This window comes from Cytobacillus sp. Hm23 (assembly GCF_051842895.1).
GTDB lineage: Bacteria > Bacillota > Bacilli > Bacillales > SM2101 > Nanhaiella.
Map to the genome: position 1 here is coordinate 57,672 of NZ_JBPXRQ010000007.1, position 57,671 is coordinate 115,342.

49 protein-coding genes (2 of these 49 cut by a window edge) are annotated in these 57,671 nt (G+C 36.1%); all 49 read right to left on the minus strand.

Translation table 11 applies throughout. The features are described from left to right. On the minus strand, positions 1-408 hold the 5' portion of the coding sequence (gene ymfI, locus ACSVDA_RS05695; RefSeq protein WP_485881572.1) for an elongation factor P 5-aminopentanone reductase. The gene continues 315 nt to the left of window position 1, outside the view; only the first 408 of its 723 coding nucleotides appear in the window; it begins with the start codon at positions 406-408; the stop codon falls past the left edge of the window. Positions 409-706: 298 nt separating this feature from the next. Then, the gene (gene yfmH / locus ACSVDA_RS05700) at positions 707-1,993 is read right to left on the minus strand and encodes an EF-P 5-aminopentanol modification-associated protein YfmH (protein ID WP_485881574.1); all 1,287 of its coding nucleotides are present in this window, start codon (positions 1,991-1,993) and stop codon (positions 707-709) included. Then, positions 1,990-3,273 (minus strand): EF-P 5-aminopentanol modification-associated protein YfmF, encoded by a 1,284-nt coding sequence (gene yfmF / locus ACSVDA_RS05705; RefSeq protein WP_485881576.1) that lies wholly within the window; start codon positions 3,271-3,273, stop codon positions 1,990-1,992. The genes yfmH and yfmF overlap by 4 nt, the downstream gene beginning before the upstream one ends. Before the next feature lie 594 nt (positions 3,274-3,867). Beyond that, complete coding sequence (locus ACSVDA_RS05710) at positions 3,868-4,827, minus strand: ABC transporter permease (protein ID WP_485881578.1); 960 nt, start codon at positions 4,825-4,827, stop codon at positions 3,868-3,870. Further along, on the minus strand, positions 4,828-5,886 hold the full coding sequence (locus tag ACSVDA_RS05715) for an ABC transporter permease (protein WP_485881580.1): 1,059 nt from the start codon (positions 5,884-5,886) through the stop codon (positions 4,828-4,830). Further along, positions 5,886-7,412, minus strand: coding sequence for an ABC transporter ATP-binding protein (locus tag ACSVDA_RS05720; RefSeq protein ID WP_485881581.1), 1,527 nt, complete (start codon positions 7,410-7,412; stop codon positions 5,886-5,888). Before ACSVDA_RS05720 ends, ACSVDA_RS05715 begins: the two co-directional genes overlap by 1 nt. A gap of 263 nt (positions 7,413-7,675) precedes the next feature. Further along, complete coding sequence (locus ACSVDA_RS05725) at positions 7,676-8,788, minus strand: BMP family lipoprotein (RefSeq protein ID WP_485881583.1); 1,113 nt, start codon at positions 8,786-8,788, stop codon at positions 7,676-7,678. Between the two features lie 302 nt (positions 8,789-9,090). Further along, the gene (locus ACSVDA_RS05730) at positions 9,091-9,816 is read right to left on the minus strand and encodes a GntR family transcriptional regulator (RefSeq protein WP_214482742.1); all 726 of its coding nucleotides are present in this window, start codon (positions 9,814-9,816) and stop codon (positions 9,091-9,093) included. A 519-nt stretch (positions 9,817-10,335) separates the two neighbouring features. Further along, the gene (locus ACSVDA_RS05735; RefSeq protein WP_485881585.1) at positions 10,336-11,622 is read right to left on the minus strand and encodes an MFS transporter; all 1,287 of its coding nucleotides are present in this window, start codon (positions 11,620-11,622) and stop codon (positions 10,336-10,338) included. 444 nt (positions 11,623-12,066) lie between these two features. Then, positions 12,067-14,400, minus strand: a complete 2,334-nt coding sequence (locus ACSVDA_RS05740) for a DNA translocase FtsK (protein ID WP_485881587.1) — start codon at positions 14,398-14,400, stop codon at positions 12,067-12,069. 172 nt (positions 14,401-14,572) lie between these two features. Beyond that, on the minus strand, positions 14,573-14,803 hold the full coding sequence (locus ACSVDA_RS05745) for a YlzJ-like family protein (protein ID WP_485881589.1): 231 nt from the start codon (positions 14,801-14,803) through the stop codon (positions 14,573-14,575). Then, complete coding sequence (locus ACSVDA_RS05750) at positions 14,800-15,561, minus strand: ClpP family protease (protein ID WP_485881591.1); 762 nt, start codon at positions 15,559-15,561, stop codon at positions 14,800-14,802. The genes ACSVDA_RS05745 and ACSVDA_RS05750 overlap by 4 nt, the downstream gene beginning before the upstream one ends. A gap of 114 nt (positions 15,562-15,675) precedes the next feature. Continuing rightward, positions 15,676-17,340 carry a ribonuclease J gene (locus tag ACSVDA_RS05755; RefSeq protein WP_485881744.1) on the minus strand — a complete coding sequence of 555 codons (1,665 nt, stop codon included), beginning with the start codon at positions 17,338-17,340 and terminating at the stop codon, positions 15,676-15,678. A gap of 302 nt (positions 17,341-17,642) precedes the next feature. Beyond that, entirely contained in the window at positions 17,643-18,515 is an 873-nt protein-coding gene (gene dapA, locus ACSVDA_RS05760) for a 4-hydroxy-tetrahydrodipicolinate synthase (protein ID WP_485881593.1), read from the minus strand. 117 nt (positions 18,516-18,632) lie between these two features. Beyond that, positions 18,633-19,886: an aspartate kinase gene (dapG, locus tag ACSVDA_RS05765; RefSeq protein ID WP_485881594.1), complete on the minus strand. Its 1,254-nt coding sequence runs from the start codon at positions 19,884-19,886 to the stop codon at positions 18,633-18,635. Positions 19,887-19,944: 58 nt separating this feature from the next. After that, entirely contained in the window at positions 19,945-20,991 is a 1,047-nt protein-coding gene (gene asd / locus ACSVDA_RS05770) for an aspartate-semialdehyde dehydrogenase (protein ID WP_485881595.1), read from the minus strand. Positions 20,992-21,171: 180 nt separating this feature from the next. Next, positions 21,172-21,774, minus strand: coding sequence for a dipicolinate synthase subunit B (locus tag ACSVDA_RS05775; RefSeq protein ID WP_485881597.1), 603 nt, complete (start codon positions 21,772-21,774; stop codon positions 21,172-21,174). After that, positions 21,774-22,673: a dipicolinic acid synthetase subunit A gene (gene dpaA / locus ACSVDA_RS05780; protein ID WP_485881598.1), complete on the minus strand. Its 900-nt coding sequence runs from the start codon at positions 22,671-22,673 to the stop codon at positions 21,774-21,776. The genes ACSVDA_RS05775 and dpaA overlap by 1 nt, the downstream gene beginning before the upstream one ends. Positions 22,674-23,241: 568 nt before the next feature. Further along, entirely contained in the window at positions 23,242-23,493 is a 252-nt protein-coding gene (locus tag ACSVDA_RS05785) for a YlmC/YmxH family sporulation protein (protein ID WP_214482731.1), read from the minus strand. Between the two features lie 103 nt (positions 23,494-23,596). Continuing rightward, positions 23,597-24,832, minus strand: a complete 1,236-nt coding sequence (locus ACSVDA_RS05790) for a M16 family metallopeptidase (protein WP_485881600.1) — start codon at positions 24,830-24,832, stop codon at positions 23,597-23,599. Between the two features lie 86 nt (positions 24,833-24,918). Next, positions 24,919-25,878: a polysaccharide deacetylase family protein gene (locus tag ACSVDA_RS05795; RefSeq protein ID WP_485881602.1), complete on the minus strand. Its 960-nt coding sequence runs from the start codon at positions 25,876-25,878 to the stop codon at positions 24,919-24,921. Between the two features lie 512 nt (positions 25,879-26,390). Beyond that, positions 26,391-28,505: a polyribonucleotide nucleotidyltransferase gene (gene pnp, locus ACSVDA_RS05800; protein ID WP_485881604.1), complete on the minus strand. Its 2,115-nt coding sequence runs from the start codon at positions 28,503-28,505 to the stop codon at positions 26,391-26,393. A gap of 115 nt (positions 28,506-28,620) precedes the next feature. Continuing rightward, the gene (gene rpsO, locus ACSVDA_RS05805) at positions 28,621-28,890 is read right to left on the minus strand and encodes a 30S ribosomal protein S15 (RefSeq protein WP_214482727.1); all 270 of its coding nucleotides are present in this window, start codon (positions 28,888-28,890) and stop codon (positions 28,621-28,623) included. Positions 28,891-28,995: 105 nt separating this feature from the next. Next, the gene (gene ribF / locus ACSVDA_RS05810) at positions 28,996-29,964 is read right to left on the minus strand and encodes a bifunctional riboflavin kinase/FAD synthetase (protein WP_485881606.1); all 969 of its coding nucleotides are present in this window, start codon (positions 29,962-29,964) and stop codon (positions 28,996-28,998) included. 241 nt (positions 29,965-30,205) lie between these two features. Continuing rightward, complete coding sequence (gene truB / locus ACSVDA_RS05815; RefSeq protein WP_485881607.1) at positions 30,206-31,126, minus strand: tRNA pseudouridine(55) synthase TruB; 921 nt, start codon at positions 31,124-31,126, stop codon at positions 30,206-30,208. Positions 31,127-31,589: 463 nt separating this feature from the next. Then, on the minus strand, positions 31,590-31,958 hold the full coding sequence (gene rbfA / locus ACSVDA_RS05820) for a 30S ribosome-binding factor RbfA (protein WP_485881609.1): 369 nt from the start codon (positions 31,956-31,958) through the stop codon (positions 31,590-31,592). A gap of 16 nt (positions 31,959-31,974) precedes the next feature. Further along, positions 31,975-32,253, minus strand: a complete 279-nt coding sequence (locus tag ACSVDA_RS05825) for a DUF503 domain-containing protein (RefSeq protein WP_214482723.1) — start codon at positions 32,251-32,253, stop codon at positions 31,975-31,977. Continuing rightward, on the minus strand, positions 32,253-34,418 hold the full coding sequence (infB, locus tag ACSVDA_RS05830) for a translation initiation factor IF-2 (RefSeq protein WP_485881611.1): 2,166 nt from the start codon (positions 34,416-34,418) through the stop codon (positions 32,253-32,255). Before infB ends, ACSVDA_RS05825 begins: the two co-directional genes overlap by 1 nt. A 14-nt stretch (positions 34,419-34,432) precedes the next feature. After that, positions 34,433-34,732, minus strand: a complete 300-nt coding sequence (locus ACSVDA_RS05835) for a YlxQ family RNA-binding protein (RefSeq protein WP_214482721.1) — start codon at positions 34,730-34,732, stop codon at positions 34,433-34,435. After that, a complete protein-coding gene (gene rnpM, locus ACSVDA_RS05840; protein WP_284730455.1) occupies positions 34,725-34,988 on the minus strand; it encodes an RNase P modulator RnpM in 264 nt (87 codons plus the stop codon). Before rnpM ends, ACSVDA_RS05835 begins: the two co-directional genes overlap by 8 nt. A 49-nt stretch (positions 34,989-35,037) precedes the next feature. After that, a complete protein-coding gene (gene nusA, locus ACSVDA_RS05845; RefSeq protein WP_485881614.1) occupies positions 35,038-36,144 on the minus strand; it encodes a transcription termination factor NusA in 1,107 nt (368 codons plus the stop codon). A gap of 68 nt (positions 36,145-36,212) precedes the next feature. Then, the gene (gene rimP / locus ACSVDA_RS05850) at positions 36,213-36,686 is read right to left on the minus strand and encodes a ribosome maturation factor RimP (protein WP_485881616.1); all 474 of its coding nucleotides are present in this window, start codon (positions 36,684-36,686) and stop codon (positions 36,213-36,215) included. A gap of 1,223 nt (positions 36,687-37,909) precedes the next feature. Next, positions 37,910-42,223: a PolC-type DNA polymerase III gene (locus ACSVDA_RS05855; RefSeq protein WP_485881617.1), complete on the minus strand. Its 4,314-nt coding sequence runs from the start codon at positions 42,221-42,223 to the stop codon at positions 37,910-37,912. Positions 42,224-42,282: 59 nt separating this feature from the next. Further along, entirely contained in the window at positions 42,283-43,986 is a 1,704-nt protein-coding gene (locus tag ACSVDA_RS05860) for a proline--tRNA ligase (protein ID WP_485881619.1), read from the minus strand. Between the two features lie 118 nt (positions 43,987-44,104). Next, positions 44,105-45,373 (minus strand): RIP metalloprotease RseP, encoded by a 1,269-nt coding sequence (gene rseP / locus ACSVDA_RS05865; RefSeq protein ID WP_485881621.1) that lies wholly within the window; start codon positions 45,371-45,373, stop codon positions 44,105-44,107. 14 nt (positions 45,374-45,387) lie between these two features. Beyond that, positions 45,388-46,536, minus strand: coding sequence for a 1-deoxy-D-xylulose-5-phosphate reductoisomerase (locus tag ACSVDA_RS05870; RefSeq protein ID WP_485881623.1), 1,149 nt, complete (start codon positions 46,534-46,536; stop codon positions 45,388-45,390). Between the two features lie 80 nt (positions 46,537-46,616). Continuing rightward, positions 46,617-47,405, minus strand: a complete 789-nt coding sequence (locus ACSVDA_RS05875) for a phosphatidate cytidylyltransferase (RefSeq protein WP_485881624.1) — start codon at positions 47,403-47,405, stop codon at positions 46,617-46,619. Positions 47,406-47,419: 14 nt separating this feature from the next. Continuing rightward, positions 47,420-48,199 carry an undecaprenyl pyrophosphate synthase gene (uppS, locus tag ACSVDA_RS05880; RefSeq protein ID WP_485881626.1) on the minus strand — a complete coding sequence of 260 codons (780 nt, stop codon included), beginning with the start codon at positions 48,197-48,199 and terminating at the stop codon, positions 47,420-47,422. A gap of 105 nt (positions 48,200-48,304) precedes the next feature. Beyond that, positions 48,305-48,862, minus strand: a complete 558-nt coding sequence (gene frr, locus ACSVDA_RS05885) for a ribosome recycling factor (protein ID WP_485881628.1) — start codon at positions 48,860-48,862, stop codon at positions 48,305-48,307. Next, positions 48,862-49,587, minus strand: coding sequence for a UMP kinase (gene pyrH / locus ACSVDA_RS05890; RefSeq protein WP_485881630.1), 726 nt, complete (start codon positions 49,585-49,587; stop codon positions 48,862-48,864). The genes frr and pyrH overlap by 1 nt, the downstream gene beginning before the upstream one ends. Positions 49,588-49,677: 90 nt before the next feature. Then, positions 49,678-50,559 (minus strand): translation elongation factor Ts, encoded by an 882-nt coding sequence (gene tsf, locus ACSVDA_RS05895; RefSeq protein WP_485881631.1) that lies wholly within the window; start codon positions 50,557-50,559, stop codon positions 49,678-49,680. A 159-nt stretch (positions 50,560-50,718) separates the two neighbouring features. Next, positions 50,719-51,417, minus strand: a complete 699-nt coding sequence (gene rpsB / locus ACSVDA_RS05900) for a 30S ribosomal protein S2 (protein WP_320208717.1) — start codon at positions 51,415-51,417, stop codon at positions 50,719-50,721. 160 nt (positions 51,418-51,577) lie between these two features. Beyond that, on the minus strand, positions 51,578-52,183 hold the full coding sequence (locus ACSVDA_RS05905) for a hypothetical protein (RefSeq protein ID WP_485881633.1): 606 nt from the start codon (positions 52,181-52,183) through the stop codon (positions 51,578-51,580). Positions 52,184-52,189: 6 nt separating this feature from the next. After that, positions 52,190-52,495 (minus strand): hypothetical protein, encoded by a 306-nt coding sequence (locus tag ACSVDA_RS05910; RefSeq protein WP_485881635.1) that lies wholly within the window; start codon positions 52,493-52,495, stop codon positions 52,190-52,192. 361 nt (positions 52,496-52,856) lie between these two features. Then, entirely contained in the window at positions 52,857-53,624 is a 768-nt protein-coding gene (locus ACSVDA_RS05915) for a FliA/WhiG family RNA polymerase sigma factor (RefSeq protein WP_485881636.1), read from the minus strand. Between the two features lie 418 nt (positions 53,625-54,042). Continuing rightward, positions 54,043-54,540, minus strand: coding sequence for a chemotaxis protein CheD (locus ACSVDA_RS05920; protein ID WP_320208713.1), 498 nt, complete (start codon positions 54,538-54,540; stop codon positions 54,043-54,045). Next, positions 54,533-55,174, minus strand: a complete 642-nt coding sequence (locus tag ACSVDA_RS05925) for a chemotaxis protein CheC (RefSeq protein ID WP_485881745.1) — start codon at positions 55,172-55,174, stop codon at positions 54,533-54,535. Before ACSVDA_RS05925 ends, ACSVDA_RS05920 begins: the two co-directional genes overlap by 8 nt. A gap of 4 nt (positions 55,175-55,178) precedes the next feature. Beyond that, positions 55,179-55,646, minus strand: a complete 468-nt coding sequence (locus ACSVDA_RS05930) for a chemotaxis protein CheW (protein ID WP_485881638.1) — start codon at positions 55,644-55,646, stop codon at positions 55,179-55,181. A gap of 22 nt (positions 55,647-55,668) precedes the next feature. After that, positions 55,669-57,671: the 3' portion of a chemotaxis protein CheW gene (locus ACSVDA_RS05935; protein ID WP_485881640.1), read on the minus strand. It continues 61 nt past the right edge of the window; only the last 2,003 of its 2,064 coding nucleotides appear in the window; its start codon lies off the right edge, out of view; its stop codon occupies positions 55,669-55,671.

The window sequence follows — 57,671 nt, forward strand, 5'->3', positions numbered from 1 at the left end:
TATAGATGTAATAAAAACAATATTACCTCTTTTGTTTGAAATCATAGTTGGTAATAACGCTTTCGTAATAGTAAATGGGCTAGTAACATGCAGTTGGACCATTGCCGAAATATCTCGTTCATCCATATCAGTGATGAGTCCAAAATAACTATTTCCACTATTATGTATGACGATTTCTATATCATGTTTTATTTGTTCAAGTAGCTGATTTGGACCAGTTGGTAATGACAAATCCGCTTGAATGCCAATAGCATGTACGCCTAGCTGTTCTATTCCATTAATCAACTTGTCAATTTCTTGTTTTCGTTGATGATAATGTACATATAACGAATAACCTTCCTCTGCTAATTTCTTAGCTATTTCCATACCGATGCCACCACTCGCACCAGTGATTAACGCATATTTCAACTCTCCACTCCCTTTAATCACAGACCCTTTTCGCATACTTTGTTCATTAGCATAGCTAGATGAGGGTTTATCAAACTGTCATCTTTGTTGAAGATGACTGGATGCCACCAATACGATATATACCGGATTTATTTGTCTTTAGTACGAAAATCAGCAAATCAAATCATTCATTTTATGTGCATGAGTCTCGATATGTGCTCGTTAACTTGGAAGTAACGAATTTGTTGAGCTTAGATAAGCTATTGTCCAAACTTAACTATTTATTGGGGCTACTAGCTATTTTTGTTCACATAACTTTTTATTGTTTAGGAACAACTTTACATACTGTCATTTGTGGTTCGTTGAATAATTCTGCAGCTGCATTGGTTAAATCCTCAATCGTTAACGATTCAAGTACAGGCACTACATCAAAGAGGTCCATGTCATTAAATGCATAACGAGTAAATTGGTTTGCAATATATTCAGGAGAATTTATTGCCCTTAAAAATGCTCCGATCTTTTTCTTTTTGACTCTTGTTAATTGTTCCTCTGTTATTTCTTGCTCTTTTAAATCAAGCATGATTTCACGCAAACGCTTCGTTAGCTCATCTGGATCATTCGTGTCTCCACCAACCATTGCAAATCCAAAACTTGACTCCTCAGTATAATCATAAGCAAATGTGTCATCTATTAGCCCTTCTTGATAGAGGTTTTCATAATGTGTTGAGCTTTTACCGAATAATAAGTCTAGCATGACATTTATCGTTAGCTCATGCTTTAACAACTCTTGAGCAGATCGTCCTATTTTGGGTGATTTCACACCTACCATACATTTTGAAGATTGAACATTCATTTTTAGCACTTGTTCTTTTTGTGCAACTTCCAACGGTTCATTGTATTCGAAGCGTGCAATGTCAGGTTGATTTTCATAGTTTTTACTCGATTGATTTTCTCGAATCAAATCCATAATTTGTTCGGCATCAATTGGACCAACAACAAATAACAGCATATTACTCGGATGATAAAATGTTTCGTAACATTCATACAGCAACTCTTTCGTAATATGAGAAATTGATTCAATTGTCCCAGCGATGTCTATTTTTACAGGGTGCTGTTGAAACATATTTTGGATTAAGCCAAAATATAAACGCCAATCAGGATTATCATCATACATTGTTATTTCTTGACCGATGATGCCTTTTTCTTTGTCTACAGATTGATCAGAAAAATACGGCGCCTGAACAAAATTTATTAATGTTTCAAGATTTAGTTTTACATTATCAGTACTAGAAAAAAGGTATGCTGTTCGTGTAAAAGACGTAAATGCATTTGCTGAAGCCCCTTGCTTACTAAAATCCTGGAATACATCACCATCTTCTTTTTCGAACAACTTATGTTCTAAAAAATGAGCTATGCCATCAGGTACAGTGACCATATCGTTACTATTTAAAGGCGTAAAACGATTGTCAATTGAGCCATATTTCGTCGTAAACGTAGCATAAGTTTTGTTAAAACCCGGTTTCGGCAAAATGTAGACGTCAAGACCATTGCTCATTTTTTCATAATACAATGACTCCTCTAGCTGTTCAAAATTTATCTTCTTCATGCCTGGCTCGCCTCCATCCCTGTTAAAAAATAAATCGTATCTAATTGTACATCTTGCGCAACAGCAATAATTTCTTCCTTCGTCACACCGTCAATTCCATCGAGCCATTCATCAATGGAACGATTAATATTTGAAGCAACATTATGATATAGCACTTCAACTAACCCTCGTGAATGATCGATTGTTTCAAGTACTTGATTTTTTATAACAGCCTTTGTTTGTGCTAGCTCTTGATCAGTAAAGTCACCTTGTTTCATCGCTGACATTTGCTCTTTAATGATATTTACGGCTTGGTCATAATTTTGAACATCTATACCTGACATAACCATTAACAACCCTTTGTGGCTTTCAAGTCTTGAAGCAGCGTAATATGCTAAGCTTGCCTTTTCCCTTACGTTTATAAATAATTTCGAATGCGAAAAACCTCCGAATATTCCATTGAATACTTGTAAAGCAAAATACTCCTTATCAGCATAGGTCGCTTTTGTTCGATATCCTATATTTAACTTTCCTTGGCGCACATCCTGCTTTTCGATAATTTCGTTAACCTTCTCTACGGTAAAGGTATTTTTCTTTGGTGACTGCCTAGCATTTCGTTCGGAAAATGAAAAAAAGTTAGAAACATATTGCTCAATTTGAGAACTATTAACACTTCCTATGACGTACAAGTCAATCTCATCTTCTGACAGCACTCGCTCATAATATTGATAAAGACTTGCTGAAGTAATGTTATCTACTTCATCTAATTCACCATTAACATGCAAACTGTATGGCTCATCTTTACACATTTCTTGTACTAAACGATAATTAGCGTAGCGCATTTTGTCATCATAAACCGCTTGTATTCGCTGTTTTAGGGCTCTTTTTTCTTTTTCTATTATTTGGTCTGAGAAATGATTACCTTCGAGATATGGTGCAAAAATGACTTCAGAAAATAATTGCATAGCTTTTTGTAGCAAAGGTGTTTGATCTGATAAAAACTTTTCATTCGCAACTTCCATTTTAAATGAGATGACATGTTGTTCACCTTTTTTTGCTAAATCCACATCAAAGGTTGCTCCATATAAATCATCTAAGTGTGATCTTAACTGTTTAACAGAAGGTAAGGACCGCGTGCCACTTTGCAATACATGAGGTAACAGTGCCCTTAACGTTGCGTCTTGTTTTTGTAGTGGTGCATTCCATTTCATTAAGATCGTATTTGTTTTAAATTTTTCCGTTTCAATTGTGTGTAACCTTAATCCATTGATCTTGCGCTCTTGCTCTATGAATAATGACATAATTAAACCTCCTTCTATTCCATTCAATTAGATGAATCTCATGTTTATATAAATATTAACGTGGCATCGTTCAAGTAAACTTGGAAAACGGTAAATCAATATAAACAAAGATTGATCTTCAACACATACTGTTTTTATTTTCTTCTAAAACAATGGAATTAACCTAAATTAAATATACCTTTGTACAAGAAGATTTTTCAAGTAAATACCTATTTGACAATTTGAAAAGCTCTTTTCGTAAACTTTATTACTATGATCACCAAGTTGGTACTATAAGAAGCGACTTAAGATGATAGTCAACATGACCAGAAGAAAAGGTAGCACGAACTCTAGTTGTGTGAGTGTTTATTTTGTGATACGAAAAACAACAGTCATCGCGAAATAGTTACTTGATAACATATTTATTGTATAAATTGTAATTTCAACAACACATATCTAAACCTTGTAGAAATGATACTAAATGAAAATACGGAAAGAGCTTATATTTTAGCTATCTCGATAGTTCTCGTCATTTCTTAATAAGAGCATCACCAATACTACAAGAGCCTAAACAAAAAACTCCCACTAAGGGGAGTTTCAGTTAAGTCAATGCTATTATCGTTTGCCTTTTTCGTATGGTGTACCAAGTGCTTTTGGTGCTTCTGCACGACCTACAAACCCTGTTAAAGCTAATATTGTTAATACATATGGTGCTATTAACAAGTATACTGGAGGAATATCTTGTAGTACTGGAATAGTAGCCCCAATTACACTTAAAGATTGCGCTAAGCCAAAAAACAATGCTGCACCCATCGCTCCGATGGGATGCCATTTACCAAAAATCATAGCTGCTAGTGCTAAAAAGCCTTGACCAGAAATCGTGCCAGCGGCAAAATTCCCTTGAATTGTTGCAGCATACACTGCACCACCAACCCCTGCTAATACGCCAGAAATCATAACACCGACATATCGCATCCTTGTAACATTTACCCCCATCGTATCAGCAGCCATAGGATGCTCACCTACAGAACGTAACCTTAAACCGAATGGAGTTTTATAGACAATAAACCAAACGACGAATGCTAGCACGATAGCAATATATGATGTCCATGGCACACTTGAGAAAAAGATATCGCCGATAATTGGAATATCTGATAAAAATGGTACATCAATCTTATCTAAACGTACTGCTATTGAATCAGTTTGACCTTTACCATAAATATTTTTAATTAAAAACACTGATAAACCTAAAGCTAAAAAGTTAATCGCAACACCACTAACAACTTGATCAGCTTTCAGAGTAATACTCGCAACAGCATGGAGTAGCGAGAAAAGTCCAGAGGCTACTGCAGCAACAAGTACACCTATCCAAGGAGCTGCTGCCCCGACTGAATCTTGGAGTGATAAAGTTGTCACGATACCGGTAAATGCACCAAATATCATTAAACCTTCTAAACCAATATTAACTACACCTGAACGTTCACTAAATACGCCGCCTAATGCTGTGAAAATGAGGGGAGCTGCCCATAATAACGCAACAGGAATAATAATTCCTAACACATCTAATACACTCATTTATTTCCCCTCCTTGCTTAAGCGTGTAATAACCCAACGGATTAAGTAACTCGATGCCACGAAAAAGATAATTAGAGCTATGACAATTTGAACAAGCTCCGAAGGTACATTTGCATTAAAGTTCATTTGTGGAGCGGCTGTTTTTAGCCCACCAAACAATGCTGCAGCAAAAATAACACCAATGGCATGGTTTGCCCCTAGCAACGCAACAGCGATTCCATCAAACCCTGTACCCGTAAACGCAGACATAACTGTCATACTTTGGAAAGTACCTAACCCTTCCATCGCACCTGCGACACCAGCGAAAGCACCAGAAATTGTCATTGACATAATAATATTACGAGAAACATTCATACCTGCATATTGCGATGCATGCTGGTTAAGCCCTACGGCTCTCAATTCATAGCCTTTAGAAGTTTTTTCAAGGATAAACCACATAATAAATGCTGCTAATAAAGCAACAATAATTCCGTAATGAAGTCTTGAATTTTCTGTAATTGATGCTAAAAATGATGATGTTAGTGACGCACTTTCATTAATTGGTTGAGATCTTTCATTACCAGCATATAAATAATTCTTAATTAGAGCAGCAGTCGTATGCAAAGCAACGTAGTTCATCATAATTGTTACGATTACTTCATGTACTTTAAACCGCGCCTTTAAAAAACCTGGAATGAGTCCCCAAAAACCTCCTGCAACCGCTGCAGCCAAAATAGCTAATGGCACATGTATAACTGATGGCAAAGTAAAAGCTGAACCGACCCAAACAGCTGCAAGCCAACCTACTAAAAGCTGACCTTCAACACCGATGTTGAATAATCCAGTCTTAAATGCAAAGGCAACAGCTAGTCCAGCTAAAATTAGCGGAGTCATCGCACGAACTACTTCACCAATTGCTTTTGGTCTCCCAAACATCCCCTCAAACAATGCACTATATCCTTCAATAGGGTTATAGCCAGTAAACAACATAATGATTGCGCCAGCTAACAAGCCGAGAGAGGCTGCTAGCACAGGGATTAATATATTTATTAGCTTTTCATTTTTTAATAGTTTTTGCATCACGAAACACCTTCTTTTTCAAGCTTACCCCCAGCCATTAACAGGCCTAGCTCTTGTTCATTTGTTTCCTTAGGATCAACGATGCCGACAATTTCCCCTTCATAAATGACAGCAATGCGATCACTTACATTCATGACTTCATCAAGTTCCAATGAAACGAGTAGTACTGCTTTCCCTTTATCACGTTCCTCAATGAGTTTCGAATGTATGAATTCAATGGCTCCAACATCAAGGCCACGAGTAGGCTGAGCCGCAATTAGTAAATCTGGACTTCGATCAACTTCACGTGCAATGATTGCTTTTTGCTGATTCCCACCTGATAGAGCTCTCGCTGGCGTATATTCACTTGGTGTTCTTACATCATATTCTTCAATAAGTTCTGAAGACTTTTGGTATATATTTTTATAATTTAACACACCGGATTTTGCGTACGGTTGTTGATAATACGTTTGTAAGACTATATTTTCCCCAACAGAAAAATCTAATACTAACCCATGCTTATGTCGATCTTGAGGGATATGACCAACGCCAGATTCAGTTATTTTTCGAGTTGGCATCGTACTAATCTCTTTATTATTGAGTTTAATAGAACCAGCTTTGACTTTACGTAAGCCAGTAATTGCTTCAATTAATTCTGTTTGACCATTACCATCGACCCCTGCAATTCCAAGAATTTCTCCAGCTTTCACTGCAAGGTTAAGTCCATTTACACTCGGTAAATTCCTGGCATCATGCACAACTAAATCATCTATTGTTAAAACCTCATTTGTAGGTTTAGCTTCCTCTTTATCAACTTTGAAATGCACTTCACGACCGACCATCAATGCTGCTAGTTCATCCGGATTAGTTTCAGCAACATTCACTGTTCCAATCCCTTTTCCTTTACGAATAACCGTACATCGATCGCTAACTTCCATGATTTCTTTCAATTTATGAGTAATAAGAATAATTGATTTTCCTTCTTTAATAAGCGTTTTCATAATTTGAATAAGTTCACTAATTTCTTGTGGAGTTAGTGCAGCAGTTGGCTCATCAAAGATTAAAATTTCCGCTCCACGATATAGAGTTTTTAAAATTTCAACCCGTTGCTGCATTCCTACAGATATATCTTCTATTTTTGCATGTGGATCAACGGCTAAGCCATATTTTTCAGAAATCTCACTTATAGACTTAGCGGCATCTTGAATATTAATTTTTCCACCCTTTGTCGGTTCGCTACCTAAAATAATATTCTCTGTTACTGAAAAATTTTGTACTAGCATAAAATGCTGATGTACCATTCCAATTCCTAGACGGTTGGCTACATTAGGGTCAGTAATTTTAACTTTTTCTCCCTTTACTTTGATATCCCCTTTTTCAGGCTGGTACAAGCCAAACAACACATTCATTAATGTTGATTTCCCGGCACCATTTTCACCTAATAAAGCATGGATCTCACCTTTTTTTACTTGTAGTGTAATATTGTCATTGGCAACGATTCCAGGAAACTCTTTTCTTATATTTAACATTTCAATCACGTATTCCACGATTATCACTCCTGACCCATGGATAGTTAGAAAGCATAGTGCTTTCACTATAGCTAAGCTTCTTTATATTGATGTTAATTCTATGGTAGTTATTATGCTATTTTTTCTCCTACAAGCGCTTAAACTATGTCCTAAAGGCGCTTTGGAGTTAAATGTAATTTATACTGCTTACTACAAACCACATAATAAGTTAAGCTCTCGTTAGTTAACAAAGGCTAGTAAACACTAGCCTTTGCTTTGTTTCTCATGTTATTTTCTTAACATTATTCAAGCGTATTTAGATATTCCTCATATTCATCATCAGTAGCTGGAACGATTAATTCACCATTAAGAATTTTCTCTTCATACTCTTTAACTAAACCCAATGCTTCTTCACTAACATTATCTGTTGTCGGAGCGATACGTACACCGTCTTCTTCAAGACCGAATACAACTTCTTCTCCACCTGGGAAGTCACCTTCCATCGCACGCTTAGAAACTTCAAATACAGCTACGTCTACACGTTTAACCATTGAAGTTAACGTTACATTTTCAGGCATACCTTCTTCGTGCTGGTCACGGTCAACACCGATTACCCAAACATCTTCGCCGTTTTTCTTACGGTTTTTCGCTTCAGTAAATACACCGTTACCTGTACCACCAGCAGCATGGTAAATTACATCTGCGCCTTGCTCATACATCGTTGTTGCAATTGAAGAACCTTTTGCTGCATCGTTGAAATCACCAGCATATTGTACAACTACTTCCATATTTGGATCTACAGCTTTTACCCCTGCTTTAAATCCACTTTCAAACTTTTTAATTAACCCTGATTCTACCCCACCGATAAAACCAACTTTATTAGTTTTCGTATGTTTAGCAGCTACAAGTCCAACCAAGAATGATCCTTGATGCTCTTTAAACGTAATATTTGCTACATTATCCAAATAAAATGCATTAAAGTCTGCATCATATAGTAAGCTGTCAATTAGCGCAAATTGTGAATCTGGGTTTTGCTCAGCAATCTTAGTGATTGGCTTTTCTAATAGGAATCCAACTCCAAATGTTAAATCATAACCAGCGTCAGCAAATGTAGTTAAGTTAGGTTCATATTCTGCATCACTACCTGATTGCAAGTATTTAAAACCTTCACCTTCAGCTAGGTTATATTCACTACCGAAGTCCTTCAACCCTTCCCAAGCAGATTGGTTAAATGATTTGTCATCAACACCGCCAGTATCTGTTACCATACCTACTTTGAAATCTACAGCTTCTGCTGGTGCTTCACCTTTATCAGCTTGTCCACCTTTGTCTTCATCAGCACTACCACAAGCACTTAAAAGTGTACCTGTAGCCAACACCAATGACATAGCTAAACCAAATTTTCTTTTCTTCATCGTTTACTGCCCCCTAAATGTAATTTAATGCATGAACATCAAGCTTAATTGTAGTTTGTAATGATCCACCTCCTTAAAATGACCTTTTATGGTGTGAATAATTATGATAGGCTATTTTCGCATTGATTTTCTTACTAAGGAAGATGCGTTCGTGACACCTCATCTTATTTCAACATGATGTCAATTGCATACTATCAATTTTAAAATTGAGCTTTAATAGCAGCAACGTTTACGAAAAAGCCTTATGAAAAGAGGAAAACGACATCTATGAATTATAGTCGATTGTCCCCCAACTAAGCATGTTATAAACGCTTACGCAATACGTGAAAGCTGAACTTATCCGCTTTAAAATAGTTTAATGAATATAAAATTGGTCTATCATTTGTATCAAAATGTAATTGCTTTAGCACTAGTAAAGCGGTTTCAGGATCGCATTGTAAGATTGGTGATATTTTTTCGTGATACCCCAATGGCTTAATATTAGCAACGGCATAAGATATTTCTACACCAGCTTCAAGGTTTAATACTTCAAACATTGATTCTTCATCATGAGAATAATTGTCTGGCAATATATTGGTCAAGATTTTATCAATACAATATACGACAGGCTCGCCATTCGCCGTTCTCACACGTTCCACTAATAAAATTTCTTCATTTTCATCGCAATGAAACCTTTTTTGATCATCTTCAGTCGGTCCTTGTTTCGTTGAAGAAAGAAAAATGGTTCCAGGCTTCATTCCACCTTGAAGGATCATGTTTGTTACACTATTTAGTTGTTCAATTCCAGACGTAAACAGTGGTTTGGAGTTTACAAATGTCCCTACTCCGTGTCTCCTAGTGACAACATTTTCTTCTTCAAGTACCCGTAGAGCTTCGCGTAGAGTCGCTCTACTCACTCCAAGTAGTTTTGACAATTCAAACTCAGAAGGTAATTTTTCTTTTTCTTTGTATAAACCGTTTTCAATATCTTCTTTTATTTTATCAATTACCTGTAAATATAACTGTCTATTGTCTGACTTGATTGACATACTTGCTCCTCCAATATTTTACTTCAAGAGATCAGACATCTGATGTTAGACGCCCATTTCAGTCGTTTATAATATATCACTTTTTTTGTACGAAATAAATAGTACATTACAGTTTTATTAAAAAAGAACTTAACCTGTAACAAAACTTCTTTTTTTTGGAAGGCTCTTTGCGTAAACTTTGTTACAAAAGTTTCCAAACCAGAAAATAAAGTTATGTTTTTACTCAATTTCCCAGAATAAAAACTGCTACGAAATTTATTTTGTACTTTTATCACGAAAAACAACAATCAATTGGAAACAGCCTTTGTAAAACAAACTACATATCATTCAGGACACAAGATGTTCTATTATTATCACCTTTGCTTAAGACTCTTTACATTCGGACAAACATGACCTTTGTAATTTATTGAATCAAAATTTTTAATTCACTATCAATGAAAAATCTAACCATCGGTCATGTACTGTCGAAGTACATAACAAATCCCTTCACTAATATTGTGAAGGGAACTATTTCTAATATTACATTAAACTTGGTTCTTTTGCTCCTTCTTTTGCAGATGTAGTTGAATATTGTTTATCAAATTTAGGTAATACGAAAGCATAAAATATGCCTATTATAAATAAAGAGCTACCGACTAACCAAAACAACCCTTCAATTGTAGTAATCGTAGGATATGTAACTGCAATCACTCCAAGAGTAATTGATTGAGAAAACATCATTAAAGGGTCAATCCACCCTTGCACACGGCCCATCATCTTCGGATCGACTATCTTTGGAAGCCAGCCACCTATTGCGACGTTAACAAATGGTAAACTGACTGCGACTACAAATGTTAATATGAAAAACATGAATAATGTATTTGTGTATGCTGTGAAAATTATAAGCGAGCCACAAGCAAGTAAGCCAAAAATAATTAATTGGTACAGCTTTACTTTTTGAGCCATGATGGAAGCAATAATACTCCCAATTAATACTCCTATACCGAACACAATTCCTATAACAACTGACATTTGCTCGTAGGTTTCAGGTGCTAATTTATATTTTAAGATAAATATAGGAATAACTGAAAACCCTCCATTTACGACACCAAACACGATAAAACCTATGATTAATGATAATAATAACCGATTTTGGGTTATGTAACTCATACCTGTTTTAAAATCGTGAAATACTGATTTAAGCCGGATATCTTTTACTGAATGTTTGCCATTAGGATACCTTACATCTTTAGGTATGTCACATGCGTGTAACAGCAAGGCACTTATTACAAATGAAATTGCATCAACGATAATGGCACCTTCGAGACCTACCGTCCAGTAGATAATTGCTCCTACCCCTGCTCCAAATAGATTAAATAAGCTACTTACCATCTGATTAAGTCCAGCTGCAGTTGTATATTCATCCTCTTTTAAAATCCCTTGAATAATTGCCTGCTCAGCTGGGATGAAAAACTTTGAAACGGCACTTCGTATAAATAAAATTGCAAAAATTAACGGCATCCATCCGAGCCAAATAGAACCAAGGAGACAGATTGATAACCCTACTCGAATCCAATCACTGTATACTGCAATTTTTTGTCGATCCATTCTATCAGCCAATACACCAACAATCCAAAATACTGCTAGTGTCGGAAGTGAATACATCATCTCATTTATCGTAGCGTAAGAAGGTTGTTCGGAGAAACGGTTTAACAAATAAAACATAAATGCTGTTAAACCAATTACAGAACCCATTTGAGAGGTGAAGTTTGCAAAAAATAATTTCGTATAATTACTATTTTTAAATACTGCAAATGTCTTTTTCATTTTTTTCTCCCATCTTTTTTCTGAATGAGATAAGTATATTAGATAAAAAGACGAATTTTAACAGTCTGCTGATTGGTTGCTACTCGGTCCTGGGACGGAGTGCGAGAGCTTGTACTTGTTACTCCAATATTTTGTAAAACGAACTCATACGATTTCGTGATAAAAATATATACCACATATTCACCATAAATAAGAATGGACCTCATTAAATTTCCATCCAGCTACAATTCGGTAAGTACAAACTAGGCATCTCCAAATGTATAGAGTGTTTGGTTTAATTATGAATAGTTATAACAAAGGGCAAACAACTTTCTTAAAAAGCAACATTATTCATTTTAAATCATGAATGAGATGAAGAATCTACTCCATCTCATTGTAAAAACCCCACCTAAAGTAAGTGGGGTTCACTTCGAAAAATTAACTAAGAGTCGAACATAAGATTTGTTACGATCCTACATCTTCATTATGCTGTGATACTAATACTGTTCGTGGTTTACTACCTTCATATGGGCCGACGATTCCCCTGTCCTCCATTGCATCTATTAATCTTGCTGCTCTTGTATAACCGATTCGAAAACGGCGCTGTAACATCGACACGCTCGCCGTTTGCATTTCTAACACTAATTGAACCGCATCCTCATAAAGTTCGTCACTAACTTCTTCTTGTGTTTCATTCACTTCTTCTGGAATCATCTCTTCTTGATATTGTGCTTTTTGCTGTGATATCACATAATCTACCACGGTTTCAACTTCATCATCTGAAAGAAATGCTCCTTGAACTCGGGTAGGTTTTGATGCTCCAACTGGTAGAAATAGCATGTCGCCTCTACCTAATAATTTTTCAGCCCCTCCCATATCGAGTATCGTTCTAGAATCAGTTTGTGATGATACGCTAAATGCTATTCTTGAAGGGATATTTGCCTTAATTATTCCAGTGATAACATCGACTGACGGCCGTTGTGTGGCAATAATTAAATGGATACCAGCTGCACGAGCCATTTGAGCAAGTCTTGTAATTGCATCCTCTACATCAGACGATGCTACCATCATTAAATCTGCAAGCTCGTCCACTATAACGACGATGAATGGCAAAGTAGGCTGGTTTTCTTCACCTTCATCGTTAAATCTCTTAATGTAATCATTATAACCTTCAATATTACGAGTCCCTGTATGAGAAAATAACTCATAACGTCTTTCCATTTCATTAACAACTTTTTTTAAAGCTTGTGATGCTTTCTTAGGGTCTGTTACAACCGGCGCTAATAAATGAGGGATACCATTATACATATTTAACTCTACCATCTTCGGATCTATCATCATCATTTTTACTTCGTGCGGCTTTGCTCTCATTAAGATGCTCGTTATAATTCCGTTAATACATACACTTTTACCACTCCCTGTCGCTCCTGCGACAAGTAAATGTGGCATTTTATTTAATTGTGCAAGTATCGGTTCACCAGATATATCTCGTCCTAGACCAATTAGTAATTTGTCATCTCCATTATTTTTTTCTTTTGATTCCAACACTTCACGAAGTAGTACAGTTGCAACTTCATCGTTAGGAACTTCTATACCTACTGCGGATTTTCCAGGGATTGGTGCTTCGATCCTAATATCTTTTGCCGCAAGTGCTAATGCAAGGTCATCGTTTAAATTGACAATTTTACTTACTTTAACACCTACATCTGGATAAACTTCATATTTAGTAACAGCAGGTCCTAAATGAACTTTAGTTACTTTAGCATTTACACCAAAACTTTGGAATGTCTTTTCCAGTTTTCTTGCGTTTGCATAAACGCTATTATGTTCACTACGCTGATTAGTTTGTTTTGGAGCATACAGTAAGTCGATAGATGGTAGCTCATAATGAATATTTTCCGTTTCTTTAAAAGTCAATGGACCACTCTGATCGATACTAATATTCTCCTCAACATTTGGTATCTGCGCTTTCTCTTCAATTTGTTCTTCATTTTTTTGCTCAATAGGTTCTTGAACCTTGTCTGTGAAGTCTGAAATAACAGGGGTGACATCAACTGATTCAACAACATAGTCCTCTTCTATTTGTTCTGTATCAGTATCTAGCTTTTCTTTTTTCGGCTTAGTCTTCCGTTCTTCCTTGTGCTTCTTTTTATTTGATTTGCTAAAAAATTCCTTTACATCTTCGATAAATGATATCCATTGCCTTTTGAAGAAATCCACTACAGGAACTGCTACTTTTAACAAAGTTTCTTGAAGGGTTTTACCTGTAATTAAAATAATGCCAATAAAGATAAATAATAGAGCGAGCCACTTAGTACCTAAACTATCAAACAAATAATGAAAAGCGGCAAATAAAAAAGCACCAATCATTCCTCCACCAAGATCAGGTTGAGTAGTTTCTCCATTAATTTCCAGATTATATAGCTCCCAAGTATTTTTTATAACGCTTGGGCTTTGAAATGGTCCTTGTTCGGTTAGGGCCTGGAATAATGTAACATGACTTAATAACATGAGTGAAAGCAGGATTAAATATATGCCGATTAATCTTCTGCTAAAAAAAGATGGCCATTCTCGTTTCCATAATAAATATATGGCAAGCCAAAGAAAGCCAATAAGAATGAGCATATACCATTCACCGCTAAAAAAACGGAATAACAACACAAGACTAGACCCTACAACACCTAATTTAGCAATGGCAATACTAGTGATGGCAATTAGCAAAAGTCCTATCAATTCAAAGGTAAGGGCTGCTTGCCATTTGTTTTTCTTTTTTGATCTCCTTCTTTTCCTTTTTGCCAATTTACTCTCACCCCAATCTTCGTAAAATAAGACCCTCTTGTAAACAAATCATCCGAAAACAGCCTTAAATAAACATATGTATGTATGATAATCGAATAAAAAGCAGCCCATTTTAGGCTGCCTAAATTATATGCATATAAATTATAACATATTGATGGAATAAATAGCATAATTAAAATAGTACATTCGTTCTGTCTTTTGAAAGTATATTACCAGGCGCAACTTCTGAACGTAAAAAATCTTGAGGATCCGTACTTATGACTCTAGAGATTTGATAATTATTTGTTGTTGTTTCATTGACCAATAAGTTTACACCATCAATAACGACCATTTTTTGTTGATTATATACTTCACTCTCCTGTTGGAAAATGATTTCTGCTGGCATCATTGTGTAAAGAATCATTGTAGCATCTGCTCACTTTCATTCTGTTTCGGTTGGCCTTCAATCATTTCAGACAATTTTTTTATTGCATTCCCCACTCCTCCAACCTCGTTAATAATACCGTACTCAACTGCGTGAGAACCAATAACATTTGTACCAATGTCACGTGTTAAATTTCCTTTTGAAAACATCAGTTCTTTAAGGTGCTCCTCGGAGATTGCTGAATGCTTAGTAATGAAATTAAGCACACGTTCTTGCATTTTATCCATATATTCAAAAGTTTGAGGAACTCCAATGACTAGCCCAGTTAACCTAACTGGATGTATGGTCATCGTAGCCGTTTCCGCTATAAAAGAATAATCACAAGAAACCGCAATCGGAACTCCGATTGAATGTCCACCACCTAAAACAATTGATACAGTAGGTTTGGATAATGAGGATAGCATTTCTGATATTGCTAATCCCGCTTCTACATCTCCACCAACAGTATTCAATATGACCAGGAGCCCTTCTATGTTTGGGTTCTGTTCAATAGCAACAATTTGTGGGATAACATGTTCATATTTTGTTGTCTTGTTTTGAGGAGGCAGTTGAACATGTCCTTCAATTTGTCCAATGATTGTTAAACAATGTATTTTTGAATCCTGAGATAATTGAGGAATATTCGTTTGGCCAAGCTGTTGAATTTTACTAACTAGACTTTCATCTTTTTTTTCACCCTGATTACCCTTATCAACTTCTTCTGAGTTTTGTTCATTTTCATATCGGTCGAATGCCATTTTTATCTCCCTTCAACGCTTGATACGTTTAGTATGAACGAGATAAATAATTTCATTCTTTACTAAATATGTACATAATATTTAGCTCTATTACACAGTCGATGAACAATACACCTACACTTCCATTATAATCGGCAAAATCATAGGGCGTCGTTTTGTTTGTTTGAACAAAAATTCATTTAAAGCATCCCGAATACTTATTTTGATTGAATTCCATTCAATAACATACCCTTTAATACTCTGGGCTATAATTTTATTTACAATTTCGCAAGCCTGTTCTATAAGTGATTCTGATTCCCTCACATAAACAAATCCTCTTGTAATGATTTCGGGTCCTGATGCAATTTGCTTTTTTACTTTATCAAGTGTTACGACAACGATCAAAATACCATCTTTAGATAGTAATTTACGATCTCGTAACACAATATGCCCTACATCACCCACGCCTAATCCATCAATTAAGATATTCGCAGCAGGGACTTTTTCCCCTGTCGAGACTTTACCATTATTAAATTCAACTACATCACCATTATCTACAATTAAAACATTTTCAGATTTCATGCCAACTGAAAGTGCCAATTTCGCATGAGCACTTTGCATTCGATATTCACCGTGGGTTGGAATAAAATAGGTAGGCTTCATCATATTTAACATCAATTTAAGCTCTTCTTGGCTTCCGTGACTAGAAATGTCGGTTAGGTTTCTGTTATAAACGACATTGGCTCCAATACGAAGAAGATGATCAATCGTTTTTGATACAATTAGTTCACTTCCAGGGATAACTGGTGAAGCAATTAAAACCGTATCTTTCTGTTGAATATGTACTGGTTTATTTGATTGATTTGCCATTCTTGATAAAGCAGCCATAGGCTCGCCCTTCGTTCCACATGTTAAAATTAATACTTGATGATCTGGTAATTTTTCAATTTGATTTAGAGGCGTAATTATATCATCACTTACTTTTAAATAGCCTAAGTCTATTGAAATCATAACTATGTCATAGATGTGCCTTCCCACAATGGCTACTTTACGATTATTCTCTTTGGCTGCATCAAACACTTGTTGAATTCGATTAATATTTGATGCAAAGGTTGCTACTACAACACGGTTAGGAGCACTATAAATTACTTCAGAAATTTCTTGGCCAATGACCGATTCGGATACAGAATATCCTGGTTTGTCAGCATTGGAGCTATCAGATAAAAGAAAGAGCACCCCTTCTTTGCCTATAGATGCCATTTTATCAATATGAGCTGTTTCCATTCCAACAGGTGTTTGGTCAAATTTGAAATCCCCTGTATGAACAATTGCACCTTCAACTGTATGAAAACAAATGCCAACACAATCTGGAATACTATGAGTTGTTCGGAAAAAAGATACTTTCACTTGATTAACTGTCAATATTGATGTTGTTGTTACTTCATTCAACAAGTCACCAGCCGCCAGTCCATGCTGTTTTAATAATTGCCCTACTAAGGCCAATGTTAATTTCGTACCATAGATCGGCACTCTTAGCTCTTTCAACACATACGGTATTGCACCGATATGGTCTTCATGACCGTGGGTTAAGAATATCCCTTTCACTCTCTCCTTATTTTTAATTAAATAACTAATATCAGGAATAACAGCGTCAACCCCGAACATTTCTCCCTCTGGATATTTAAGCCCAGCGTCAACGACAAAAATATCAGTATCTATTTCCAATACGTGCATATTTTTGCCGCTTTCACCTAGCCCTCCAAGCGCAATAAGTCTTATATCTATCTTTTCACTCAATATGACATCCTCCTATGTACAATTTATCCGTCGCTAAATAACTTACGTCCATTATAACTGATGCATGAATTTGAATACAAGTTAATTAACGGGGTGATTTGCACATATATTAAGACTATTTTTCACATTGATTATTGCTGCTTCCTCATAATTATTAGCAAGTAATCTAGCGTTCGTTGCTTCATTTATACTCTTAAAATATTGGGCTCTCATAAACCTCATATTACCAGTCCATTGATAGTAACAATAACGACAACTATTACGAAAAAAAAGAACCATCACAATTGTGATGGCTCTTTCCTTCTTTAAATTTGCTGTAGTAGTTCGGATAATTTCACCCGTTCATGCTCCGCTAAAGGCACTAAAGGTAATCGGACTGAACCAACATCTAGCCCGCGTATTTGTAGTGCTGTTTTTACTGGTGCCGGACTCGGTGCCATGAAAAGACCCGTCATAACAGGTAATAGTTTTTGGTGAAGTAATGCTGATTCACTTAACATATTATTGCGATATGCATGGATCATTTCCTGCATCTCATTGCCAATAACATGTGATGCAACAGAGACGACTCCACTGCCCCCTATTGCAAGTATAGGAAGAGTTAAACCATCATCTCCACTATATAAAAGAAAATCTTCGTCAGTATTTGCGATGATTTCTGTCATAGCATTTAGATCACCACTGGCGTCTTTTACCGCAACGACATTGTCAATTTTTGAAAGTTTTATAATCGTCTCTGGAGAGATATTAGTTATTGTTCTGCTTGGAACATTATAAAGCATAACAGGAAGCTTTGTGCTGTTGGCAATTGCTTTAAAATGTTGGTATAAACCTTCTTGATTTGGTTTATTGTAATAAGGTGCTACAAGAAGAATCGCATCTACTCCTGTTTCTTCAGCTTTTTTTGTTAATTCAATAGATGCATACGTATTATTACTTCCAGTACCAGCAATGACTGGAACCCTACCAGCTACTTCTGAAACCACATGTTGGAACAAAGCGATTTTTTCTTCAGTAGATAAGGTTGCTGATTCACCTGTAGTACCTGAAATGACAAGGGAGTCTGTACCATTGTCAATTAAGTAATTTACGAGTTGGCTAGTTTTCGAAAAATCAATATTGCCACGATTATCGAATGGTGTAACCATCGCAGTAGCCACATTCCCGAAATCAATCAATCTTCCCACTCCTTACTAATATTTGTAAAAGGATACTTCAAAAAGTCTGGAACAAACTTATGCAATAATCCAAGTAGTCTGTTCTTCCCCTTTTGTTGTCCTCAATTATGAACACTATCATGATGTTTTATGATTATTACTTCCGACTTCGTGATTTTCTCCTGAAAGTTGAAAGGCATCGTGCAATGCATTGACAGCTTTCACCATATCATCCTGCTTAACTAACACCCAAATGGTCGTATGGCTATCAGCCGATTGTAAAATTTGAATTCCTAGTTCTGATAACGCTGTTACGATTTTCGCTGTTACACCAGGAACCCCATTTATTGCAGCACCGACAGTAGACACCTTTGCACAATGTCTTGTGATGATTGGATCATAACCTTTGCGTTTTAAGATTTCAATTGCATGATCTGTTAATTCATCAGGAATTGTGTACACTACTCCATTTGGTGTAATGTTAAAAAAGTCAACACTGATTTTTTCATTAGCCATTGCTTGAAACACTTCTGTTTGAAGATTAAACTCATTTTCTTTAGCAAACACTTTGATTTGTGTAACATTTGAAACATAAGCAATGCCTGTAATAAGTCGTTCTTTCACATCGCAACCTTTATTATTTTTATCCAATGTGGTAACAAGTGTCCCTGGTGAATTGGAATAAGTTGAACGAATTCTAATCGGAACTTTAGCTTGCATAGCAATTTCAACAGCACGAGGGTGTATAACCTTTGCTCCTTGATAAGCCATATTACATATCTCATTGTATGTTACGATGTCTAATGGTTTTGCTGAGGAAACGACGCGTGGGTCAGCCGTCATGACACCCTCTACATCTGTGAAAATATCAATCCATTCTGCTTGAAGTGCAGCGCCGAGAGCTGCTGCAGAAGTATCACTTCCACCACGACCAATTGTAGTTACATCTCCATACTTCGTAGCTCCTTGAAATCCAGCTACTACGATAACATCATAATCAGCTAGTAACGAAATGACACGATCACATTTCATATCTGTAATCTTCGCATTCGTGAAGTCATCATTCGTGCGAAAACCTGCTTGTGCACCAGACATTGCAGTTGCTTGAATTCCAAAAGAATTTAACATATTTGAAAAAACCACACTGGAAATTATTTCACCACAAGATAGCAACATATCATGTTCGCGTTTACTTACCTTACTTTTATCTGAACCTAACAAATCAATTAAAGTATCTGTTGCATAAGGGGCGCCTTTTCTACCCATAGCAGAAACAACCACAACAACTTTATAGCCTTCTGATATTGCATGTTCAATATGCTCCCTAGCTAGGTTTCGACCCTTTTCGTCTTTTACAGAAGTTCCTCCAAATTTTTGAACGATGATTTTCATTATTACACCTCTTGTAGTTTTCCAACTTCATACAAGATTTAACTCAGCTTATATGAATTTACACTAAATTTAATTTAATTAGACTTTCTGCAATTTGCACAGAATTCCAAGCTGCACCTTTGAGTAAATTATCAGATACTACCCACATGTGAAACCCATGATCACGGTCTAAATCTTTACGTATTCTACCTACAAAAACATCGTTTTTACCTACACAATGGGCAGGCATTGGATAAACCTGTTCTGCTGTATTGTCTTGAACGACTACACCAGGTGCATCCGATAGTACATTAATTACATCTTGCGCTGCAACATTCTGATCCTTAATCTCAAAATATACTGATTCAGAATGCCCTGTTTCTATAGGAAGACGAACGCATGTCGCTGCAACTTCTAAATCTGGTCTATGCATAATCTTTTTTGTTTCATTGATCATTTTCATCTCTTCAAACGTAAAACCATTATCTTGGAATTTATCAATTTGCGGTACCGCATTAAATGCTATTTGATAGTGCTTATCGTCCCCACTTACCGGTAGTACAGCCGGAGTAAATTCTTCATTATCGATAATTGCTTTTGTTTGATCTTTTAATTCTTTAATTGCAGCTGCACCTGCACCAGATACTGCCTGATATGTTGAAACTAATACTTTTGTTAGTCCAAATGCTTTTTGAATAGGTTCTAATGCAACGACCATTTGAATGGTCGAACAATTCGGATTAGCAATTATGCCTTGATGATTATTAAGATCTTTTTCATTTACTTCAGGAACAATGAGAGGTACATTTTCATCCATTCTGAACGCGCTTGTATTATCAACAACAATCGCACCATGCTTCACCGCTTCTGGTGCAAATCGTTTTGAAATACTACCACCTGCACTAAAAAGAGCTATATCTACACCTTGAAAACTCTCTGGTGTTGCAACTTGCACTTCTACTTCATTTCCATTAAACAACACTTTTTTTCCTGCTGAACGCTCTGAAGAAAGCAAGGTTAGCTTTGCAACTGGGAATTTTCGCTCTTCTAAAGTTTTGATCATTTGTTGTCCAACTGCTCCTGTTGCTCCTAAAACTGCTACATGATATCCTTTAACGTGCTCCATTTTATTGCCCCTTTCGAAAGTAACCAACTACGGTATCATTCATCATTAATGAGGAATAGTTCATCTGTTCCCCTATTTTATAATAAACAATATTTTATCATATTCACGCATTAAAGAAGAGCAGTTTTTAAATAAAATCCCTCATAATTTTGCGCTTCTATTATATTTTATCAAGTTTATTCAAAGTTGGCTATCTTGAAAGCGCTCAATTATTACTGGTTGTAATTGTTGACCTTCCAATGCTGATATTACGGTATCCTGTAGCTTATCCATATTAGCAACCATAGAGTTTGGTTTCTTTACTGGTGCGTCTTGACCAAAAGGTATAAAGTATATATTTTTTGTAGCCATTAACCTCATTAAATTGACACCATTCAAGCCAAGCGCATCATTTGTTGAAATACCAACAACCACCGGTCTTTGGTTTCTTAATGTTGCCTTTGCAGCCATTAATACTGGGGAATCAGTCATTGCGTTAGCAAATTTGCTTAGTGAATTTCCTGTTAATGGAGCAATTACCATACAATCTAAAGGAATTTTTGGTCCAAGAGGTTCTGCTTTTACAATTGTATTAATTACTTCTTGACCTGTTAGCTCTTCAATTTTTCGTACCCAATCTTCACCTTCTCCAAACCGTGTATCGGTTGTTTGAACAGTGTGAGAAACAACAGGCAATACCTCTGCACCTGACTTAATTAGTTGCTTAATTTGTGGTACTACCGCATCATAAGTACAATGCGAACCTGTTAATCCGAAACCTATTCTTTTCCCAACTAACGACATCATTCGTCCACCTTTCTTTGTTGTAAGTCTTCAATTAACAATTGAGACAGTACATTGGCAACAATTTGACCTGCTGTTTTTGGTGCAACGATACCTGGTAAGCCAGGTGCTAAAAATGCTTTAATACCACGTTTTTCTGCGTAACGAAAATCAGTTCCACCTGGTTTTGTCGCCAGATCAACAATTAATGTATGGGCTGGCATTCTAGAAATCACGCCTGCTGTCACAATAGGGTGAGGAATTGTATTAATACACACATCAATATCACTGACTTCTTTATTTAATAAAGATAAATGAAAAGGCTCTATCCCCATTTCATAAATTCTAGCTAAATGTTCTGATCGCCTTGCACCAACCTTCACCATAGCTCCTAATGAATGAAAAGAACGAGCAACACTCATGCCAATCCTACCAAACCCTAATACGGCTACTTTAGAATTATGAATGGTAAAATCTGTATTTTGAATGACCATCATGATCGTACCTTCAACAGTAGGTATTGAGTTATATATCGCCACATCATCTCTTTCCATTATTTGCACGAGTTTTCTATTAGATGTTGTCGTAAGTTGATCCAAATATTCGTTACTTATACCCGTATAAATTGCACAATGCTCTGGTGTTTGTAATAACATTTCTTTTGTTAGTACTACTTTTTCATTTGAAAATATTGTTTCTATTTTTCCTTCATTATTCGTTCCAGCTATAGGTAATACGATGGCACTTATATCTGCATATTTAAGTTCGTCAATTTGCTCTTTAGTTGCCCCAGTAAAACCATGGTCTAATTGATCAAACCCTATTAATGATATCTTTGCATCTAACTCAGTTAACTTCCGTATGACCTCAAGTTGACGTGCATCTCCACCTATAACAGCGATGTTCATGCCTGTTAGCATTAAATTCACCTTCTTTTGATGTTAAATTACGCGCAAAATGTGTAGGATAAATGCCTATATATTCCCGTTCCTTTCACATTTTATGTTATGGGATTTCATTAGGTGAATGATTACAAAAAAAAAGACTAACCAAATCCAGTTAATCTTTTATTATTGCCTCTATAGTGATATTACGTTATTATCACAAGGCTCTTTTTGGAACCTTTAAAACGATTGAAGACGTAAATCGAAAATATATGTGACCGTATCGGTTTTAGAAGAAAAATTGCCATGAAACTTTAGTTGTATACATACTTATTTTTTCGAACAAAAAACAACAAACGTTTCGAACACAGCCTTTCTAAAATGTAGCTGATGATCTTTTTTAACGAAGAGAGAAGTTGCAGCAAATTATTGTTTCAGTACTAAATCAACCTTCTATGTAAAATAACATAATGCTTTAAAGACAAACCGATTGATAGCTTGGGTAAAAGATTGTTAGACACACAATTTCACAAATAGAGATACTCAATCAGGTGGAGTATCATTTCCACCTGATCCAAACCTCTAAGATCTAATTTTTAACAGTTCACTCGTTTGTTTCAGTTTCTGGTATGTCTATAATCACCATATCAGATCCAATTTTTTTAATATGCTTCCAAGGAACACGCACTTCAGTGCCTTGCTTTCGAAATCCAAACCATTTTAATGTTGGAATAATTAATGCATTTATCTGTCCAGTTTGCTCATTGATCTCCAAGTCAGTTTGGCCTAGTACTCCTAATCTTTCAGCTCTTTTGACATCAACAATTTCCTTGCCACTTAATTCACTTAGTCTCATTTTTTATCCTCCTCTCTACTACATTGTAGGGGATAACCATAAAAAAAATGCCTACAAGTTTCTATAGGCATAAAATCGTTTGGACGATCATGTTGAAGATGGCTTATTTGCCTACCGGCAATATACCGTCAGGACTAATGAGAGCTGTTGAGAACTGTTCAGTAAAAAGTTCTCTTGCTAAACGATTGACACTCTCCTCACTAACTGAATCAATATCTAATAGTACTTCATCTAATGATCGATGACGTTTTAACAACAATTCGTTTTTACCATTTCTACTCATTCGACTATTTGTACTTTCAAGACTTAATGTTAAATTTCCTTTCATTTGTTCCTTATTATTTTTTAACTCTTTTGTACTAATGCCATCATTTTTTAAGTCTAATAACGTTTCTTGGACGGTTTCAAATAATGTTTCAAGTTGATGTTTTCCAGTTCCGCCATATATCGTCACCATACCATTATCTTGATAAGAGGAATGATAAGAAAATATGGAATATGCTAATCCTCTTTTTTCTCTAACCTCTTGGAACAAACGGCTACTCATACTTCCACCTAAGATATTATTTAACACGATAAGGCTATAAATATCCTTATGTCCTACAGGTAACCCATTAAATCCCATACATAGATGAGCCTGTTCTGTTTCTTTTTTGCGTACTAATTTATCAGTATGGAAAGATGGCGCCGTTAATTCATCAACCGATACTTCCGATTCAAATGACCCAAATTGTTGCTCAACATCTTTAATAAAGCTCTCATTAATGTTACCAGCAACTGAAATCACGACATTTTCAGGTGTATATGTATTCTTCATATAATCTCGTAAAGCTTCTCCAGTAAATGTTTCAAGTGTCTCTTCTGTACCCAAAATTGGATAGCCTAATGAATGCTGACCAAAGGTAGCTTTACTTAATAAATCATGTACAATGTCGTCAGGAGTGTCTTCATACATTTTAATTTCTTCAAGCACAACATTCTTTTCCTTCTGTAGCTCTTCCTCATCAAAAACAGAATTAAAAAACATGTCCGACAGTATATCCAAAGCGTATGTTGCATGCTCATCAAGTACTTTTGCATAGTAACAAGTATATTCTTTAGACGTGAAGGCATTTACTTGTCCACCGATACTATCAAATGATTCTGCAATCTCTTTAGCGGAACGATTAGTTGTCCCTTTAAAGAACATATGCTCTAAAAAATGTGAAATTCCATTATTCTGTTCATTTTCATTACGTGATCCAGTTTTAATCCAAATACCAATTGCAACTGAACGAACGGAAGGTATATTTTCTAACACAATTCTTGCACCATTTTGGCATGTATACTTCTTAATCAACTTCGTTCCTCCTTAGTTACTGCATTATTAACTAGATTCTCACCTATTAAATTGTAAAAATAAGGTGTCGTTAAGCGAACGTACCTTCATCGTAAGATTCGTTCTTCACTTAGTAATGTAGTAACATCAACTATTTGTAATTTTTTTTGCTTAATTGAAAGTATTAATGTTTCAAGTGCTTGGGTCGTTGAAGAAGTTGGATGCATTAAGATCATTGCACCTTTATGTACTTTAGTTATTACGCGGTCTACTATTACATGAGGCTCTGGGCGTTGCCAATCAATTGTATCAACACTCCACATAATCGTCCCCATATTTAGCTCTGATGCAATTTCTACAACTTCATCTCGAATGCTTCCACTAGGTGGTGCAAACAAAGTTGAGGATTTATTTGTCGTTGCCTGAATGATGTCGTTTGTCTTAACTAATTGATCGCGGATTTCATCCGAACCCATCAATCTTAAATTTGGATGTGAGTACGAATGATTTCCAACCTCAAAACCAGCGTCCACTATCATTTTTGCAAGGTCAGGGTTCTCTTTTACCCAACGACCTTCTAGAAAAAAAGTAGCTTTTACTTTATGTTTATTTAATATTTCTAACATTGATGGGATGTACTCTGTTCCCCAAGCAACATTGATTAGGAAAGCAACCATCGGTTTATCTGGATGCCCTCTATATATTGGCGAAGGAGGTAAATCCGATAAGTGGATGTTTGGCTTAACTTGTTGAAATACAAGTTTCTTCTCATCAAAATTACCCTCTTTTTTCATATTCTCATAAGAAGCCTCTATATCAACTTGTAAACCATTATACCCAGGTGTTGCTTTCCACACTTTATGAACCTCAGCATTTTGTGCAGGAATCTTATATTGAGGAGCTTTCTCCTTTATTTCTATGTAAAGTGAATCCATTTGCTTTGCTACAGTCATCGTACTATTTTTTAACCCTTTCACGTAGCTAGATGTGAATGGATTTTGGACTGCACCAATAGTAATAATTAATATTGTTATAAAAGCAAGAATCTGCACTGATAACTTTCTCATTAGTTTTCCCCCTTTATACTAAAAAATATGTATAATGAGGACAAGGTAGAACAACTAACAGTGAAGATGCTAATCAAAATGCAGATGATGTGTTGTTAACAAGCTTAACTCTTCTTTCTTCTATAGAATTCTTTAAACATACATGATAATAAAAATTGTTTGTCATTGTAACAAATAATTACGACTACAATTAGATTTTCATGCCATTTTCTCTTCTAAAACATTAACATTTACATATCACTTCGTTTTGTTTTGCATGTATGTAAAAAAAGTTGCTAAAAGAAAGCCTTAAGAAAAACTCGGCTTCATTGCCGAGCTGTCTAAGCTATATATAATGGAAAAAATCCTAAAATTTTGCTGCGTACCCACAGCATGTTGCTTTTCGTACTAGATATACACGTAAATTCTAGCGTTTGTGACATCTTGACTACTTTTCATAATTTGAAGGCTCGAATAAACCCTTACCTTGCTGTCCATTTTTTAAAAAGTACAGCAAAGTTTTCGAAAAGAGTTTAAGATTTTTGTTCTTGTTCCTTTTGCTCTCGTAAAACTGCTTTTCTTGATAAGTTGACTCTTCCTTGCTTATCAATTTCTATTACTTTCACTAAAATTTCATCGCCAATTTTGACAACATCCTCTACTTTGCCAACACGTTCTTCAGCAAGTGCTGATATATGAACAAGTCCATCTTTTCCACTAAATAACTCAACAAAAGCACCAAATTTTTCAATTCTTTTCACTTTACCTAGATAAAGTTGGCCGACTTCAACTTCACGAACGATATCTTCAATAATTTTCTTCGCCTTTTGGTTCATTTCTTCATCCATATGAGAAATAAAGACAGTTCCATCTTGCTCGATATCGATTTTTACGCCAGTCTCTTCAATAATTTTATTAATTTGCTTACCACTTGGGCCAATCACATCTCGTATTTTATCCGGATTAATCGACATAGTGAATATTTTTGGTGCATACTCAGACAGAATTTGGCGTGGCTCGCTAATTGTTGCAAGCATACTATTTAATATTTCTATCCGACCTTTTTTAGCCTGTAGTAATGCTTCTTCTAAAATTTCACGTGATAGACCTTCAATCTTAATATCCATTTGTAAAGCTGTTACGCCTTTTCCAGTACCAGCTACTTTGAAGTCCATGTCACCTAGATGATCTTCCATACCTTGAATATCTGTTAATACTGTATAATGCTCATCCGTTTTTACTAGTCCCATTGCGATACCTGCTACAGGTGCTTTAATTGGTACACCAGCATCCATCATAGCTAATGTACTTGCACATATACTAGCTTGTGACGTTGAACCGTTAGACTCTAACACTTCAGACACGAGTCTAATTGTATAAGGAAACTCTTTCTCAGATGGCATGACTTGTTCAAGTGCACGTTCACCTAAGGCACCATGACCAATTTCACGACGTCCTGGTCCACGCATTGGGCCCGTTTCCCCAACACTAAAAGAAGGGAAGTTATAATGATGCATAAATCTTTTCGACTCTTCAATGCCAAGTCCATCTAAAATTTGTACATCCCCTAAAGCTCCTAATGTACAAATACTCAATGCTTGGGTTTGTCCACGTGTAAATAAACCTGATCCATGAGTTCTTGGTAAAATTCCAATAGTTGATGAAAGAGGTCGTATTTCATCACCTTTACGTCCATCAGGTCTAACCTTCTCTACTGTAATGAGGCGACGAACTTCTTTTTTTACTAATTTAGCTAAAATTTCATTTACTTGCTTTAAAGTGTCTTCACTTGCATCTTGCTCTTCATACTTTTCTATTACAGATGCTTTAACTTGATTGATTGCTTGCTCTCTAGCTTTTTTTTCAAAGACTTGCACTGCTTTATTAATATCTTCCTCTGCAAGTGCTCTGATTTCATTCTCAAGAACTTCATCAACTTCATAAAGTGTTACTTCCATTTTGTCTTTACCAATTTCCTGAACAATTTGTTGTTGGAATGAAATAAGCCTTTTAATCTCTTCATGTCCAAACATAATTGCTTCAAGCATCGTTTCTTCTGGAACTTCTTCTGCACCAGCTTCAACCATGTTTACGGCATCTTTTGTACCAGCGACTACTAAATGAATATCGCTTTCCTCCATTTGTGAAACCGATGGATTAATGATAAACTCACCATCAATTCTACCAACAACAACACCAGCGATAGGGCCGCTAAACGGAATATCAGATACTGATAACGCCAACGAAGACCCGAACATAGCTGCTTGCTCAGATGAACAATCTTGATCCACACTCATGACCATACTTACCACTTGGACTTCATTTCTAAATCCATCAGGGAATAATGGGCGAATTGGTCTATCGATTAGTCGACTAGCTAATATCGCCTTTTCACTTGGTCTCCCTTCTCTTTTAATAAAGCCTCCTGGAATTTTCCCAACAGCATATAATCGCTCTTCATAATTGACTGTTAGAGGAAAGAAGTCAACTTTTTTAGGTTCTTTCGAAGCAGTAGCAGTACTAAGAACAACTGTATCTCCATAACGTACCAACACTGCACCATTAGCTTGTTTCGCTAATTGACCTACTTCTACGGTTAGCTTCCTACCGGCCCATTCCGTAGAAAAGATTTGCTTATCTTGTCCCATAATCATGCCCCTCTCTATTGTTTATATCGTTACTTTAGTATGAACTTTATTTTACAAGTTTTATGTATATTTTTTGCTAACAAAAAAGCGGGAATCCTCTCCCGCTTTCTGTTGATTATCGACGTAAGCCAAGTTTATTAATTAGTTCGCGGTAACGTGTAACATCTTTATTACGTAAGTAATTTAATAGGTTACGGCGTTTACCTACCATTTTTAATAGACCTCTACGTGAATGATGATCTTTTTTGTGAACACGTAAATGATCGTTCAAATTATTAATTTCCTCAGTTAGGACAGCAATTTGAACTTCTGGAGAACCAGTATCACTTTCATGAGTCTTGTATTGACCAATTAGTTCATTTTTACGTTCTTGTGTGATAGCCATCCATTTCACCTCCTCAAAATAATCCCCAGTTACCGAGCAAACGTTGGTGAATCGTATTGCCAAGCAACGGTTCTTTTCATAATACGTATAATAGGTTACACCTTTTTATGACAAAAAGCAAGTCTGTTCCTTATTTTTTTCAAAGTACTTGATTGCTTCTTGTTTATCCACTTCAATTTGCTGTACTAAGTCTTCAATGCTTGAAAATTTTTGCTCGTTACGAATTCTGTCATGCCATTCTATTACGACTTGTTCACCGTATATCATTTCATCGAAATGAAAGATATGAACTTCTACAGAAGGCTTCAGGTCTTCTTTCTTATTAAATGTTGGTTTAAAACCTACATTACATACACCCTGATACCACGTTGATTTTACTTTGATTCGAACAGCATAAACTCCTACAGCTGGATATATATGATTCTCTTCTAGTTTGACATTAGCAGTTGGAAAGCCAATCGTTCTTCCTCTTTTATCCCCATCAATTACCATACCAGTTACATGATAATTGCGGCCTAAAAAGCTAGGAAGTGATTTTATATCACCGTTCTTTATCATCCTACGTATAGATGTAGAACTGATCTTCTCATTACCTTCTGTCAATTTATCAACTGTCGTTTGATCGAATTGATTTCTTGAATGAAACGGCAACGTTTCCATCGTACCCTTACCTAATTTACCATAAGTGAAATCAAAGCCAGCAACTACGTGCTTAGCATGCAAATTAATAATATAATCGTCAACGAATTGCTGAGGTAATAAATTTGCAAACTCGCTAGTAAATTTCACAACATACAGCATGTCTACACCCAATTTTGCAATATATTGCTCTTTAGCTGCTTGTGTAGTAATATACTCAACACGTTTTTCTTTACTTGCCAAGACAACTGAAGGATGAGGAAAAAAAGTCATCACTGCACTTTTCATACCGAGTCGATTAGCAATTTCTTTCCCAGTTTTTATCACTTTTTGATGACCTAAGTGCACTCCGTCAAAAAAGCCTAATGCCAAAACTGTTTCTGGGATTGATTCCTTTTTCATTTGATGAGGATGAGATATATTTATAACTTTCATTATTGCTCACCTTTTCTTATTCTTACTCGTTTGTTACCTTTTTGTAGAAAGCTCTTTTCAAAAGCTTTGTTGCTATCATTCCTAAATTGATAAAGATGTCGTTTTACGCAACAGTTATCGCTTTAATGAAGAAAAGATCCCACGAAATTTAAATATATTGTGGTTTATTTCTAGGTACTCTTAACAACTAGCTGTACGAAGGCAACCTTGTAGAAATAGGAAATATGATCGCACATTAAAGCTATACCGTAACTAAAACTTTTTTTGGCTTCATCAAATGCATTTTTTCTGGATGTTTTATATATAATGCTAAACAATGATTAAAACGATCCACCATACAAAAAGGCACATTAACATCTATATATGATAGTTCTTCTGCCATAGGCAAAACTGCACCATTTTTCACTTTCTCTGCTACTTTATCATTTATTTGTAATTTCGGCAAATGAGTAAGTGCGCTTTCTACCGATAATAATTTCTTCTCTACTTCACCATCATTGACCAACTGCTCAATTTCATCAAAAGATAAGCATTGTTGTAGTGAAAAGTTGCCCGACTCTGTTCGAATAAGGTTGGACATATGAGCCGGAAAACCTAACAGTTCACCAATCATGACTGCTACTGTACGGACGTATGTACCTTTGCTACATGAAATTCTAAATCGAAAAGAAACTGTATCATTAGTAAATAGCTCTCGGTCATCTAATAAAGACAGCTCGTGGATTGTTATCATCCTTGTAGGCCGCTCTACCTCAATTCCTTGACGAGCATACTCATATAACCTTTTGCCATTTACTTTTACTGCTGAGTACATTGGTGGAGTCTGTTCGATTTGCCCAGTTAACTGATCAAACACTTGCAAAACTTCTTGACGACTTATTTCTCGATCTACCTTTTTTTCTGCTACAATCTCCCCAGAAGCGTCTTCAGTAGTTGTAGAAAAGCCGAGAGTAACTTCGCCTTCATACACTTTATTTTCGGCTGTGAGAAACTCAACAACTTTAGTTGCTTGACCAACACATAGTGGCAAAACACCGGTTACATCCGGGTCCAAAGTGCCAGTATGGCCTATTTTTTTTGTTTTTAACATCTTTCTTAATTTAAATACACAATCATGGGATGTTAATCCCTTTGGTTTATTTAGTAATAGTATTCCATTCAAACTTATCACCTCTTAACTTAGACATGCGTTAACTTAACAATCACCTTTTGTAAGTGCTGTTACACTTTTACTTTCATGTGAAAAAATATGACTGGGATCATACGTTTTACTACCGCAGGGGTATTTTCCACAACAAGCAATGGAAGCATTTGATTTGATGACGCTGCTAGCCATAAATGATAATGGTGAAGTGACCTCGAGGAGATGCGTGTTGAAGAAAGTGCCCAAGACCTTTCCTAGTTACAACCAAAAAAGAAAATTACACGGTAACGATCTTATTATTACTACTTTCGTATACTTGGTAGCTTGATTTTATTTTTTTGCTATTGATTAGAGAAGAAAAGATGTCACGAACAATAATTATTTTCGTGTTTAGCTCTTACAATTAATGCGAAACTAGTCTAAATAAACAGTCATTGCCGAAACAGTCTCTTTAAAAAAAGGATAGACTGTTCGCCTATCCTCATTCATTATCTTGCTGTTCGTTTTTTTCGTCTTTGTTAATATCATGCAATATAGATTCTATTCGATACCCATAGTCAATTGACTCGTCAAATTCGAATAAAAGTTCTGGTGTTTTGCGTAATCTAATCCGCGAACCGATTTCTGAACGAATGAAGCCCTTCGCTTTCTCTAACCCCAACAACGTATTCTGTTTCTCTTCGTCATTACCAAGAACAGATATATATACTTTTGCTTGTTGTAAATCGCCTGTTACTCGTACATCTGTGACAGTTACGAATCCAATACGTGGGTCCTTCATTTTTTGACCGATAATTTGGCCTAGCTCTTTTTTCATTTGTTCAGCTATTCTAGTTGATCTATGACTCATGATAATCACCTCTTTTTCAAAACCACTCATACGTTGTAATCGTTCTTTCGATTTCAGGAAATGAATCAAGCAATTTTAAAGCATGTTGAAGTTCAATTTCACTCGTTTTTTTGTTGTTCGATACAGTTACAATGGCGATCTTTGTCCGTTGCCAAACGTCATGAAAATCAATTTCAGAAACTGACACATTAAATTGTTGCTTTTGTCGAGTTAAGATACGTTGTAATACTGATCGCTTTTCTTTGAGTGAAGATGCATCATAAATGATGCATTCACATTCAACATAACCAATCATTATTTACTTACTTCTTCCATCACATATGCTTCGATGATGTCGCCATCCTTAATATCATTGAACTTTTCAATCGTAATACCACATTCGTAACCTTGTGATACTTCTTTCACATCATCTTTAAATCGTTTAAGAGTGTCAATTTCACCTTCAAAAATGACAATGCCATCTCTAATAAGGCGAATTCCACTATCTCTTGTCACCTTACCGTCTGTTACATAACAACCAGCAATTGTTCCTACTCTTGAAACTTTAAATGTTTGACGAACTTCGACCTGACCAACCACTTTTTCTTCAAATTCAGGGTCAAGTAATCCTTTCATCGCAGCTTCAATTTCTTCAATTACTTTATAAATAATTCTGTGTAAGCGGATATCTACATCTTCCGCTTCAGCAGTTCTTTTCGCATTAACATCAGGTCTAACGTTAAAGCCAATAACAATTGCACTTGAAGCCGATGCAAGAATAATGTCCGACTCAGATATAGCCCCAACACCTGTATGGATGATTTTAATTTTCACGCCTTCAACATCTATCTTTTGTAATGCTGCCGCTAATGCTTCTACAGAGCCTTGAACGTCTGCTTTGACAATTATATTAAGGTCTTTCATTTCCCCTTGTTTAATTTGTTCGAACAAGTCGTCCAACGTAACTTTAGTTTTTTCACTTCTCCGCTCAAGCATTTGTTTCTGTAAACGCGCTTCTCCTACTTGTCGCGCAGTTTTTTCATCTTTAAATACCATGAACTGATCTCCAGCCTGTGGAACTTCATTTAAACCTGTAAGTTCAATTGGGGTTGAAGGCTGTGCTAGTTTTACTCGGCGACCGAGATCATTGACCATTGCTCTCACACGTCCGTACGTATTACCAACAACAATAGGATCTCCTACATTTAACGTTCCGTTCTGAACGAGCAAAGTGGCAACGGACCCTCTGCCTTTATCTAATTGGGCCTCTATCACTGTTCCAACTGCTTTTCTTGAAGGGTTTGCTTTTAGTTCTTCGACTTCAGAAACTAACTGAATCATTTCTAACAAATTGTCTATCCCTTCACCAGTAATCGCAGACAACTGAACAAAAATAGTGTCTCCGCCCCAATCTTCAGCGACTAAGCCGTGTTCTGTAAGCTCTTGCATGACACGTTCAGGGTTTGCTGATGGCTTATCCATTTTATTTACGGCAACAATGATTGGTACCTCTGCAGCTTTTGCATGGTTAATTGCTTCAACTGTTTGTGGCATAACACCATCATCGGCTGCAACAACTAAGATCGTAATATCTGTAATTTTGGCTCCACGTGCACGCATTGTTGTAAAAGCAGCATGTCCTGGAGTATCTAGGAATGTGATTTTCTTATCATTTGCAACAATTTGATACGCACCGATATGCTGTGTAATCCCACCAGCTTCTTTTTGTGTAACTTTAGAATTTCGTATTGAATCTAACAAAGTTGTTTTACCATGGTCAACATGTCCCATAATTGTTACAACTGGCGGACGCTCGCTCAAGTCAGCTTCTGAATCTTCCATTTCATATTTTTCAAACTCTGTCACATCAAATACGATTTCTTCTTCAACCTCAACCCCATATTCATTAGCAACTAACTCAATAGCATCCTTGTCAAGGTCTTGATTGATTGTTGCCATTACTCCTAAAAGCAATAGCTTTTTAATGATTTCAGAAGGCTCTTTGTTTAATTTATTAGCAAGTTCGCCAACAGTTAAAGACCCTGTAAAAGTAATTTTTGATGGTAGTTCCTTTACAACTTTTTTTGCTGGCTGATGAGCCTGTTGTTGATGTTTATTTTTATTGTTGTTATTTTTTTTATTGTTTTTGTTCTTTTTATTTTTATTTGTTACTTTCTGACCCTGATGTTGGACTTGCAAATTTTGTTTTTTCCCTTCTCGTTGATTATTAGCCTTGTTTACAGGTGCTGAATTATTAGTGTTTACTTTTTGCTGCTCCTGTTTTGGCTTTTGTTCATTTATTTTCGATGCTTCGTTTTGCTTTGAGCTATTATAGCTATTGTCTAGCTTATCAATCATATTTTGATCGATCATAGCCATATGGTTAGACACTACAATATTTAAAGACTTAAGTTTATTAATTACCTCTTTACTGGATATGTTTTGTTTTTTTGCATATTCATAAACTCTCATTTTTCCCATATGGTCACCCCCAATTAGATTTCGAGCAATGAAATCAACTTTCGAGCAAATCCTTCATCAGTGACAGCGATGACGACACGCGCCTCTTTACCAATCGCTTGCCCAAGTGTGTATCTGTCATCAACAATGCGCAATGGTACACCATAATAATTACATTTGTCACTTATCTTTTTCGTAGTATTAGGAGAGGCATCATCAGACAATAAAATTACTTTTGCTCGATTATTACGAATTTCTTTCAGAACAAGTTCTTCTCCTGAAACAATTTTTCGCGCTCGATTCGCTAACCCTAACAAAGACATCCATTTATTCATGTGATGACTGTTTCTCCTTCTCGACAAGCTCTATTAACTGTTCATAAATAGCGTCTTCAATTTGTGCATTCAAATGTCTTGATAATTGATTATTTTTTCTTGCAAGAAGAATAATGTCCTTATCTTTCGTTAAGTAGGCACCACGACCAGCTTTTTTACCAGTTTGGTCGACAGATACTTCACCTTCTTTGGATCGGACAATACGTATTAATTCTTTTTTTGGCCTCATTTCACCGCTAGCCACGCACTTTCTCATTGGTATTTTCTTTTGTTTCATTTTTGCACCTACCTCACTCGATTTTTCCTTATAAATCGAATGTCTCGTCATCAGGAAGCTTATCAAACAGTGGTGCATCATCAACTGGATATATTCCAAGCTGTTCAGCTTCTGATTGACTCTTAATATCTATTTTCCATCCTGTCAGCTTTGCTGCTAAACGAGCATTTTGACCCCGTTTTCCGATTGCTAAAGATAGTTGATAATCAGGAACGATCACTGTCGTTGCCTTTTCTTCTTCGTTAACGATAACTTCCAATACCTTTGAAGGACTTAATGCATTTGCTACAAATTCAATGGTATCTTCCGACCAACGGACGATATCAATTTTTTCACCCTTTAATTCATCTACAATCGCCTGTACACGTTGCCCTTTAGGGCCTACACATGCTCCAACAGGATCAACCTCAGGACTATCACAATGTACTGATATTTTTGAACGGTCGCCAGCTTCCCTTGAAACTGATTTAATTTCAACGGTCCCATCGTAAATTTCTGGTACTTCAAGCTCAAAAAGACGTTTTAACAGACCTGGATGTGTTCTAGAAACAAAAATTTGTGGACCTTTTGTTGTCTTTTCAACTTTTGTAACATATACTTTGATTCGGTCATGAGGCTGAAATCTTTCATTTGGCATCTGTTCATTGACCGGTAACAACGCTTCAATTTTTCCTAATCCGACATAAATAAACTTAGGATCAAGGCGCTGTACAATACCAGTCATGATGTCATCTTCTCGATCAATGAATTCAGTATAAATGACACCGCGTTCCGCTTCGCGGACACGTTGAGTTACGACTTGTTTTGCTGTTTGAGCTGCAATTCTTCCGAAATCTTTTGGCGTCACTTCTAATTCTACTACGTCACCGATTTGATAGTTCTGATTGATTTGTCTAGACTCTTCAACTGAAATTTCAAGTCTAGGATCGAACACTTCCTCAACGACATCTTTGCGCGCAAATACTTTCATAGATCCAACAGCTAAATTTAGGTCTACACGCACGTTTTGAGCCTGGTTAAAATTCCTTTTGTACGCGGATATTAGAGCAGCTTCAATCGCATCAATGATTATATCCTTACTAACTCCCTTTTCCTTTTCCAGCTGTGTCAAGGCATCTAAAAGTTCACTACCCATTTACTAATAATCCCCCTCACAATGAAAACTTCCTACAACTTAAGTATCCTTTTTCATTAAATTCTATTTTAGTCGAATGCTATTGCAAGTCTAGCACTGGCAACTTTATCATAAGGTATTTCAAGAACTTTCGTTCTCGTTTTTACCTTCACTGATATTGTAACAACTGTACCGTTAAAACCAGTCAACTCGCCTTCAAACTCTTTTGCTCCATCTACTGGTTCATAGGTTTTAATATATACATTTTTACCTATTGAATTAACGAAATCCTTTTCTTTTTTCAGTGGTCTTTCGGCACCTGGAGATGATACTTCTAGAAAATAATTATGTTGAATCGGATCAATTTCATCTAATTGTTCTCCAAGTTTTTCACTAACGATACCGCATTCTTCTATATCAATTCCGTTCTCTGAATCAATAAAAACTCTAAGGAACCAGTTTTGTCCTTCTTTCACATATTCAATATCCACTAATTCTAGCTGCATTTCTGATAAAATAGGTATCACTAATTCTTCAACAATTTGTGTTACCTTCTTACTCATTTTCTTCCTCCTAACTTGAGAACCAAAGCCTTAACTAAAAATAAAGAAAAAACTCATGTAGCTTGATCAGTCCATACAAGCACTTTAATTACATTATCAAAAGGTACTTTTCATTTCATTAAGATACGTAACGCTTGAGATAGGCACCACTTGTGCTACACATATAGATGACAAGCATATGTCAAGATAAGCCAGCTAGATGATTGATCTTTCATCTTTACTATGGCATGACTTATGACCAAAGCTGATGATCATTTACCTAAGTACAAGTCGACAGCTATTAGGCTGTTTACTCAATGTTTGTTGATTTGCTCAAAAAATTAGCTCCTAACATCTTATCTTCGTTTGAAAACGATGACAGTAGATAATACCTCTTACAGCTGTTTTATTTTTTTAAGCCAGTTGCAACAAAGTATACGAAAATAGCCTAAACTTAACGTGACAATACAAAAAATTCCCATTTACTACAAACGAAAGAGTGGGTTTCCCCACTCTTTCTTTGCCGTTTATGATAGTATCTCCATAAAAACTATATCATAATCACCATATTAATGCAAATACTTTAGAAAAGCGGAAGGCAATCGCTTATCGGCGACAAGCGCTGGAAGCCCAACACATGAAGGTGCTTTTTACCTTCGGGTGTTGGGGTGAAGCGACTCGAGCCGATGGTGCCTGCAGCTGGACAGTAGAAAAGCGGAAGTGCCTTGATCATTCCCGACAAGCGCTGGAGGTATATCACTTGAAGGCGCTTTTTGCCTTCGATTGATATGGCGAAGCGACCTCGAGGGGATAGGCACTGCAGCTGGACAGTAGAAAAGCGGAAGTGCCTTGATCATCCCCGACAAGCGCTGGAGGCATATCACTTAAAGGCTCTTTTTTTCCTTCGATTGATATGGCGAAGCGACCTCGAGGGGATAGGCACTGCAGCTAGACAGTAGAAAAGCGGAAGGCACTCGCTTATCGGCGACAAGCGCTGGAAGCCCAACACATGAAGGTGCTTTTTACCTTCGGGTGTTGGGGTGAAGCGACTCTCAATCCTATTTAATACCACACACCCTATGAACAACGGAAGGTTGTCTTAATCCTCATTCGCCTAAACTCTCTGGAGTAGCGACATGCACTTGATGAAATGAGGACTATAGCATGAAAAATTGATAAACTTAAGTCCTCTCTCGCCTTTTCGCATTTGGTAATAGAACAACATACTTTACGAAAAGAGCCTTTTAAAATAGTGATAATTGATTTTTATCAGGTAAGGATTCTAAACAGCCATGGTTGTCTAAGTACTCAAGAATTGTTTTAGAAATCTTTCCACGTTTTTGTAAATCCTCTTTTGAGAGGAATTCACCTTCTTCTCGTGACTTCACAATATTAATAGCAGCGTTAGTTCCTAAACCAGGTATAGAATTAAATGGTGGAATGAGCGTATTTCCGTCGATGATAAATTCATTTGCACTTGATTTGTATAAGTCTACCTTCTTGAAGGAAAAACCACGTTCACACATTTCCATAGATATTTCTAATACAGTGAGTAAATTTTTCTCCTTTGTACTAGCTTCTAAACCTTTATCATTTATCTCTTCAATTTTGGCTCGAATTGCATTCGACCCTCTCACCATTGCTTCTATATCAAAATCTTCCGCGCGTACAGTAAAATATGCTGCGTAGTATAGTAGAGGATGGTGAACTTTAAAGTAAGCTATTCTAACACCCATTAATACGTACGCAGTTGCATGGGCTTTTGGGAACATGTATTTTATCTTAAGACAGGAATCGATATACCAATCAGGCACGTCATTCTTTTTCATTTCTTGCATGAATTCATCTGTTAACCCTTTCCCTTTACGAACAGACTCCATTATTTTAAATGCAAGTGAAGGTTCTAGTCCCTTATATATTAAGTAGACCATAATATCATCTCGACAACCGATCACTTCACTCAATGTACAAATCTTATTATGGATTAACTCTTGTGCATTACCAAGCCATACATCTGTCCCATGTGAAAGACCAGATATTTGCACGAGCTCAGAAAAGGTTGTTGGCTTAGTATCTTCTAGCATTTGCCTAACAAATCTTGTTCCAAACTCAGGAATACCTAGTGTTCCTGTTTTACACATTATCTGTTCCTCAGTGACACCTAATGTCTCTGTTCCACTAAATATTTTCATTACCTCTGGATCATCTGTAGGTATCGTCTTAGGGTCAATACCACTTAAATCTTGTAGCATCCGAATGACTGTTGGATCATCATGACCGAGTATATCTAACTTTAATAGATTGTCATGGATTGAGTGGAAATCAAAATGAGTCGTTTTCCACTCAGAGCTTGAATCATCAGCAGGATATTGAATTGGTGAAAAGTCATAAATATCCATATAATCTGGTACAACAATGATACCACCTGGATGTTGTCCAGTAGTACGCTTCACCCCTGTGCACCCAGATACTAATCGATCAATCTCCGCTCCCCTTAGATGCAAATTGTGATCATTCGTATATCCTCTTACGAAGCCATATGCAGTTTTTTCTGCAACAGTACCGATTGTTCCAGCGCGATATACATTATCTTCTCCAAATAAAACTTTCGTATAATCATGAGCAATTGGCTGGTATTCACCCGAGAAATTCAAATCTATATCAGGTACTTTATCTCCTTTGAATCCTAAAAACGTTTCAAAAGGAATATCGTGCCCATCTTTATTGTAGTTAGCGCCACACTGAGGGCAATCTTTGTCAGGTAAATCATAACCTGAACCAACTGATCCATCATTAAAAAATTCCGAGTGTTTACATTCAGGACAAACATAATGAGGAGGTAAAGGGTTTACCTCAGTTATTTCAGTCATCGTTGCTACAAAGGAAGATCCAACTGATCCACGAGAGCCGACAAGATAGCCATCATCTAATGACTTTTTCACTAATTTATGAGAGATTAAATAAATAACTGCAAAACCATGACCAATGATGCTTTTTAATTCTTTCTCCAGTCGTTTTTCCACAATTTCTGGTAACTCATTGCCATAAATATCACGGGCTTGATTATAACTCATTGCTCGGACTTCTTCATCAGCCCCATCAATCTTTGGTGTGTACAAATCATCTCTAATAGGTTTAATTTCATCAGTTTGATCAGCAATGTTTACCGTGTTTGTAACAACAATCTCCTTAGCCCGTTCTTTACCTAGGAATGCCATTGCTTCTAGCATATCATCAGTAGTTCTAAAATGTGCATCAGGTAGTTTGTGTCGATTTAACGGGTTAGCACCACCTTGAGAACCGATTAGAATTCTGCGATAAATCTTATCTTCTGGATCCAGGTGGTGGACATTACCTGTAGCAACAGTAGGAATGGCTAATTTCTCACTTAAATCAACGATTTTTGTAATAATATCTTTTATTGCATCTTCATTTCTAACGAGTTCAAGATCAATTAAATGCTTATATAAATCAGGTGGAAAAACTTCTAAGTAATCATAAAACTGTGCTATGCTCTCAACCTCATCTGGAGATTTTTGCATCATTCCTTCAAAAACTTCTCCTCGATCGCAAGCAGAACCGACGATGATTCCTTCACGGTATTTTTGCAATAGTGACCTAGGAACGCGCGGTACACGGAAAAAATATTGCAGATGGGAAAGTGATACGATCTTAAAAAGATTTTTAAGTCCAACATCATTTTGTGCTATTATAGTCGCATGAAATGGACGCGATCGTTTATATGAATCATTCCTAGCCATCTTATGATTAAGCTCATTATGATTTTCTATATCTTTATCATGAGCATCTTTTAACAATTTAGCTAAAAGGTATCCAGTGGCTTCAGCATCGTAAATAGCACGGTGATGTTGCGTAAGTTCTATGTCAAACTTTTTACATAACGTATTCAACCGATGGTTTTTTAGTTCTGGATATAATGCACGTGCTAATTCTAGAGTGTCTATGACCGGGTTTTTGGCTTTATCATAGTCAACTTTTTTATATCCTACATTTAAAAAACCCATATCAAAGCTTGCGTTGTGAGCAACTAAAATATCATCTTCAACCCAATCATGAAATTGCTTTATGACAACATCAATGTCAGGTGCGTCTTTAACCATATCATCAGTAATCCCTGTCAGTTCAATCGTAGTTGCTGATAATGGATGGTGTGGATTGGCAAATGCTTCAAACCGATCAATGATTTCCCCATCCTTCATCTTAACGGCTGCCAGCTCTATAATTGTATCGTAAACAGCAGACAAGCCCGTTGTTTCTACATCAAATACAACATAAGTGTCATCTGATAGTAGTCTATTCTGTTCATTGTATGCTATAGGAACCCCGTCATCTACCAAGTTCACTTCTAAGCCATATAGTATTTTCACTCCATGCTTTTTACCTGCAGAGAAAGCCTCTGGGAAAGACTGTGCGACTGCATGATCAGTAACTGCTATTGCCTTATGACCCCATTTTTTTGCTTGCTCAACTAATTTAGTAACAGAGGTTACGGCATCCATTTGACTCATCGGTGTATGCAGATGTAGTTCCACACGTTTCTCATCAGCAGGTTCGTTATCAAGTCGTTCTTGACCCTTGATTTCATTAATATCATTCGCAATCATGACTAAATCACGGACAAAAGTGTCGTTTTGAACGCTACCTCTAACTCGAACCCACATGCCTTTTTGGACCGCTTGTAAAAGAGAAACATCCTCTTTATCTCGAGAAAACATTTTCACTAAAATAGAGCTCGTATAATCGGTTACTTTAAATGTTAACAATGTTCGACCACTGCGGAGCTCTTTCGTTTCAGCATGAAAAATATATCCCTGAATGGCTATTCTCCGCTCTTCGTCTTCTATTTGTTCAATCCTGCGAATATCCTCATCGTCTTTAATCGTATAACCGATTGTTAGCGGTCCTTTTCTTTCTACATTATCAGTATTTTGATCCTCTTTCTTTTGCATTTCTGCAATGGCTGTCATAACTTTTTGTTGATCTTCTTGTTGCTTTTGTTCAACAAATTTTTCATATTCTTTTTCCGAGTAGTTCACTTCTGTTTCTAACTGTAGGTATGGAAACCCAAATTGTTGATACACTTCCCCAATATCTTTAGCAAATTTTCTCTTTAAAGCAACAGCTTCGGTATCATTTCGAACTTTGACAATTGCATTAATTCCATTCAAGTGAGGAGTTTGCTCATGTAGTAGGTTCAGCAAGGGCGATTGAATACCTTCAAATTCAAGTAAACAAACCGTCCAATAGGCCTGAAAGTCCTCTTCTGTGAACTGCTTGTCCCGAGCTAATATTGAAAAAGTTACATTTGCTAAGTGAGCAAAGGATTTTTGCAAGGCTAGGCTAAAGGTGTTATAGATGTCTATCGGTAGGATAGATGCTACTTGAAATAGAAAATGCCAAGACTTCTTTTCTTTATCGATAATAAGCTTTATTATTCCTGCTTGATTAAAATACTTAACAAATACATCGTCTGTACAATTAATCTGTTGGAGCAGGAGTTGAAACCGTTCTTTTTGCTCTTGTGATAATTGTTCCATTCTATCCCCCCTCCTATCTACCATATAGAAAACTCGGCACAAGCCGAGTTCTCTATATATTATTTTGCTATGTTTTTTTGTATTGTATTTATTAGGTCAGTCTTATGAACTTCAACTGTTTCTCCAGAATTCCTAAACTTCACTTCAACAATTTCCTCAGCAGCTTTTTTACCAATTGTTATACGAACAGGCAGGCCTATTAAATCTGAATCTGAAAATTTCACTCCTGGACGTTCTTGTCGATTATCAAATAGAACGTCGATGCCAGTTTCTTGGAAAGTCCCATATAATTCTTCAGCTAATTGTCGTTGTTCATCATTTTTTATGTTTACTGGAATAAGATGAACATCATAAGGTGAAAGGGCACCTGGCCAAACTAAACCATTATCATCATGAAATTGCTCAGCGACAGATGCGAGGATTCTAGATACTCCGATACCGTAACAACCCATAATCATCGGTTGATTTCTACCATTTTCATCTAAATACATACCGTCCATCGCTTCACTATATCTCGTGCCTAATTTAAATATATGTCCAACTTCAATTCCTTTAGCAAACACAATTGTGCCATTACCATCTGGGGAAGGATCTCCTTCTTGAATAAAGCGTAAATCTTCGTATGCTGATACGGAAAAATCACGATCAGGATTTACCCCTGTATAATGATAATTCTCAACATTCGCGCCACAAACTCCATTTACAATCCCTTTTACAGCATGGTCTGCAATAATTTCTATATCACCTTGTACTTGAATAGGACCTAACGACCCAACAGTACAATTCATCATTTGTTTAGTTTCTTCAGCAGTTGCTAATTCAACGTTTGATGCACTGTACAGGTTTTTCACTTTAATATCATTTACTTCGTGATCACCACGAACTAAAACCAGTATAAACTTCTCATCAGCTTTGAATAATAGAGACTTAATACATTTATGATCATCAACTTGTAAATAATGAGCAACCTCTTGTATTGATTTTTTATCAATGGTCTCAACCTTTTGTAGGTCTGCGGCAGCTTCATTACTCTTAACGTATGTAGAAACTACAGGTGCCATCTCAATATTTGCAGCATAATCAGAGCTATTGGAGTATGCAATAGTATCCTCTCCTACATCTGATAACACCATAAACTCATGCGTGTCTTTACCACCCATTGCACCAGAGTCAGCAATAACAGCCCTGTAATCTAAGCCACACCTTCTGAAGATGTTTCCATATGCTTCATACATCTTGTCATACACTTCATCTAATGACTCTTGCGAAGAATGAAAGGAGTATGCATCTTTCATAATAAACTCTCTACCACGCAACAAACCGAAGCGCGGCCTTTTTTCATCACGGAATTTAGTTTGAATTTGGTATAGAGTAAGTGGGAGTCGCTTATAACTCTTTACTTCATCTCTTAATAGATTCGTAATTACTTCTTCATGGGTTGGCCCTAAAGCAAAATCTCGGTTGTGGCGATCTTTTAGTCTTACTAATTCAGGACCATATGAGTACCAGCGTCCAGACTCTTGCCACAGCTCTGCTTGTTGAAGTGCTGGCATTAATAACTCAACTGCGCCTATGCGGTCGAGTTCTTCACGAACGATTGTCTCAATTTTGTGTAACACTCGCTTGCCCAATGGCAGAAAACTATAAACACCACTGGCATTTGAACGGATAAAGCCTGCTCTTAGCAAGAGCTGATGGCTTTTTACTTCAGCATCAGCAGGCACTTCCCGCAATGTTGGAATAAATGTTTGACTTTGCTTCATTTCAATTTACACCTCTTATTTCTTAACGGACTTTTAAAAGCTTAAAACTTACTGGAAGACTCTTCTTTTTGATATCTCTATTAAATTAGAACAACTAGAAGAGATAATACAGAACATCTTATAGGAAAAACCTTTGGATGTCGTTCCATGTAACTACTAACATTAATAACATTAATAAAGCAAAACCAATAAAGTGGACCATACCTTCCTTTTGACGATCAATTGGTTTTCCTCTAACAGCCTCAATAGCAAAAAACATTAATCGACCTCCATCTAATGCCGGTAATGGTAGTAAATTCATAATACCTAAGTTAATGCTCAATAAAGCTGCCCATCTCATTAAATATAACACACCAGATTGAGCTACTTCCTCTGTTGTTTTGTAAATACCAACTGGGCCTGATAGCATATCAAATGAAAATTGACCAGTTATTAATTTCCCAAGTAAAATGATGATCTCTTTTGTCCAAACAAAAGTTTCTTCAGCTCCAAATGCAATTGAACCGAATATCGATTGATTCACCGAAGGATATACACCAATTTGTCCAATTTTCACCCCTTGAACCTCATTTAACTTCGGAGTAACAGCAATTGTTTCTGATTGTCCATCACGTTCAATTGTGAATAATAGCTGCTTTTCAGGGTTATTTTGAATCATTTGAACGACTTCATCCCAAGAAGATAATTGTTTGTTATTAATTGCTAATACAATATCACCTTCCTGTAAGCCAGATTCCACTGCAGCACCGCCTTCAATGACCTCCCCTAGTTGTGGATCATCAGACGGATAGCCTTGAATGAAAGCAATGATCATAAAAAGAACGGCAGCTAAGACGAAATTCATAAGCGGGCCTGCAAAAATAGCTAGTGTTCGTTGCCACAACGTCTTCGAACTAAATTGTCTTGAGTATGGGGCAATTTGGATATGTTGTTCATCCTGAATAAAATGTGCCGTTTCACTCACTTCAAAACGTACAAGTTTTTCATCATTATCTTCTTCATAACCTGTTATATACAGTTCGTGCTCTAAATCAGCAAACTCTACTTCAACGATTTTTGCATCAGGGTATTTGTCCTTATTGTTTAGAACGATGTTCGTTACTTTTCCATGTTGATCAAACAGCAGACCGATGCTGTGGCCTGGTTTAATTTCAATCATTTCAGGATCTTCACCAGCCATCCTTACAAAACCACCGATAGGAAGAAGCCTAATCGTATATAGCGTTTCTTTCTTTTTGAAAGTAAACACTTTAGGTCCAAATCCAATCGCAAATTCTCTACATAAAATTCCAGCTCGTTTTGCAAAAACTAGATGACCTAATTCATGAACAAAAACTAACGCTCCAAAAATAATTACAAAAGCAATTACCGTATTTAGCGTCTCCACATATCCAACCACCTTTAATTTATTAGTGTTTTTATGTACTTACGAGTGTCCGTATCTACTGTGCGTATACACTCTAAATTAGGGTTTTTAATTGTACGGTGTTGCTCAAGTGATCTTTCAATAAGTTCCTCAATTTGAAGGAAGGTAATTTCCTTTCTAAGAAAAGCAGCAACAGCTTCTTCATTTGCAGCATTTAACACTGTTGGCATCGTTCCCCCTTCTACTCCCGCCTCGTAGGCAAAGCGTAAACACTGGTATCGATTAAGATCTGCCTTCATAAAATGCAGAGCTCCAATCTCCACAAGATCCAATCTCTTTGTATTGTTAAACACAAGCCTATCAGGGTATGATAGCGCATATTGAATCGGAACACGCATATCAGGATTTCCTAACTGGGCAATAATGCTACTGTCATGAAATTGGACCATTGAGTGTATAATGCTCTCTTTATGGAGGACGACATCAATATGTGTATAAGGAATCTGAAAAAGCCAGTGCGCTTCGATAACTTCAAGACCTTTATTCATCATCGTAGCAGAGTCTATCGTTATTTTTGCTCCCATTGACCAGTTAGGGTGATTTAATGCTTGCTCAACAGTAACATGCTGCAGTTCATTTCTCTTTTTCTCACGAAAGCTGCCACCAGAAGCTGTTAAAATGAGCTTTTCAATCGTTTTTTCTTGTTCTCCCTGTAAACATTGAAAAATAGCAGAATGCTCACTGTCAACTGGTAGAATTGAAACTCCGTTATTTCTTGCCATTTCCATAACTATATGTCCTGCTGTTACAAGTGTTTCTTTGTTGGCAAGAGCAATTGTTTTTTTGGCTTTAATCGCTTCAATCGTTGGTGTAAGACCTACACTTCCAACCACCGCATTGACGACTATGGATGCTTGGTCATGAGTCGCGGCATGAACTAATCCATCATCACCATAAACAAATGATATATCATTAGTAAATTCACTCTTTAATCGATCAGCATCTTCTTTATATTTAACAGATACGAGCTTAGGTGAAAATTCATGAATGATTTTCCTCGCTTCTGGTATATTCTGTCCAACAGAAATTGCTACAAGGCTAAAATGGTCTTGGTGCAGTTTAATGATATCAAGCGTCTGCTTCCCTATAGAGCCAGTAGCCCCTAATAAACTAATGTGCTTCAAACGATACACTCCCCATATCCATTCAAAATTGACAAACGTCTTTTTTCTGTTAAATCCTATCCTTGCTAAACACTAGTGCGCTACAACTTGATTAAAAAATATAATATCGGTAAAACGAAAATCAAGCTATCAAAACGGTCTAATATTCCCCCATGCCCTGGTAAGATACGTCCAGAATCCTTTACCGCATAATGACGCTTAAACGCTGATTCAACTAAATCACCTATTTGTCCAAAAATAGATAAAACGATAGCAATGCCTAAGATGCTAATCATTGTAAAATCATCGATAGGGGCAAACAGTTTAAACAAAATCGCAGCAATAAGTGCACAAGCAATACCACCTATTGATCCTTCAATTGTTTTATTTGGACTAATTTCAGGCCACAGCTTATGCTTACCAAATTTGCGACCTACAAAGTATGCACCAGAATCTGTTGAGAAAATAACTGCAAAGGCAAAGAATATATAAGTTAAACCAACTTGTCTCGTTTCAATAAAATAATAAAATCCAATTCCAACATATAATGTAGCAACTATGATAAATCCAACATCGTCAAAAGAAAACTTGTTATTTGTCAACACAGTATACGATAAAAAAAGTAAAACTGCGAATAACAAAAACTCAACTTTCATAAATGGAATTCTGTCTAGTAACATGGGGTGATCTGGTACGAGTATTATCCATAACATAAGTATGCTAATTACCCCTGGAAATGACAAAATTGAGATGTGTTTCATACGTAAAAGTTCATATAGCCCTATCGTAGCTATTAAATACATCACCGCAATAAATGGAAGGCCACCATAAATGACGATAGGCAAAAAAACTGCTAGCGCAATAGTAGCTGTTATAATTCTTTGCTTCATATTTATATCATCCTTTACACGCCGCCAAAGCGTCGAGCTCTTTTTTGAAACTCGTCAATCGCCTCTAGAAAATGTTCCTCTGAGAAATCCGGCCATAACGTTTCAGTAAACCAAAACTCTGCATACGATAACTGCCAAAGCATGAAGTTACTTAGACGAACAACACCGCTCGTTCTAATTAATAGGTCCGGATCTGATAATTCTTCCGTCATTAAATATGTTGAAAATATATCCTCTGTGACCTCTTCTTCTTTTAATATACCTGATTTTTGGTCTGCTATAATCGAATTTACCGCTTGAACTATTTCATTGCGGCTGCCATAATTTAATGCAAAATTTAAAATCATTCCATCATTATCGCTTGTTTTGTTAATAGCATTTTGCACAGCACGGAAAGTGTGTTCTGGTAAGCTATCTTTCATCCCCATTACTCGAACTTGTACATTTTCCTTAATTAATTCAGGTAAGAAAGTTTGGAGAAATTCTTCTGGTAGCTTCATTAAGTAATCAACTTCACTTTTTGGTCGCTTCCAATTTTCTGTTGAAAATGCATATAACGTTAGTACTTTTACACCTAGAGAATTTGCTAGCTTCGTTATCTTTCGGACAACCTTCGTTCCTTCATGGTGTCCTGCAATGCGTGGTAATGCTCTTTTTTGTGCCCACCTTCCATTGCCATCCATAATAATTGCAATATGCTCAGGTATTGGATTCTTTTTAATCGTATCTATTGTATATACTTGCTCTGAAGAATTTGGTTTACGATTCTTCCAAAAGTTTAATTTATGTAGCATACAGGTTTCCTCCGTCACCCTTAACAATCTATATTGTCTCTAGTTTAACAAAAAAACCCCCTGTTTAAAATAGAGGGTACTTTACATATTGTACAATGATTATGCTTATACTTCCATAATTTCTGCTTCTTTTTCTTTAGCAACCTGATCAATTTTTTTAATATGATCATCCGTTATTTTTTGAATATCCTCGGTTAGTCCGCGAAGTTCATCCTCAGTGATTTCACTATTTTTTTCAAGCTTTTTTAATTCGTCATTTCCATCACGACGTACATTACGTACTGCCACTTTTGCTTCTTCACCGTATTTTCTTACTACTTTTGTTAATTCTCTACGGCGCTCTTCAGTTAATGCTGGTATGGTAATTCGAATAATTGAACCATCATTAGATGGTGTTAATCCGAGGTCAGCCTTTAAGATTGCTTTTTCGATATCACCTAAAGATGATTTATCATAAGGTTGAATAGTTAACATACGTGCTTCAGGTACAGTAACTGATGCTAGTTGATTTACCGGAGTAGGTGCACCATAATAATCTACCGTCACTTTATCTAATAATGAAGGGTTTGCACGACCAGCTCTTACTGTCGCTAACTCTCTTGAGAATGCTTGAATAGCTTTTTCCATTTTAGATTTCACACTATTAATAACTTCTTTTGACATTATTTTTTCCCCCTTACTAATGTTCCGATATTATCACCTAATACCGCTCGTTTTATATTTCCTTGCTCCATAATAGAGAAAACGATAAGTGGTATGTCATTATCCATACAAAGAGAAGATGCTGTTGAGTCCATGACACCTAATCCCTCTTTTAGTACATCCAAATATGAAAGTGTATCATATTTTTTTGCAGTTTGATCAATTGTTGGGTCTGCACTATATACACCGTCAACATTATTTTTTGCCATTAGTATAACATCTGCTTCAATTTCCGCTGCTCGAAGTGCTGCAGTTGTGTCTGTTGAAAAATATGGATTACCTGTTCCAGCAGCAAATATGACAACACGTTTTTTTTCAAGGTGGCGTATTGCTCTACGACGAATATATGGCTCAGCAACTTGTCTCATCTCTATAGAGGTTTGTACACGAGTTTGTACACCGGAATTTTCAAGACTATCTTGAAGTGCTAATGAATTCATGACAGTAGCTAACATACCCATATAATCCGCTGTAGCCCGGTCCATTCCCATTTCACTACCTATTTTTCCTCGCCATATATTTCCTCCACCTACTACAACAGCTACTTCAACACCTAGTTCTGCAATTTCCTTTACTTGATTTGTTACTGAGGAGATCACTGCTGGGTTAATACCAAATCCTTGCTCGCCTGCTAATGCTTCTCCACTTAGTTTTAATACAACTCGTTTATACTTTGGATTATTCATACTAACCTCCACTAGAAGTTCTTTAAGCTAAATGACTTTAAAAAAAGGGAACACACTTGTGCTCCCACTATTTTAGCTAAAATTTGGTGCTTACTTTTTCACTTGGCTCATAACTTCTTCAGCGAAGTTTTCTTGACGCTTCTCAATTCCTTCTCCAACTTCAAAGCGTACAAAACTTTTTACAGTAGCTCCTTTAGCTTCAACAAACTGTTTTACTTTTAAATCAGGGTTTTTAACGAATGATTGATCTACTAAACAAATATCTTCAAAGTATTTGCTTAGGCGTCCTTCAACCATTTTTGCAACGATTTTTTCTGGCTTTCCTTCGTTTAATGCTTGTTGAGTCAGAACTTCACGCTCACGTTCTACTTCATCTTGAGAAACTTGATCACGTGAAACATATTTTGGTTTGATCGCAGCGATATGCATAGAAACATCTTTAGCAGTCGCTTCATCAGTAGTTCCTTCTAATAAAGATAATACTCCAATTCTGCCTCCCATATGAAGGTATGCACCAAAAGCATCATTATCAGTTTTTGTAACAATTTCAAAACGACGTAAAGTCAGTTTTTCACCAATTTTTGCAATTGCAGCATTGATGTACTCTTGAACAGTCGTTCCGTTGTCCATTTTTTGTTCATGAGCTTCTTCAACCGTGCTTGGCTTGTTAGCCAATAAATGTTGAGCTAATTCTTTAATTAACGTTTGGAACCCTTCATTCTTCGCAACAAAATCTGTCTCTGAATTTACTTCTAGGATGACAGCTTCATTCCCTGATACTTCAATATATGCAGAACCTTCTGCAGCAATACGATCTGCCTTTTTCGCAGCTTTAGCAATACCTTTTTCACGTAAAAAGTCAATTGCTTTTTCCATATCACCATCTGTTTCTGTTAACGCTTTTTTACAATCCATCATTCCTGCGCCAGTTTTTTGACGAAGTTCTTTTACCATTTGTGCAGTAATAGCCATTATGAAAATTCCTCCTTATATATGTATCATAGTTTAAATATTAATAAGATGTTCTACTCGCTTATAGTATTAACTCAATGATGTAGATAACTTGTGTATTTTCTCAAAAAAAGGCGATAGAAGGCAAATCCCTCTTATCACCTTTTGTAAAAATTTTACTTAAGCTGAAGTTTCTTCACCTTGTTTTGCTTCTAAAATTGCATCAGCCATTTTAGATGTTAACAATTTAACAGCACGAATTGCATCATCGTTTGCTGGAATTACGTAATCAATTTCGTCTGGATCACAGTTTGTATCAACGATTCCAACAAGAGGAATGTTTAATTTATGAGCTTCTGCAACTGCAATACGCTCTTTACGTGGGTCGATGACAAAAATAGCATCCGGAAGACCCTTCATTTCTTTAATACCGCCTAAGAATTTTTCTAAGCGCTCTTGTTCTTTTTTAAGTTGTACAACTTCTTTTTTAGGTAAAACATCGAAAGTACCGTCTTCTTCCATTCTTTCGATATCTTTTAAACGATTAACACGCTTTTGAATTGTTGAGAAGTTAGTCAACGTTCCACCTAACCAACGTTGGTTTACATAGTACATACCTGAACGTTCAGCTTCTTCTTTAACTGAATCTTGAGCTTGTTTTTTCGTTCCAACGAAAAGGATTTTACCACCGTTACCAGCGACTTCCTTAACAAAGTTGTACGCTTCTTCAACCTTTTTAACTGTTTTTTGAAGATCAATAATATAAATTCCGTTACGCTCAGTAAAGATGTAACGCTTCATTTTTGGGTTCCAACGGCGTGTTTGATGACCGAAATGAACACCAGCTTCTAATAGTTGTTTCATTGAAATGACTGACATGTATTTTCCTCCTAAAATGGTTTTTGCCTCCGCTTGCTTCATTTTCAAACAAATCTGTTATAACTTAATAATAACAGCACCATTGTTTAAATCAGCAACCGTGTGTATTAACACCAAAAAAAAATATAACATATTCATAGCATACAATCAAGTTTAAATATTAGTTTTCGTTAAATTTTAGAAGAAGTTCTATTTCTGTTTTACCCTTATTTAATTGTTTGGCAATCTCTTCAATACCATACCCTTGACTTCTTAAATCCAATACTTTGTCTTTGAAAGTTTGTTTCTTTTCGCCACCCATTACTGGCTCTTGATTATGAGATTTAATATCATTTCTGTTGGTTTGCTTTACATTTTCATAGCCATTATTACGATAGTCAGGAAGTAAATCTTTTATATCCTCATTTGATAACGTATCAATATCGTAGATGGGTGAATTTCCTTGTTCTATTTTAACGTTATTCACCTTCATGTTAGTCTGATTGTCAACATATTGCTGGACTTCGTTAGTTAAAGTAGGCTCACCCGCAGTTGGCGATGAAGGTTGTTCTTCTGACTTAACTGCTTGGACTCGATTTAGAAATTGATCATTTTGTTCTTTCATCTCGACAACAAAGCTTGCTATAACACTTTCAAGGTCTTTAATCATTCTTTCCTGTTTTTTTTCAACTTCGTGTAACCTTGATAGTCTCAAATAGAGGATAATAATTAGCCAAAATGCTACAGCTAATAATAAAAAATATAATATTGCTAACAATGGATTCATCGTAATCTATCCTTTATAATCAATGGTGTTTCCTTTATATGGGTGCTGTTCATCTTTTGTAAGTTCTTTTTCCTCGTTTTCTTTCGTTTTTGATTGCTGAAATTCTGCGTCATTATTACCATTTGTAAGTTCAGCCTTTTCATTTTTATTCTTGTTATTTACTTGCTTTCTTTTACGCTTTTCTTCTTCTTGAATACCAATTGCGAGTTGCTCTTGCATATGTTGTCCTCGCTGCTCAAGCTGTTCTTGTATTTTTCCGATGTCTTGCGTTCTTGGAAGTGCAACTTGTAGTTCAACTAATTTTAAACTCATAATTTATCACTTCCTTCTCAAAGGATTATGATCTGCGGTGTTTTATCATTGGTTTTGAATGTTACATAAAGGCAGCTTACGCATTAATTATTTTTATTCATACTCAGATAAATAGACACAAATACATCCTTCACATCTTTATACTTTTTTAAAAAAGAGGATAATCCTATAACCTCACTTTATTGTACTATGTTAAAAACAATAGCAACAAAGTTTAGAAGGCTACTTTCGCATTGTTTGTTGTTTTCGTAAACTAGAATTTCGGGGCATCTTCTCTTCTCTAAAAACTATAAAAATCAATTTATACACATCAGCTACTCAAATATTAGTGAAAATAGCCACAAAGTTTGCGCAAAGAGACTTACGAAAATATCTTTGTTAATATATCCTTTAACTTAAATAGTGCTTTTGAATGGATTTGTGATATTCTTGATGTTGATAATCCCATTACTTCTCCAATTTCTGTTAATGTTAATTCTTCTTTATAGAACAAACTGATAACAAGTTGTTCTTTTTCATTTAATTCCTTAAGAACATCTACCAATTGACTAACTAACTCATTTTTTAATAATTGTTCTTCAGGGATGATTGATTTTTTATCAACGATTGTATACGCAATTGGATCTTTTTCTTCCGATTCTTTGTTATGCTCATCCATAGATAATACATTAGCAAAAAAGCCTTCCTGGATCGTAGAATATACTTCAGTTACGCTAATATCCAACTCATTAGCAATTTCATCAGCTGTTACGTTTCTTAACAACTTTTGTTCAAGTTGTTGAGTAGTTGCTTCTAGCTTTTTAGCCTTTTCTCTTGCACTTCGTGACATCCAATCTTCTTTTCTAAGCCCGTCAAGTATAGCACCTTTAATTCGAAATGATGCATACGTATCAAATTTCAAATCTCGTGAAGTGTCGAACTTTTCCAATGCATCAAAAAGCCCAAATAAACCATAACTTTTCACATCATCTAGATTAACTGTCTTCGGTAACCCTACAGCTATCCGTTGAACATGATACATTACGAGCGGCATATATTTTTTTACAAGTGCATTCCCAGCATTTTCATCACGAGTTTGTATCCACTTCTCCCAGAGTAACTGATCCTCACTTTCTAGCTTGAGCGCCATTATTATCCTCCTTGTAATGAACTCGTTCAAGTAAACTTGAACATTGATGAACCAGATGGAGAGTCTTCTCCATTTATGTAAAGGCTGCTTTCGCATTGTCTGTTACTTACCTATCTTTCAGGTCATCCTGTTTATGATAAAACGATGGCTGATGTAAAAAACGACAAATTTTATCTCCAAGTTTAAGGAAAATAGCAACAAAGCTTAGATTAAAAAGATTCCTCCGATTGAGTAGGGGGGCAAATCCCTTAAACCGAATGAATAGAATCTATAGATTCATTTGTCCTCACGTCAAAATAGATTGGCCTTTACATCTATTGTTGTTGCTAGATTATTAGAGAAGTCCATAAACGCATGTGTTATGTGATTCTTTTGTTTTTACAGCTAAAATGAACGTGATTTATACGCAAAATAACTTTTATATAATAATAATACCTTGATTAACTGTTCTTATTGTTAAGAGACGGCTTTGAGGACTAAATTCAATTGTCCTACCACTATTCCCACCAACATCTTCTGATTCAATATTGATTTTTTCCGTATATAAATACTGCTTCACAGCTTCAACATTGCGGTTTCCAATTCTCATAAGATCATTTCCTTTAGTAAATTGGAACATTTGTGCTCCACCAGCTATTTTTGCTAGCAAATGATATTTAGATGCACCTTGCATAATAAGTTGATCAATAAGTACTTCAATTGCCGTGTCCGCATATTTAGCTTTATTAAGCGCCCCTGCTTTAGCCAAGGAGGAATCAGGTAGCATCACATGTGCTAAACCTGCAATATCTTTGAATCTGTCGTATATAACTACTCCAACACAAGAACCTAACCCTGATGTCCTTATGATATTGGGGCCTCTTACAATATTCATATCTGCAATACCCACTTTTACAACAGATAATGCTTCATTCATGCCCTGATACCCCCAGGGCATGAAAAAGCTTCGTAAAAGAATTTGGATCAGGAAGTAAAAATATATGTCCTTTCACACCTTCAAGAATGGATTGATCTGACTCTATGACACTTGTGTCTATGACTATCGCATAGTCACTTACTTGAGATAATTGTATTAAACCTACACTTATAATTGCTCCAACAAGATCAATGCTAATTTGCGGCACTGACGGATACATATTCAACTTCGTAAAATCAGATAATGAAGATAGATAAGAACTAGACAAGATGTTCCCTAACTCTTCCAAAGCTGACAAGGCTAGTTGATCATAAGGCGGGCCTTCGAACGTAAAATTGCTCAAGCCTGTCCACTGTTGAACTAACAAAGAAGCTTGTTCAAGTGGGAGAAGGAAAAACATCGTACCGGGTGCGTCACCTTCAATCTGTAAAAAGACACTGGCAACAACATTGTCAGAACCTCCAGCTAAATCCATCATTTCATCGAAGGATACAATTCTTACCTCAGGAATATTCATCTCAATTTTCTTATTTAGAAGCTTAGAAAGGGCTGTAGCAGAATGACCAGCACCGATGTTTCCAATTTCCTTTAAAATATCTAGATGTGTACGATTAAACTTTTCAATGAAAGTCATATAATCACCTATCCAGTTTTTCTGCATCGATAAGATTAATATTGAGTACCTCAGAAAGGTCAAGCAAAATTAGTAATCTATTAGCAACCTTTGATATCCCTTTTAGATATTCTGCTTTTATAACACCGACTACTTCAGGTGGTGGTTCAATCGATTCATATGGAATATCAATGACATCATTAGCAGAATCAACAATTAAGCCTACTTCAATATCCTCAAGCGCTACGATAATAATTCTCGTGCTATCTGAATAGTCAGTTGTCATTATTCCAAATCTATTACGTAAATCAATAATCGGGGTTACAACGCCACGTAAATTAATAACACCTTTCACATAATCACTCGTCCCTGGGACGCGTGTAATGTGTTGAACCTTTTCTATTGAACGAACTTGGTCTACTGGAATTCCATACTCCTCATCTTTCAATTGAAAAACGATGACTTTTTGTTCTGTTACTGTTCCTCCTGTCACGATCATGACCTCCCTTTGTCATCTATTTTATAAGAGCATTACAATCAACAATTAGAGCAACTTGGCCATCTCCTAAAATGGTCGCACCTGATATAGCAAATACTGAAGTTAAATAATTGCCTAAGGATTTTAATACGACTTCTTGTTGTCCTATGAATGAATCGACTACTAAGCCAGCCAGTTTTTCACCCTTTCTAACAATAACAATTGATAAGTATTCATCTTCATCTATTGAAGCTGGCACTTGAAAAATATCTTTTAAAAATAATAAAGGAACTACTTTTCCACGGAAATCAATGACCTTCTGGTTATGAGCATTCAAAATATCATCTTTTTTAACAATCGCAGTTTCAATAATTGAAGAAAGAGGGATAGCATATTTCTCTTGTTGGATTTCTACTAACATGACTGAAATGATAGACAATGTTAAAGGTAATTGGATCGAGAATATAGACCCTTGCCCTTCTATCGAATCAATCGTCACAGAACCACCAAGTGACTCAATCGTGTTTTTCACCACATCTAGCCCTACTCCGCGGCCTGAAACATCAGAAATTTTGTCTGCGGTAGAAAAACCAGATGAAAAGATAAGTTCATATACTTGTTTATCTGTCAAAGTAACGGCATTTTGCTTAGTAATGACACCATTTTTAATAGCTTTATTTAATACTTTGTCACGACTAATTCCTGCACCATCATCTTCAATTTCAATAAATACATGGTTACCACTATGGTATGCTTTTAATTTCACTGTGCCTTCTTCGCTTTTGCCTTGCTTTAAACGTTCAGCAGGTAATTCAATGCCATGATCTATAGCATTGCGGATGAGATGGACGAGAGGGTCACCAATTTCATCAATTACAGTCCTGTCTAGTTCTGTTTCAGCACCCATGATTTCAATGTTAATAGATTTACCTAAGTCTCTTGCGAGTTGCCTAACCATCCTAGGAAAGCGGTTAAAAACCGTCTCAACAGGTATCATTCTCATATTCAAAATGATATTTTGTAAATCACCAGATATTCTAGACATTCGTTCTACAGTTTCATGAAGCTCACTATTATTTAAATCTTGTGAAATTTGCTCAAGTCGTCCTCTATCAATGACAAGTTCTTCAAACAAATTCATAAGTATATCTAAGCGTTCAATATTGACACGAATCGTCTTGTTTGACGCAGTTGCACTCTTTTTACTAGCAAGTTTCTTATCATTATTATGTAGTTGATTTTCAATAGGTTCATCTATAGTAATTTCATCTTCTTGAATCGTTGGTGTTAACTCTTTTTCTACTTCTAATTCTGCTTCTCCTTGCCTCATACTTTCTAAATTAAGAGCTTTAATATCAATATTAGCTATTTCCGATACTTTCATTATACGATTATGTATTTCTTCCTTAGGTTCTTTAGACACAAAGGCTATAGTAAATTCATTCTCAAACTTTTCATCTTCTAATAGCTCTACGCTAGGGATAGACTTTATGATTTCTCCAATTTGCTCCAACACTTCGAAAATCATAAAAACGCGAGCTGCCTTCAATAAACAATCTTCTCGTAGAGTGATGTTTATCTCAAAGCCTTCAAACCCCTGTTCTTTCGATTGCTGGATCACAGTATATTCAAATTCGTCATATTCCACGACTGTTTGACTATCATTCACTACGTCTTCTTGTATTGTAACGGCTGCTTCAGCTACAGTTTGTGTTAAAGGGTGCCCCTCTTCAATTTGTTTTAATTGATTTACCACCGCAGTAACATCGTGTTTACCATCTCCACCTTCAGCTATAGAGATAACCATCGTTTCAAGATCATCCACCGCAGCGAATACAACATCTAATACTTCAGGTGTTACGAAAATCTTTTCATTCCTCATTCCATCAAGAACGTTCTCCATTTGATGTGTTAAGCTAGCTAAATCTTCAAAACCCATCGTTGCTGACATGCCTTTTAATGTATGAGCTGAACGGAAGATTTCATTAACTATCGTTAAATTATCTGGATTTTTTTCTAATTCTAATAATTGTTGATTTA

Excerpts from the sequence above, each read along its gene's own strand:
- yfmH (WP_485881574.1), bottom strand. The coding sequence starts at position 1,993 with ATGAAGAAGATAAATTTTGAACAGCTAGAGGAGTCATTGTATTATGAA.
- yfmF (WP_485881576.1), bottom strand. The coding sequence starts at position 3,273 with ATGTCATTATTCATAGAGCAAGAGCGCAAGATCAATGGATTAAGGTTA.
- ACSVDA_RS05710 (WP_485881578.1), bottom strand. The coding sequence starts at position 4,827 with ATGAGTGTATTAGATGTGTTAGGAATTATTATTCCTGTTGCGTTATTA.
- ACSVDA_RS05715 (WP_485881580.1), bottom strand. The coding sequence starts at position 5,886 with ATGCAAAAACTATTAAAAAATGAAAAGCTAATAAATATATTAATCCCT.
- ACSVDA_RS05725 (WP_485881583.1), bottom strand. The coding sequence starts at position 8,788 with ATGAAGAAAAGAAAATTTGGTTTAGCTATGTCATTGGTGTTGGCTACA.
- ACSVDA_RS05730 (WP_214482742.1), bottom strand. The coding sequence starts at position 9,816 with ATGTCAATCAAGTCAGACAATAGACAGTTATATTTACAGGTAATTGAT.
- ACSVDA_RS05735 (WP_485881585.1), bottom strand. The coding sequence starts at position 11,622 with ATGAAAAAGACATTTGCAGTATTTAAAAATAGTAATTATACGAAATTA.
- ACSVDA_RS05745 (WP_485881589.1), bottom strand. The coding sequence starts at position 14,803 with ATGATTCTTTACACAATGATGCCAGCAGAAATCATTTTCCAACAGGAG.
- ACSVDA_RS05750 (WP_485881591.1), bottom strand. The coding sequence starts at position 15,561 with ATGGCATTCGACCGATATGAAAATGAACAAAACTCAGAAGAAGTTGAT.
- dapG (WP_485881594.1), bottom strand. The coding sequence starts at position 19,886 with ATGAAAATCATCGTTCAAAAATTTGGAGGAACTTCTGTAAAAGACGAA.
- asd (WP_485881595.1), bottom strand. The coding sequence starts at position 20,991 with ATGGAGCACGTTAAAGGATATCATGTAGCAGTTTTAGGAGCAACAGGA.
- ACSVDA_RS05775 (WP_485881597.1), bottom strand. The coding sequence starts at position 21,774 with ATGTCGTTAGTTGGGAAAAGAATAGGTTTCGGATTAACAGGTTCGCAT.
- dpaA (WP_485881598.1), bottom strand. The coding sequence starts at position 22,673 with ATGCTAACAGGCATGAACATCGCTGTTATAGGTGGAGATGCACGTCAA.
- ACSVDA_RS05785 (WP_214482731.1), bottom strand. The coding sequence starts at position 23,493 with ATGAGACTAAGTGAATTAAGTGGCAAGGAAATTGTTGATGTCAAAAGA.
- ACSVDA_RS05795 (WP_485881602.1), bottom strand. The coding sequence starts at position 25,878 with ATGAGAAAGTTATCAGTGCAGATTCTTGCTTTTATAACAATATTAATT.
- pnp (WP_485881604.1), bottom strand. The coding sequence starts at position 28,505 with ATGGGACAAGATAAGCAAATCTTTTCTACGGAATGGGCCGGTAGGAAG.
- rpsO (WP_214482727.1), bottom strand. The coding sequence starts at position 28,890 with ATGGCTATCACACAAGAACGTAAAAATGAACTAATTGGTCAATACAAG.
- ribF (WP_485881606.1), bottom strand. The coding sequence starts at position 29,964 with ATGAAAGTTATAAATATATCTCATCCTCATCAAATGAAAAAGGAATCA.
- rbfA (WP_485881609.1), bottom strand. The coding sequence starts at position 31,958 with ATGAGTCATAGATCAACTAGAATAGCTGAACAAATGAAAAAAGAGCTA.
- ACSVDA_RS05825 (WP_214482723.1), bottom strand. The coding sequence starts at position 32,253 with ATGATTGGTTATGTTGAATGTGAATGCATCATTTATGATGCATCTTCA.
- infB (WP_485881611.1), bottom strand. The coding sequence starts at position 34,418 with ATGGGAAAAATGAGAGTTTATGAATATGCAAAAAAACAAAACATATCC.
- ACSVDA_RS05835 (WP_214482721.1), bottom strand. The coding sequence starts at position 34,732 with ATGAATAAATGGATGTCTTTGTTAGGGTTAGCGAATCGAGCGCGAAAA.
- rnpM (WP_284730455.1), bottom strand. The coding sequence starts at position 34,988 with ATGAGAAAGTGCGTGGCTAGCGGTGAAATGAGGCCAAAAAAAGAATTA.
- nusA (WP_485881614.1), bottom strand. The coding sequence starts at position 36,144 with ATGGGTAGTGAACTTTTAGATGCCTTGACACAGCTGGAAAAGGAAAAG.
- rimP (WP_485881616.1), bottom strand. The coding sequence starts at position 36,686 with ATGAGTAAGAAGGTAACACAAATTGTTGAAGAATTAGTGATACCTATT.
- ACSVDA_RS05855 (WP_485881617.1), bottom strand. The coding sequence starts at position 42,223 with ATGGAACAATTATCACAAGAGCAAAAAGAACGGTTTCAACTCCTGCTC.
- ACSVDA_RS05860 (WP_485881619.1), bottom strand. The coding sequence starts at position 43,986 with ATGAAGCAAAGTCAAACATTTATTCCAACATTGCGGGAAGTGCCTGCT.
- ACSVDA_RS05875 (WP_485881624.1), bottom strand. The coding sequence starts at position 47,405 with ATGAAGCAAAGAATTATAACAGCTACTATTGCGCTAGCAGTTTTTTTG.
- uppS (WP_485881626.1), bottom strand. The coding sequence starts at position 48,199 with ATGCTACATAAATTAAACTTTTGGAAGAATCGTAAACCAAATTCTTCA.
- frr (WP_485881628.1), bottom strand. The coding sequence starts at position 48,862 with ATGTCAAAAGAAGTTATTAATAGTGTGAAATCTAAAATGGAAAAAGCT.
- pyrH (WP_485881630.1), bottom strand. The coding sequence starts at position 49,587 with ATGAATAATCCAAAGTATAAACGAGTTGTATTAAAACTAAGTGGAGAA.
- tsf (WP_485881631.1), bottom strand. The coding sequence starts at position 50,559 with ATGGCTATTACTGCACAAATGGTAAAAGAACTTCGTCAAAAAACTGGC.
- rpsB (WP_320208717.1), bottom strand. The coding sequence starts at position 51,417 with ATGTCAGTCATTTCAATGAAACAACTATTAGAAGCTGGTGTTCATTTC.
- ACSVDA_RS05905 (WP_485881633.1), bottom strand. The coding sequence starts at position 52,183 with ATGAATCCATTGTTAGCAATATTATATTTTTTATTATTAGCTGTAGCA.
- ACSVDA_RS05910 (WP_485881635.1), bottom strand. The coding sequence starts at position 52,495 with ATGAGTTTAAAATTAGTTGAACTACAAGTTGCACTTCCAAGAACGCAA.
- ACSVDA_RS05915 (WP_485881636.1), bottom strand. The coding sequence starts at position 53,624 with ATGGCGCTCAAGCTAGAAAGTGAGGATCAGTTACTCTGGGAGAAGTGG.
- ACSVDA_RS05920 (WP_320208713.1), bottom strand. The coding sequence starts at position 54,540 with ATGAATGAAGCATTATCTGTTGTAAAAGTGGGTATTGCAGATATGAAT.
- ACSVDA_RS05925 (WP_485881745.1), bottom strand. The coding sequence starts at position 55,174 with ATGACTTTCATTGAAAAGTTTAATCGTACACATCTAGATATTTTAAAG.